This is a genomic window from Schaalia turicensis ACS-279-V-Col4 (assembly GCF_000296505.1).
Lineage (GTDB): Bacteria > Actinomycetota > Actinomycetes > Actinomycetales > Actinomycetaceae > Pauljensenia > Pauljensenia turicensis_A.
This window is the reverse complement of the sequence record NZ_JH815208.1, coordinates 108,828-166,498: the sequence shown is the minus strand read 5'-3', so window position 1 is coordinate 166,498 and position 57,671 is coordinate 108,828. Positions and strand designations below refer to the sequence as shown.

54 protein-coding genes and 4 pseudogenes (2 of these 58 cut by a window edge) are annotated in these 57,671 nt (G+C 54.7%); 39 read left to right on the top strand and 19 right to left on the bottom strand.

Translation table 11 applies throughout. From position 1 onward, the window contains the following. The 3 genes from HMPREF9241_RS00755 to HMPREF9241_RS00745 form a co-directional block, all read left to right on the top strand. Positions 1-374: the 3' portion of an ArpU family phage packaging/lysis transcriptional regulator gene (locus tag HMPREF9241_RS00755; RefSeq protein ID WP_006680359.1), read on the top strand. The gene continues 85 nt to the left of window position 1, outside the view; the window shows 374 of its 459 coding nt (coding positions 86-459); the start codon falls outside the window, past its left edge; it ends in the stop codon at positions 372-374. A gap of 158 nt (positions 375-532) precedes the next feature. Then, positions 533-910 carry an HNH endonuclease gene (locus tag HMPREF9241_RS08905; RefSeq protein ID WP_006680358.1) on the top strand — a complete coding sequence of 126 codons (378 nt, stop codon included), beginning with the start codon at positions 533-535 and terminating at the stop codon, positions 908-910. Between the two features lie 408 nt (positions 911-1,318). After that, positions 1,319-3,808, top strand: a complete 2,490-nt coding sequence (locus HMPREF9241_RS00745; RefSeq protein ID WP_006680357.1) for a glycoside hydrolase domain-containing protein — start codon at positions 1,319-1,321, stop codon at positions 3,806-3,808. On the opposite strand, the gene HMPREF9241_RS00740 is transcribed toward HMPREF9241_RS00745, so the two are convergent. Continuing rightward, positions 3,788-4,240 carry a hypothetical protein gene (locus HMPREF9241_RS00740; RefSeq protein WP_006680356.1) on the bottom strand — a complete coding sequence of 151 codons (453 nt, stop codon included), beginning with the start codon at positions 4,238-4,240 and terminating at the stop codon, positions 3,788-3,790. The genes HMPREF9241_RS00745 and HMPREF9241_RS00740 overlap by 21 nt on opposite strands. Beyond that, on the bottom strand, positions 4,233-4,922 hold the full coding sequence (locus HMPREF9241_RS00735) for a ClbS/DfsB family four-helix bundle protein (protein WP_083856912.1): 690 nt from the start codon (positions 4,920-4,922) through the stop codon (positions 4,233-4,235). Before HMPREF9241_RS00735 ends, HMPREF9241_RS00740 begins: the two co-directional genes overlap by 8 nt. A 50-nt stretch (positions 4,923-4,972) precedes the next feature. On the opposite strand from HMPREF9241_RS00735, the gene HMPREF9241_RS00730 reads away from it, so the two are divergent. From HMPREF9241_RS00730 to HMPREF9241_RS00665, 14 genes are all read left to right on the top strand, one after another. Continuing rightward, the gene (locus tag HMPREF9241_RS00730; RefSeq protein ID WP_040318329.1) at positions 4,973-5,545 is read left to right on the top strand and encodes a P27 family phage terminase small subunit; all 573 of its coding nucleotides are present in this window, start codon (positions 4,973-4,975) and stop codon (positions 5,543-5,545) included. Positions 5,546-5,626: 81 nt separating this feature from the next. Continuing rightward, entirely contained in the window at positions 5,627-6,817 is a 1,191-nt protein-coding gene (gene metK, locus HMPREF9241_RS00725; RefSeq protein ID WP_006680353.1) for a methionine adenosyltransferase, read from the top strand. Then, positions 6,789-8,039: a site-specific DNA-methyltransferase gene (locus HMPREF9241_RS00720; protein WP_006680352.1), complete on the top strand. Its 1,251-nt coding sequence runs from the start codon at positions 6,789-6,791 to the stop codon at positions 8,037-8,039. The genes metK and HMPREF9241_RS00720 overlap by 29 nt, the downstream gene beginning before the upstream one ends. After that, the gene (locus tag HMPREF9241_RS00715; protein ID WP_006680351.1) at positions 8,036-9,442 is read left to right on the top strand and encodes a DNA cytosine methyltransferase; all 1,407 of its coding nucleotides are present in this window, start codon (positions 8,036-8,038) and stop codon (positions 9,440-9,442) included. The genes HMPREF9241_RS00720 and HMPREF9241_RS00715 overlap by 4 nt, the downstream gene beginning before the upstream one ends. A 148-nt stretch (positions 9,443-9,590) precedes the next feature. Next, positions 9,591-9,809: a hypothetical protein gene (locus HMPREF9241_RS00710; RefSeq protein WP_004007216.1), complete on the top strand. Its 219-nt coding sequence runs from the start codon at positions 9,591-9,593 to the stop codon at positions 9,807-9,809. A gap of 82 nt (positions 9,810-9,891) precedes the next feature. Next, entirely contained in the window at positions 9,892-10,347 is a 456-nt protein-coding gene (locus HMPREF9241_RS00705; RefSeq protein ID WP_006680349.1) for a phage holin family protein, read from the top strand. After that, on the top strand, positions 10,347-11,327 hold the full coding sequence (locus tag HMPREF9241_RS00700) for an N-acetylmuramoyl-L-alanine amidase (protein ID WP_006680348.1): 981 nt from the start codon (positions 10,347-10,349) through the stop codon (positions 11,325-11,327). The genes HMPREF9241_RS00705 and HMPREF9241_RS00700 overlap by 1 nt, the downstream gene beginning before the upstream one ends. Positions 11,328-11,543: 216 nt before the next feature. Further along, positions 11,544-11,957, top strand: coding sequence for a hypothetical protein (locus tag HMPREF9241_RS00695; protein ID WP_006680347.1), 414 nt, complete (start codon positions 11,544-11,546; stop codon positions 11,955-11,957). Beyond that, complete coding sequence (locus HMPREF9241_RS00690) at positions 11,954-12,142, top strand: hypothetical protein (RefSeq protein WP_006680346.1); 189 nt, start codon at positions 11,954-11,956, stop codon at positions 12,140-12,142. The genes HMPREF9241_RS00695 and HMPREF9241_RS00690 overlap by 4 nt, the downstream gene beginning before the upstream one ends. Before the next feature lie 82 nt (positions 12,143-12,224). Continuing rightward, entirely contained in the window at positions 12,225-13,463 is a 1,239-nt protein-coding gene (locus HMPREF9241_RS00685; protein ID WP_040318399.1) for a recombinase family protein, read from the top strand. Beyond that, on the top strand, positions 13,460-15,013 hold the full coding sequence (locus HMPREF9241_RS09185; protein WP_006680344.1) for a recombinase family protein: 1,554 nt from the start codon (positions 13,460-13,462) through the stop codon (positions 15,011-15,013). Before HMPREF9241_RS00685 ends, HMPREF9241_RS09185 begins: the two co-directional genes overlap by 4 nt. A 504-nt stretch (positions 15,014-15,517) precedes the next feature. After that, positions 15,518-17,176 (top strand): Cys-Gln thioester bond-forming surface protein, encoded by a 1,659-nt coding sequence (locus HMPREF9241_RS08690; protein ID WP_006680343.1) that lies wholly within the window; start codon positions 15,518-15,520, stop codon positions 17,174-17,176. 36 nt (positions 17,177-17,212) lie between these two features. Continuing rightward, complete coding sequence (locus HMPREF9241_RS00670) at positions 17,213-17,413, top strand: LPXTG cell wall anchor domain-containing protein (RefSeq protein WP_006680342.1); 201 nt, start codon at positions 17,213-17,215, stop codon at positions 17,411-17,413. Between the two features lie 195 nt (positions 17,414-17,608). Further along, on the top strand, positions 17,609-17,908 hold the full coding sequence (locus HMPREF9241_RS00665; RefSeq protein WP_040318328.1) for a hypothetical protein: 300 nt from the start codon (positions 17,609-17,611) through the stop codon (positions 17,906-17,908). A gap of 435 nt (positions 17,909-18,343) precedes the next feature. On the opposite strand, the gene HMPREF9241_RS00660 is transcribed toward HMPREF9241_RS00665, so the two are convergent. Together HMPREF9241_RS00660 and HMPREF9241_RS00655 are read right to left on the bottom strand one after the other, a co-directional pair. Then, positions 18,344-20,089, bottom strand: a complete 1,746-nt coding sequence (locus HMPREF9241_RS00660; protein ID WP_006680340.1) for a glycerol-3-phosphate dehydrogenase/oxidase — start codon at positions 20,087-20,089, stop codon at positions 18,344-18,346. Between the two features lie 898 nt (positions 20,090-20,987). Next, the gene (locus tag HMPREF9241_RS00655) at positions 20,988-21,689 is read right to left on the bottom strand and encodes a TetR/AcrR family transcriptional regulator (protein WP_006680338.1); all 702 of its coding nucleotides are present in this window, start codon (positions 21,687-21,689) and stop codon (positions 20,988-20,990) included. Between the two features lie 93 nt (positions 21,690-21,782). On the opposite strand from HMPREF9241_RS00655, the gene HMPREF9241_RS00650 reads away from it, so the two are divergent. Together HMPREF9241_RS00650 and HMPREF9241_RS09180 are read left to right on the top strand one after the other, a co-directional pair. Next, positions 21,783-23,006, top strand: coding sequence for an MFS transporter (locus HMPREF9241_RS00650; RefSeq protein ID WP_006680337.1), 1,224 nt, complete (start codon positions 21,783-21,785; stop codon positions 23,004-23,006). A gap of 158 nt (positions 23,007-23,164) precedes the next feature. Then, positions 23,165-23,278: a GIY-YIG nuclease family protein gene (locus tag HMPREF9241_RS09180; RefSeq protein ID WP_243440748.1), complete on the top strand. Its 114-nt coding sequence runs from the start codon at positions 23,165-23,167 to the stop codon at positions 23,276-23,278. Positions 23,279-23,514: 236 nt separating this feature from the next. Here the strand turns inward: HMPREF9241_RS09180 and HMPREF9241_RS00645 are convergent, their stop codons facing one another. The 7 genes and pseudogenes from HMPREF9241_RS00645 to HMPREF9241_RS09680 form a co-directional block, all read right to left on the bottom strand. Next, a complete protein-coding gene (locus HMPREF9241_RS00645; RefSeq protein ID WP_006680336.1) occupies positions 23,515-24,927 on the bottom strand; it encodes an ABC transporter ATP-binding protein in 1,413 nt (470 codons plus the stop codon). After that, a complete protein-coding gene (locus HMPREF9241_RS00640; protein ID WP_006680335.1) occupies positions 24,924-25,610 on the bottom strand; it encodes an energy-coupling factor transporter transmembrane component T family protein in 687 nt (228 codons plus the stop codon). Before HMPREF9241_RS00640 ends, HMPREF9241_RS00645 begins: the two co-directional genes overlap by 4 nt. Then, positions 25,603-26,199, bottom strand: a complete 597-nt coding sequence (locus HMPREF9241_RS00635) for an MptD family putative ECF transporter S component (RefSeq protein WP_006680334.1) — start codon at positions 26,197-26,199, stop codon at positions 25,603-25,605. The genes HMPREF9241_RS00640 and HMPREF9241_RS00635 overlap by 8 nt, the downstream gene beginning before the upstream one ends. Positions 26,200-26,234: 35 nt before the next feature. Then, entirely contained in the window at positions 26,235-27,983 is a 1,749-nt protein-coding gene (locus HMPREF9241_RS00630; RefSeq protein ID WP_006680333.1) for an ABC transporter ATP-binding protein, read from the bottom strand. Beyond that, complete coding sequence (locus HMPREF9241_RS00625) at positions 27,980-29,767, bottom strand: ABC transporter ATP-binding protein (protein WP_006680332.1); 1,788 nt, start codon at positions 29,765-29,767, stop codon at positions 27,980-27,982. Before HMPREF9241_RS00625 ends, HMPREF9241_RS00630 begins: the two co-directional genes overlap by 4 nt. 84 nt (positions 29,768-29,851) lie before the next feature. Next, on the bottom strand, positions 29,852-30,115 hold the full coding sequence (locus HMPREF9241_RS00620) for a hypothetical protein (RefSeq protein WP_243440747.1): 264 nt from the start codon (positions 30,113-30,115) through the stop codon (positions 29,852-29,854). Positions 30,116-30,174: 59 nt separating this feature from the next. Then, positions 30,175-30,306, bottom strand: a pseudogene (locus HMPREF9241_RS09680) (ATP-dependent Clp protease proteolytic subunit); the annotation flags it as partial. A 137-nt stretch (positions 30,307-30,443) separates the two neighbouring features. On the opposite strand from HMPREF9241_RS09680, the gene HMPREF9241_RS00610 reads away from it, so the two are divergent. Further along, the gene (locus tag HMPREF9241_RS00610; protein WP_006680329.1) at positions 30,444-31,193 is read left to right on the top strand and encodes a DUF1643 domain-containing protein; all 750 of its coding nucleotides are present in this window, start codon (positions 30,444-30,446) and stop codon (positions 31,191-31,193) included. Here the strand turns inward: HMPREF9241_RS00610 and HMPREF9241_RS09535 are convergent. Further along, a pseudogene (locus HMPREF9241_RS09535) lies at positions 31,163-31,357 on the bottom strand (terminase TerL endonuclease subunit); the annotation flags it as partial. The gene HMPREF9241_RS00610 and the pseudogene HMPREF9241_RS09535 sit on opposite strands and share 31 nt — an antisense overlap. A 292-nt stretch (positions 31,358-31,649) precedes the next feature. Here HMPREF9241_RS09535 and HMPREF9241_RS00605 point away from each other — a divergent pair. Then, complete coding sequence (locus HMPREF9241_RS00605) at positions 31,650-32,102, top strand: hypothetical protein (RefSeq protein ID WP_006680328.1); 453 nt, start codon at positions 31,650-31,652, stop codon at positions 32,100-32,102. Between the two features lie 87 nt (positions 32,103-32,189). Beyond that, positions 32,190-32,609, top strand: a complete 420-nt coding sequence (locus HMPREF9241_RS00600; protein WP_006680327.1) for a hypothetical protein — start codon at positions 32,190-32,192, stop codon at positions 32,607-32,609. Here HMPREF9241_RS00600 and HMPREF9241_RS08870 read toward each other — a convergent pair. Continuing rightward, positions 32,599-32,979: pseudogene (locus HMPREF9241_RS08870) on the bottom strand (ISL3 family transposase); the annotation flags it as partial. The gene HMPREF9241_RS00600 and the pseudogene HMPREF9241_RS08870 sit on opposite strands and share 11 nt — an antisense overlap. Before the next feature lie 50 nt (positions 32,980-33,029). Here HMPREF9241_RS08870 and HMPREF9241_RS00595 point away from each other — a divergent pair. Beyond that, positions 33,030-33,668: pseudogene (locus tag HMPREF9241_RS00595) on the top strand (IS3 family transposase); the annotation flags it as partial. Positions 33,669-33,992: 324 nt separating this feature from the next. Continuing rightward, positions 33,993-36,830 carry an AAA family ATPase gene (locus tag HMPREF9241_RS00590; protein WP_006680324.1) on the top strand — a complete coding sequence of 946 codons (2,838 nt, stop codon included), beginning with the start codon at positions 33,993-33,995 and terminating at the stop codon, positions 36,828-36,830. Positions 36,831-36,931: 101 nt separating this feature from the next. On the opposite strand, the gene HMPREF9241_RS09175 is transcribed toward HMPREF9241_RS00590, so the two are convergent. The 3 genes from HMPREF9241_RS09175 to HMPREF9241_RS00575 form a co-directional block, all read right to left on the bottom strand. Then, entirely contained in the window at positions 36,932-37,558 is a 627-nt protein-coding gene (locus HMPREF9241_RS09175) for a hypothetical protein (protein ID WP_006680323.1), read from the bottom strand. Next, complete coding sequence (locus tag HMPREF9241_RS00580) at positions 37,551-38,726, bottom strand: helix-turn-helix transcriptional regulator (RefSeq protein ID WP_006680322.1); 1,176 nt, start codon at positions 38,724-38,726, stop codon at positions 37,551-37,553. Before HMPREF9241_RS00580 ends, HMPREF9241_RS09175 begins: the two co-directional genes overlap by 8 nt. Before the next feature lie 217 nt (positions 38,727-38,943). After that, positions 38,944-39,540 (bottom strand): FtsZ/tubulin family protein, encoded by a 597-nt coding sequence (locus tag HMPREF9241_RS00575; RefSeq protein ID WP_006680321.1) that lies wholly within the window; start codon positions 39,538-39,540, stop codon positions 38,944-38,946. A 211-nt stretch (positions 39,541-39,751) separates the two neighbouring features. Between HMPREF9241_RS00575 and HMPREF9241_RS00570 the strand changes: the two genes are divergently transcribed. The 10 genes from HMPREF9241_RS00570 (at position 39,752) to HMPREF9241_RS00530 (ending at position 49,930) form a co-directional block, all read left to right on the top strand. After that, positions 39,752-40,498 carry a metallophosphoesterase family protein gene (locus HMPREF9241_RS00570; protein ID WP_006680320.1) on the top strand — a complete coding sequence of 249 codons (747 nt, stop codon included), beginning with the start codon at positions 39,752-39,754 and terminating at the stop codon, positions 40,496-40,498. Between the two features lie 197 nt (positions 40,499-40,695). Beyond that, the gene (locus HMPREF9241_RS09750) at positions 40,696-40,944 is read left to right on the top strand and encodes an IS3 family transposase (protein ID WP_006680319.1); all 249 of its coding nucleotides are present in this window, start codon (positions 40,696-40,698) and stop codon (positions 40,942-40,944) included. Positions 40,945-40,973: 29 nt separating this feature from the next. After that, on the top strand, positions 40,974-41,156 hold the full coding sequence (locus HMPREF9241_RS09745; protein WP_165544420.1) for a DDE-type integrase/transposase/recombinase: 183 nt from the start codon (positions 40,974-40,976) through the stop codon (positions 41,154-41,156). 30 nt (positions 41,157-41,186) lie between these two features. Then, positions 41,187-41,306 (top strand): hypothetical protein, encoded by a 120-nt coding sequence (locus HMPREF9241_RS09740; RefSeq protein WP_424133814.1) that lies wholly within the window; start codon positions 41,187-41,189, stop codon positions 41,304-41,306. Between the two features lie 232 nt (positions 41,307-41,538). Continuing rightward, positions 41,539-42,348, top strand: a complete 810-nt coding sequence (locus HMPREF9241_RS00560; protein WP_006680318.1) for a hypothetical protein — start codon at positions 41,539-41,541, stop codon at positions 42,346-42,348. Positions 42,349-42,654: 306 nt separating this feature from the next. Continuing rightward, on the top strand, positions 42,655-43,062 hold the full coding sequence (locus HMPREF9241_RS00555; RefSeq protein ID WP_006680317.1) for a transposase: 408 nt from the start codon (positions 42,655-42,657) through the stop codon (positions 43,060-43,062). Between the two features lie 1,408 nt (positions 43,063-44,470). Continuing rightward, entirely contained in the window at positions 44,471-44,830 is a 360-nt protein-coding gene (locus tag HMPREF9241_RS00545; RefSeq protein WP_006680314.1) for a hypothetical protein, read from the top strand. Beyond that, positions 44,827-45,027, top strand: a complete 201-nt coding sequence (locus HMPREF9241_RS00540; protein ID WP_006680313.1) for a helix-turn-helix domain-containing protein — start codon at positions 44,827-44,829, stop codon at positions 45,025-45,027. Before HMPREF9241_RS00545 ends, HMPREF9241_RS00540 begins: the two co-directional genes overlap by 4 nt. Before the next feature lie 79 nt (positions 45,028-45,106). Beyond that, entirely contained in the window at positions 45,107-46,948 is a 1,842-nt protein-coding gene (locus HMPREF9241_RS00535; RefSeq protein WP_006680312.1) for a site-specific DNA-methyltransferase, read from the top strand. A gap of 15 nt (positions 46,949-46,963) precedes the next feature. Beyond that, positions 46,964-49,930, top strand: coding sequence for a restriction endonuclease (locus HMPREF9241_RS00530; RefSeq protein ID WP_006680311.1), 2,967 nt, complete (start codon positions 46,964-46,966; stop codon positions 49,928-49,930). A gap of 430 nt (positions 49,931-50,360) precedes the next feature. Here the strand turns inward: HMPREF9241_RS00530 and HMPREF9241_RS00525 are convergent, their stop codons facing one another. The 3 genes from HMPREF9241_RS00525 to HMPREF9241_RS00515 are packed head-to-tail and all read right to left on the bottom strand — an operon-like array spanning position 50,361 to position 52,525. After that, the gene (locus tag HMPREF9241_RS00525; protein ID WP_103632486.1) at positions 50,361-50,822 is read right to left on the bottom strand and encodes a septum formation family protein; all 462 of its coding nucleotides are present in this window, start codon (positions 50,820-50,822) and stop codon (positions 50,361-50,363) included. A 5-nt stretch (positions 50,823-50,827) separates the two neighbouring features. After that, positions 50,828-51,889 carry an inorganic phosphate transporter gene (locus HMPREF9241_RS00520; protein ID WP_006680309.1) on the bottom strand — a complete coding sequence of 354 codons (1,062 nt, stop codon included), beginning with the start codon at positions 51,887-51,889 and terminating at the stop codon, positions 50,828-50,830. Positions 51,890-51,892: 3 nt separating this feature from the next. Then, on the bottom strand, positions 51,893-52,525 hold the full coding sequence (locus HMPREF9241_RS00515) for a DUF47 domain-containing protein (protein WP_006680308.1): 633 nt from the start codon (positions 52,523-52,525) through the stop codon (positions 51,893-51,895). Positions 52,526-52,765: 240 nt separating this feature from the next. Between HMPREF9241_RS00515 and HMPREF9241_RS00510 the strand changes: the two genes are divergently transcribed. The 5 genes from HMPREF9241_RS00510 to HMPREF9241_RS00490 all read left to right on the top strand — a co-directional run. Continuing rightward, complete coding sequence (locus tag HMPREF9241_RS00510) at positions 52,766-54,601, top strand: phosphoenolpyruvate carboxykinase (GTP) (RefSeq protein ID WP_006680307.1); 1,836 nt, start codon at positions 52,766-52,768, stop codon at positions 54,599-54,601. Positions 54,602-54,771: 170 nt separating this feature from the next. Beyond that, on the top strand, positions 54,772-55,749 hold the full coding sequence (locus HMPREF9241_RS00505) for an AAA family ATPase (RefSeq protein WP_424133813.1): 978 nt from the start codon (positions 54,772-54,774) through the stop codon (positions 55,747-55,749). A 50-nt stretch (positions 55,750-55,799) separates the two neighbouring features. After that, positions 55,800-56,693 (top strand): DUF58 domain-containing protein, encoded by an 894-nt coding sequence (locus tag HMPREF9241_RS00500; protein ID WP_006680305.1) that lies wholly within the window; start codon positions 55,800-55,802, stop codon positions 56,691-56,693. Then, positions 56,683-57,153, top strand: coding sequence for a hypothetical protein (locus HMPREF9241_RS00495; protein WP_006680304.1), 471 nt, complete (start codon positions 56,683-56,685; stop codon positions 57,151-57,153). The genes HMPREF9241_RS00500 and HMPREF9241_RS00495 overlap by 11 nt, the downstream gene beginning before the upstream one ends. Then, positions 57,150-57,671, top strand: the 5' portion of a protein-coding gene (locus tag HMPREF9241_RS00490; protein WP_006680303.1) for a vWA domain-containing protein. 498 nt of this gene lie beyond the right edge of the window; the window shows 522 of its 1,020 coding nt (coding positions 1-522); the start codon lies at positions 57,150-57,152; the stop codon falls past the right edge of the window. Before HMPREF9241_RS00495 ends, HMPREF9241_RS00490 begins: the two co-directional genes overlap by 4 nt.

Genomic DNA, 57,671 nt, shown 5'->3' with positions numbered 1-57,671 from the left:
AGAGTACCGACGAGCAGATCAAGGCGGCTTATGCGGATGCGGCTAGCCCCGCATCCCCACGTATGGACGGCACCCCGCCATCAGGCGACCTTCACGCTTCGGAGAACAGCATCGTTGCAACGATCGAGCGCATCGACACCTACAAAGCCCGATACGCTGAGGCGCGCCAGTACATGGACTGGTTCCTGCCTGCATGGGAGATCCTCTCCGAGGATGACCGGTTGGTGTTGGAGGCGTTCTTCCTCGGCGAGGGTACCCAGGATGATGCGGTCCAGCAGATCTGCAACCACTTCTATGTTGAGCGCACGACCGCCTACCAGAAGAAGTCGCGCGCGCTGGCTCGTCTTGCGACCGCTCTGTATGGCCGTTTGTGAGGGTTTTGCACCCTTGCGCCAAAAGGTGTCAGGAACGGCGGATGCATTTACCGTTTCCGGCCTGCAATGATGTAGGTGGTTGAAAAGTAGGAAAAGCCCCAAGAACCCACACACGGGAGTCTTGGGGCTTCACCACATCCAGTGGGAAGGAGCAAGCGATGCCGGTCAAACCAGCGTCCCCGTGCTCCCATCCTGGTTGCCCTGAGCTCACCCACGAACGTTTCTGCGAGCAGCACGCGAAGGTGGAAGACGCACACTATCGGAAGTATCAGCGTGATCCGAAGATCAACGCCCGCTACGGCGCGCGCTGGCGTAAAATCCGCGCCGCCTACGTCGCCGCCCACCCGCTCTGCGAAGACTGCCTCGCGGCCAGCCGGTACACGCCCGCACAGGAAGTCCACCACGTTCTCCCGCTTGAGCACGGTGGCTCCCACGACTTTGATAACCTCCGCGCCTTGTGTAAGCCCTGCCACTCGCGCCAGAGTGCGCTCGATGATGATCGCTGGAGGCAAGCATCTAGGGTCTACTCGTATTGACGAGCCCGCTACGTTCGCGCCTGTCGCGTCGATCATTTAGAACTTCAAAGTTGCCTACCCGCCTGGCGTTTGCCGAACACGAGCCACCGTCGAAAGCCTGACGAGGGGTAGGGCCGTCGAATCTCTACAGCCTTGGCACAGGTCAGCGGGCGGGGCCAACCGCGCGCAAAGTCCCCGAATCAAACAAGGTATTAACACTTCGGGCTTCGTCGGCAGTACCAGTGAGGGGTGAAATCCCGCTGAGTGTTGCTCGGTTTTCTTGCGCTTTGTCCGTCCGGATTTGGGTTTCCCAGGGACGTACAGGTGAGGGCAAAAAACTCGGAGCTTCTCATCCGGTGTTCTGGATCCCTCCCTGGCAGGTGTTCGCCTGTCTTGAATTAACAAACTGGTTTCTAAAAAGGAGGAATCATGACAGATCAAATGGTGCTAAAAACACAGCAATGGCTCAATCGCACCTATAGGAGCAAGGCTGGTTTCGGTTCAGTCGTAGAGGACGGATATACCGGCTGGGGCACGGTCAACGCTTTGATTCGGGCCCTGCAAATCGAGCTGGGTATTACGACAACGGCGAACAATTTCGGACCGGGAACTATCAGTCGCTTCCAGTCTCGGTGGCCTAACGGCATCCACCAGCAGGATGACGGTGCGCAGGAGACTTCTAATGTGTACGGCATTATCCAAGGTGCTTTGTGGTGCAAGGGATATTCTGCTGGTGCCAGCGATATCACTACGCATTTCTATAGCGGAACTGGAAAGGCCATCAAACAGCTTAAGAGCGACATGGGCATTGGTGGAGATTCCACTGTGACGCTCGACGTCATGAAAGCGCTGTTGTCAATGCAGCAATTCGTCCTGCTTCGCTCTTATGGGGGCATTTCAGCGATTCGGCAAGCACAGCAACAAATCAACCAACAGTATCGCGCTTATACCGGAATCATCCCAACCGATGGACTCTACGGTCGGGAAATGAACACTGCTCTGATTCAGGTCTTGCAAGCCATTGAAGGATTTAGCCCTGCGGAAGCCACAGGTAATTTCGGCAATGGCACCAAAGCGCGTCTAACAATAGTTACACCCAGCAATGCGGCAAGTTTACCGAAGTGGGCTTGGCTAGCTCAGGTTGCTCTAGTGTGTAACCGGATTTCTCCCGATATCTATCCTTCTGCACAAACCGCACTGTCAACGTTCGTTCCGCAATTCCAAGCAAAGTATCAGCTCCCACGAAGCGGGGTGGTCGACTCGACTACATGGATGAGCCTGTTGACCTCGAAAGGTGATCCGAATCGCGCCTGCAAAGCATGCGATACACGCTTCGAGATTACGGCTGAGCGACTCAACCTACTTAAGGCGAACGGCTATGAGATCGTAGGACGTTACCTGACTGAGCCGAATCAGGATTCAAAAGATCCGTCTGACTATTTCAAAGCAATTCGCCCCGGAGAACTTGAACGCATCACCAACGGAGGAATGAAGTTCTTCCCGATTTTCCAGGAGTACTCAACCAAGCTTCGACATTTCACGCGGGAAAACGGCGCTCGGCACGCGACGCTCGCAAGGCAAGCAGCCCAAAGACTTGGCATTCCGGGAACGTATATCTATTTCGCAGTTGATTTCGACGCGACCGACCCCGAGGTCACAAGTCACATTCTTCCGTATTTCCAGGGTGTGCGTGGAAGCCTGGGAGGCGGATACAAAGTAGGCATCTACGCCTCGCGTAACATTTGTAGCCGCATCATTAAAGCCGGCTACGCTGGAAGCGCGTTCGTCTCGGACATGTCTACAGGATTTTCTGGCAACCTTGGCTTCCCTATTCCTGACGATTGGAACTATGACCAGTTCACTGAAATCAGTGACTACAAGGGTGCTGGTTTTGACCTAGACAGGGTCGCCTATTCAGGACAAGCAGCGGCAGTTGATCATGTTGCTCCTTCGAGTGCCGGTGGCGCTGCGCCCGACACCAGCATTGATTACACCAAGCTGGCTCCGATTGATCTGATCTGGCATTTAGAGAAACGCTTCGAAGAACTTCGTGCCAGTGGCAAGGTTGGAAAAGACTACGTTGCGGGTTCTCATGGTGCGGGAACGCGGATTGCCGTTCCGACTTGGCGTTGCATCCTCAACTATTTAGCAAAAGCCTACCTGCGTGACGGTGGTAGTGGATCTGCGGTGAATTGGTCCGTGTCTGCCGAAAGTTTCAGGAGTGCTGACGCGAGCGTACTCGAGAAGGACGCTGTAGGCAAGAAGATCATCGCTGCCTTGAATCGCTATATTGATAACACGTGGCGGCAATCCATGACCGACAAGACCGGAGAATCGGTTGATCTGGCGCATCTGGCGGCAACAACACTTGGATACACCAACTGGAATGTTATCCCTGATGCGTGGACTGGCTGGGCCGGAGACCTAGCTACTGCCATGGAGAATATTCAGAAAACACTTGAGTGGAATCCCAGTGCGAACCTGGATCAGGTGGCCACAGCTCTAATCGGTCAAGGTAACGATTACCGTCAGCATCCTGGCTTGAAGGGGCTAGTACTTGACAAGAAAAACGACAAGGGAGAATGGGAATCGGTAGGAAACAACTGTAACCGTGACGACCTCTGCTGTGACGGAGACGCCATCGTCATCGCTAACACGCTAGAAAACGGCAACGACTCCAACGCTCATCTTCTGTCAGCAACACTGCGAGAGTACTACAACAACTCCAGCAAACTAGCCAACAGATTCAAGCAGATTGCCACCAGCGTTAATGCCTCAAATACATCAGGAGCGTTGGCAGCATTCACTTCAGTCATGTCAGGAGTCCCAGGTAGGGTTCTAAGGCGAAAGCTAGCTGGTTCAATTTCCTCAGAGGTAAATAATAAAGCCTGCGAGAAACTAGCGAACTTCATTTTCTGACGGATTATTAGGTTCAGAAACATGGCAGGCTACCCGTTTTCGTATCACTAAACGAATCAGGTAGCCTGCCATGAAAATGACAGCTGGGATTCCGTAAAGTCCGCACCATTTAACATCCGAAGGAGAATCTGAAGCTACTTGATACCAAATGTGATTTCCGGTTGCAAACACGCTTCCTCCAGTTGAAATCCAAAATGCCATACTGTCAGCAACCAAGCCAAAGCAGTAAAGCAAGAGTGGCAAAACAAAAAAGTTTAGCTGCCAGTCTGCTACCTGGATTTTCCGGGTGATTAATAATGCGACTACAGGTATGAGAATCGGTTCAATGACTGCCGCAGGGTACAGCACCCACACCAGGTCGCTGAGAAAAACAGTCTGGAATACCAGAACACATACGGCATAGACCAGAGCGATTTTGACGATATCACGCATCAGTGCCCTTTCCCTCACCATACCTAGTCAGAGATAAGCCAACTTCACTATTGACTGAAAGCTCATCGATGTTGGAACTGTCTCCATGCCTGTCTAAACTGCCACGTAATAGGAAACCGCTGGGCGCTATCCTGAGGCAGGAATTTGTTTTGTTGGCTTTATTGTGGACGCGGAGCTTCTTAATCGCCCAGTCGTAGTGGCTAGGCGCCGCCGACACAAAATAGGAGCCCAGCGATGTGCCGCCTGTCCAGGGGAAATACTTCTTGGTGAATAGCTCCTCGTTGGTGAACTTGCCGATGAGCTCGATGATCTGCGAATGGCTCGAGGCCAGAATCTCCTGTATGTCGCCCAGTGGCGTGTCTTGGTATTGCTCCCAGATTTCCGTATTCAGTGCTGGCGTGGTTCGCCACGTGTGAGGTGCGGGCAGGAATGACTGGGCGGTCCCGTTTTGATTAGCGTCAACAAAGTCGAACAGCATCTTTTGCCACGCGTATAGGTGGGCAAGGACATCGCGTAGGTTCTTGTCTCTGCCCCAGTGGGGTTCAGGACGGTCGAAGTCAGCACCGAAAAACAGGCTGACCTTTTCTATCTCTGGTCGCATGGAGTCAATCAATGCTTGCAGCACATCCCATTGGGAAGTGGTTGCTTCTAACAGTTCCGTTTTCGTTTTCGCTCGACCCATACCTAATTGCAACACAAGACGGCACGAAATTAGTAGAGGAGGCTTACGCCGTGGCGAAAGACGGAACGAACCGTGGTGGCCGCCGCGTCCGTGCGGGAGCGAAGCCTGATCCGCTGAATGAGAAGCTCGCAGCTGGCCGCCCAGCCACTCGGCTTGAGGATCCGCTGGGTGAGCCGTTCGACTTTGAAGGCTCTGATATTGGTGATGGTGCGGTGCTTGCTGGTGAGACCATGCCTGAACCATCGGATTATCTCTCCGACATTCAGCGCGATGGCAAACCACTCGGCGCTGACCTCGTCTACCGAGAAACATGGCAATGGCTCGACCAACGCGGCTGTTCCCAGTTTGTTGCACCGCGCTTGATTGAATCCTATGCGCAGTCTTTCGCGCGGTATGTGCAGTGCGAGCAGGCGATCTCCAAGTTCGGCCTGCTTGGCAAGCATCCGACCACGGGTGCCGCGATCGCTAGCCCATTTGTGGCGATGAGCCAGTCGTTTGGGAAGCAAGCGAATGTGTATTGGTATGAGATTTACGAGATCGTGCGCGCCACCTGCACCACCGACTACTCGGGCGCAGCTCCTGGTGATGACGTGATGGAGCAACTGCTCAAAGCCCGCTCCTAAAACAACCCTTTTTCGTGCCTGCCTGTGTTTGACGGGTGGGCGTTTTGTTTCGCCCCTTTTGATCTGAAAGTGAGTGTGTGTATGTCTGTTACGAAGACTGCTGAGGCCGTGTGTGTCGGCCATCCCGATAAGCTCTGCGATCTGATCGCTGACACGATCCTTGACGATATCCTCTATGAGGATCCTGTTGCCCGCGTTGCAGTAGAAGTGATGGCATCTGGGCGACGGATTATCGTCACAGGTGAAATCACCACTACCTGCCGGCCGCGTATTCGTGAATCGGTGCGTTACGCGCTGGTAAAGGCGGGTTATGTGCCGTGGAAGTTCCTCGTCTTCGTCTGGACACACCGCCAATCCCCAGACATCAACGCAGGAGTCACCCGATCGCTCGAAGCACGGTTCGGTGACGACACCGAATTCGCCCTCCAAGGAGCAGGTGACCAAGGCACCGTCTTCGGTTACGCCACGGTCGAGACCCCGGAGCGTTTGCCATTGCCGCTTGTGCTCTCACACGAGATTTGCGCCCGCCTCGATAAGGCGCGCAAGGACGGCACGATCACCGGGATCAAGTCCGATGGTAAGGCGCAGGTGACAGTTCGTTACGACGATGTTGGTAGGCCCGTGGCGGTTGAGACGGTGGTGGTGTCGATCCAACACGAGAAGATCAAGGATCTGGATGAGCTTGCAGCTGAGGTCAAAACACTGATCGTCGCACCCGCGTGCAAACCGTACCTGTCGATCAGCGCCGACACCGAGATTCTCGTCAACCCCTCCGGATCTTTTACGGTTGGTGGGCCGAAAGCAGACACGGGTCTGACGGGCCGCAAGCTGATGGTCGACACCTACGGCGGACTCGCGCTCCATGGTGGTGGCGCGTTCTCGGGCAAGGACGCCTCGAAGGTTGACCGTTCGGGTGCCTATATGACGCGCCTGATCGCCCGCACGATCGTCGACGCTCGTCTGGCTCATGAGTGTCAGGTGGCGATCAGTTATGCGATTGGGAAAGCTGATCCGGTCGCCTTCACCATCGACACCCTCGGCACCGGCGAATACTCTGACGAGATCCTCACTGCTGCTGCGCGGGAAGTGTTTCCGCTGCGCCCCGGAGCAATCATCGACGCCTTGAACCTTCGCAAGCCTGGCTTTACACAGTATTCAACCTACGGTCACTTCGGCCATGCCGGTCTGCGCTGGGAGAGCTCGTTCGCTCACGTTAATGCTTTAGGGAAGGCGGTGAAGAAGCATGCTCATGAAAACAATGCCAATAGCTGAGCTGAAGCCCGCTGACTACAACCCTCGTAAAGACCTCCAGCCCGGCGATCCCGAATACGAGAAGCTCAAGCGATCCCTGACCGAGTTTGGCTACGTCGAGCCCGTTATCTGGAACTCCACCACCGGGCATGTCATTGGTGGTCATCAGCGCTTGAAAGTGCTCGAAGACCTCGGCCACACGGACGTGGACGTGATCGTCGTGGAGCTGGATGAGACGCGCGAGAAAGCACTCAACATCGCGCTCAACAAGATCAGCGGCGAATGGGACCAGGACAAACTCTCACTCTTGATTGCCGACCTCGATGCTTCGGATTTCGACGCTGAACTCACCGGTTTCGATGACGCTGAGATCGCGCAGCTTATCGGCTCATTGGATGAGGGTGAGGTGGAGGATGACGAGTTTGACCTCACCGCCGCGTTAGAAGCTGCTACTTTCGTGGAGCGTGGGGATATCTGGACGCTTGGCCGCCACCGACTCGTGTGCGGCGACGCCACCAGCGCCGAGGACGTCGAGTTGTTGATGGATGGTAAGCGTGCGAATCTTGTGTTGACCGATCCGCCATATAACGTCGCCTTCGAATCAGGATCCGGATTGTCCATCAAGAACGACAAGATGGATGGCGATAAGTTCTACGATTTCCTGTTATCAGCGTTTTCGAACATGGTGGGCGTGTGTGAGAAGGGCGCATCCGCGTATGTGTTCCACGCTGACACTGAAGGATTGAACTTCCGTCGCGCTTTTCAAGATGCTGGTTTCTACCTGTCGGGCTGTTGTATTTGGGTTAAAGATTCCCTCGTATTGGGACGTTCCCCGTATCAGTGGCAGCACGAGCCGGTGCTATTCGGGTGGGTGAAGACGGGTAAGCACAAGTGGTACGCCGACCGGAAACAAACCACGATCTGGAACTTCGCCAAGCCCCGCCGCAACGCTAACCACCCCACCTCCAAACCGCTGGATTTGTTGGCGTATCCGATCGGGAACTCCACCCAGGCGAACACGATCGTGCTCGACACCTTCGCAGGCTCAGGCTCCACACTCATGGCAGCTGAGGCAACCGACCGCATCGCCTACTGCATGGAACTCGACGAAAAATACGCCTCCGTGATCCTGCGCCGCTACGCCGACGCCACCGGAGACGCCGCAGGAATCACGTGTCTCCGCGACAGCCAGCAGCTCGCCTACCTGGATGTCGTGAAGGCAGTGGATCGAGGCACCACATGACCGCGTTGACGCTTGGCTCTCTGTTTGACGGGTCGGGCGGCTTCCCACTCGCCGCCCTCAACGTCGGTATCCGCCCCGTCTGGGCGTCCGAGGTGGAGCCGTTTCCGATCCTCGTCACCACCACCCGTCTGCCCGCGGTCACCCACCTCGGCGACGTCAACACTATCGACGGCACCGTGATCGAGCCGGTGGACATCATCTCGTTCGGGTCGCCGTGCCAAGACCTGTCGGTCGCAGGACGGCAGACCGGGCTGGCAGGTTCACGTTCCGGCCTGTTCTTTCAGGCTGTTCGCATCATCAAGGAAATGAGGGAGGCGACTAATGACCAATATCCCCGATTTGCTGTCTGGGAGAACGTGCCGGGAGCCTTCTCCTCCAACCAAGGGGCGGATTTCGCCGCCGTCCTCACGAGCCTCATCCAGGTCGTCGCGCCGTCCGTCCCTGACGTGCCTGTTCCTGACACGCGGTGGGCCGACGCTGGGACCGTCGTGGCAGGCGGATGCTCGGTTGCGTGGCGTGTACTCGATGCGCAACATTTCGGCCTCGCCCAACGACGCCGCCGCATCTACCTTGTCGCAGATTTTGCAGGCCGATCCGCACCCGAGATTCTTTTTGAGCCCGCGAGCCTGCCAAGGAATCCTGAATCGGGCGGCACGCAAGAACAAGACCATGCCCACACCCCTGAAGCAAGCCTTGGAGGCCGTAGCAGCTCGGTGATATTGATGGATCATCATCCGCAGGACTCGAGGTTGACCGTCAACTCCTTGGGGGTGGTGCAGACGCTGACTGCCCGGATGGGCAACTCACCCACCAACGTCCCCATCCTCCTCGACGCCCCAGAGGAACGCAGGGTGTTTGGCCTGAATTCGATCCACCAGTCCCGCAGCGGTGGCGGCCACTACGGCTACGAAGCAGAAGTGTCGAAAACCCTCGACCTGAAAGGCGGAGAGCCGACCTGCAACCAAGGCGGCATGGTCATCTTGGAACCCGTCTATGCCGCATCCAAGGCCGACTATTTCACCCGCACCACCAAGGATCAGGCAGGTGCGCTGCTGGCCACGGATTACACCGACCCGCCCATGGTCGCCAGCTCGTCGCTGCGCCCCAGACGGTTGACGCCGGTCGAGTGCACCCGGTTGCAGGGCTTCCCCGACGACTGGTGCGACCAGCTCGCCATCACCGACCCCACCGATGCCCAGCTCGACTACTGGGTGGACGTGTGGGCCGAATGGAACCGCCTCCGAGGCGTTAGGCCGCGCTCCCGCAAGCAGGTCGCCAGCTGGCTCGCAGACCCGACGTCGGATTCGGCGCAATACAAGTTGTGGGGCAACGGGATCGCTTTGCCCGTGGCTCGCCACGTCCTTGAAAGACTGAAGAATTTTGCTCGCGCAAGGACTGGATAAGCGCTCGCACCTATGGCTGTATGTACATGACCAAACGACCCCCTAACTAGAGGAAAGAGGAGATGGAGGATGGTCATGAGGGTGAGCTTTCTGGCGAAGCGGCTGAAGCCTACGACGTCCTTTACGACGCCATCACCAAGGACAACCAATGAGCATTGAAAACGAGAAAACAGAGCTGACCCAACCCTCCGCTCATGAATCCTCTTCCGGTGATGAGGTTCAGCTTCCGATCGTCCCAGTTGAGTCAGATGCCACGCCCTCACCACCAGCAGAGACCATCGAAGCCCAAGAACTCCCAGCGCCCAAGGCGGCGTCCTTCGACTTGAGCCTGCCAATTCTCGAGGTCCTCACCGACCCGACCATGTAGCCCAGTACTACACCAATTTTTAGATGCCTTCACCCCAGATGGGTGTGGGCAATTTTTTATGCCCACGAAAGGAATCATTCCCATGTCTCTTCACGCCATCTGGCACGCCATCCAAACCGGGATCGCTGGTATTGGTGCCTGGCTCGCCGCTTATCTTGGAGGCCTCGACGGCCTCGTCTATGCGCTGATCGTCTTCGCTATCGCCGACTACATCACCGGGGTGCTGGCCGCCATCAACGAGCGCCGCCTCTCCAGCGCAGTTGGTTTCAGGGGTATCAGCCGAAAGATCCTCATCTTCACCCTCGTCGGCCTCGCCCATTTGATCGACGTCCACATCCTCGGAGCACCCGGAGTCCTACGCGCGGCGGTCATCTTCTTCTACCTATCCAACGAAGGCATCTCCCTCGTAGAGAACGCCACCCGATTGGGTCTGCCTGTCCCGGCGCAGATGCGCGGGGCGCTCGATGCGATCGCCAATCGCGCCGAAACCAGACCCTCACTCACCGAACCACCAACCACTGAAAAGGAGATTCACTGATGAAGAATTGGAACACGCTTGAGGCCGACATCGACCTCATCATGAACACACACTACACACCCGGCCGCAACGGCAGGCGGATCGATAAGGTCATCATCCACCACAACGCCGGAAACCTCACCATCAGGGGCTGCTACGACGTGTGGCAGTCCCGTCCTGCATCCGCCCACTACCAAGTCCAAACCGATGGCACAATCGGCCAGCTCGTATGGGACCGCGACACCGCTTGGCATGCAGGCAACTTTGCCGCCAACACCACCAGTATCGGCATCGAACACGCCGACGTGTCCTCGAACCCGTGGGCGGTATCCGAAGCCTGCCTGGATAACGGTGCACACCTCGTCGCGGCCGTTTGCAAGTTCTACGGCCTTGGCCGCCCGGCGTGGGGCAAGAACGTGTTCGGGCACAAAGACTTCATCCCAACCGCCTGCCCAGCCTCATTGGCTGGCTCCCAGCACACCGCCTACATGGCTCGCGCCCAGTCTTGGTATGACCAAATGACCGGCAACACCCCAGCACCAGCACCAGCACCTGCTCCTGCAACGCCGAACATCGACACCCTCGCCGACGCGGTGATTCGCGGCGAGTACGGGAACGGGGAGGAGCGTAAGCTCCGCCTCGGAGCCAACTACGCGGCTGTCCAACAGCGAGTGAACGAGAAGCTTTCCGGCAACGCATCCGCCCCGAAGCCAGCAGGGCCCAACATCGACGCATTGGCTGATGCAGTGATTCGCGGTGATTACGGCAATGGGGAGGAGCGCAAGCTCCGCCTCGGAGCCAACTACGCCGCCGTGCAAGCTCGCGTAAATGAGAAGCTCGCGGGCCGTGCACCTGCCGCCAAGCCTGCGGGTCCCAACATTGATGCTCTTGCCGACACCGTGATCCGTGGCGAGTACGGCAACGGTGAAGATCGTAAGCGCCGCCTCGGAAATCTCTACAGCGCTGTCCAGGCGCGAGTCAACGCCAAGCTCGGCTACTAACAGCTAGAGGTCAACGAACTTAGCCCCGTCACCACTGTGACTTCCCAGATTCTCGGGGAGCCGGTGGTGGCGGGGCTTTTCATCATTCTTGAGGTTTTCTTACCCGTCCGGATTCGCAGGTGCCCGAGGGCGTATGGGCAGAAGGCCCACACGCGACCTCCGGCGAAGGGTTAACTCGGCACGCATTCGTGGCCTTCTACGGAGAGGAGGCCAGTGATGGCGTTAGATGAGAGAGAAAAACAAGCAGCCAGGCGCATGCGCTTGGGCGGGCTTGGGTATAAGGCGATCGCTGCACGTCTTGCGGTCAGCCGCGATCAGATCCGCGCCTATGTCACCCGCACAGGTATCGAACCAACAGCGAAAGCTGACCCTGATGGGCGGTGGTGCCGCTGGTGCGGAATCAAACTGTCGCAACGCGCGGATGGGAAGAAACCATCATTTTGCTGTAGCGAGCATCGGCGGGCGTTCTGGCATACCCACCCAGAAGCAGGCACCCGCAAAGCCTTCTATGAGTTCACGTGCGCAAACTGTGACATGCCTTTTCAAGCGTATGGGAATGCGGGGCGTAAGTACTGCTGCCATGCCTGCTACATCCGCCACCGGTTCGGCACCAAGGGTGGCAGTCGATGACCAAGGGCGTGTTTGATGCCGAGGTTGATCTAGCCAGGGTTGTGGGGTTCATTGATCGGCTCACTGACACTGGTGCACTGACGGACAGTGAAGCCCGCGTGGTGTTGACTCGTGTGGCGGGGGAGTTTCCTGCTGTTGTTGGTGGGCTGATTTTGCGGGTTCGACTGGATAAAACGCGGGTTTAGAGCGTAGATGGATACAACCAGCTGAACCCCTTATTTATTAGGGGAAACGAGCAGTGTAAGGAGATTGAGATACGTGGGTGAGATGAGGGTGATCCCGGCGAGACCAGCACGGCCGCAGCGGTTGAGGGTAGCGGCCTACGCGCGGGTGTCCACTGAGCACGAACGGCAATTGTCGTCGATCGCCGCCCAGGTATCGTACTACTCCCATCTGATTCAATCCACCCCTGGGTGGGACTATGTCGGGGTATTTATCGACGAAGGTATTACCGGCACCTCCACCAAGCATCGCGATGGATTCAAACACCTCATGGACACCGCTAAGGCAGGCGGCATTGACGTTATTTTGACGAAGTCGATCTCTCGCCTTGCCCGCAACACTGTCGACCTGCTCGCTACGGTCCGTGAGCTCAAAGATCTTGGTGTGGCGGTGCGTTTCGAGCGTGAACAGATCGACACCCTCAGCGCTGACGGGGAACTCCTACTGACCTTGTTGGCGTCGTTTGCTCAAGAAGAATCCCGTTCACTATCCCAGAACGTCAAATGGGCGATCCGCAACCGGTACAAGAATGGTGGCACAAATTCTTTCGTCGTCTACGGCTATAGCTGGGCAAACGGCGAGTTCACCATCATTGACGAAGAAGCCAAGATTGTGCGCTTACTGTTTGCTAATTATCTCGATGGGATCAGCCCGGAGAAAACCGCGACGATGCTCAATGCTGGAGGTAAACGCTCTCGGGGAGGGCGACGGTTCTACGGGTCCGTGTTTCGTCGCATGCTCGAAAATGAGCGGTACAAGGGCTGCCAAATGCTGCAGAAAATGTACCGCCCCACAATCCAAGCACCCACACGTGCCCTCAACGACGGGGAGCTGCCGCGATACTGGGTCGAGCAAGCCCTCCCACCAATCATTGATGAGGCGATGTTTGACGCGGTGCAAGCAGAAATCGCGCACAGGCGTGAGGTGGGCCCGGCGGCGACCCCGTCAAAGAACACGGGCGTATTCACTGGACGAATCTGTTGTGGTGCGTGTGGGAAGAGCTATCAACGCAAAACCCGCACCTACAAGTCTGGAACCTCATACAAGTTCTGGCGCTGCTGGAGTGCCTGCACCGGGAACGGCAACCCCTGCGGCGGACATAATCTACGCGAAAGCCTCCTCGAACACGCCTGCGCATACATGCTCGGCACCCAGGGTTTCGACCCCGTCCAGGTTGGCGAGCAGATCGTGATGATCGAGGCCTTCGAGCATCAGCTCACCTTCCACCTCGCGGATGGAACCATGACACCAGTGGGGTTAACCAGTGAGGGGAGGTTGGCATGAGTCGCACCGTCACAGCGATACCCGCAACAAAGAAATTTGGGAATGTCACAACCCCGTCTGGGGTACCAGCGCGCAGAAGGGTCGCCGCCTACGCTCGCGTCTCTACCGAGATGGAAGAACAAACCTCCTCGTATGAGGCCCAAATCGACTACTACACCACCTACATTCGCTCCCGTAATGATTGGCAGTTCGCGGGCATGTATTCCGATGAGGGCATCTCTGGCACTTCTATGAAACGCCGTGAAGGATTCCAAACCATGATCGATGACGCTCTGGCAGGCAAAATCGACCTGATCCTCACCAAGAGTGTGTCCCGGTTTGCTCGCAACACCGTCGACTCGCTCACTACCGTGCGCAAGCTCAAGGATGCAGGCGTCGAGGTCTATTTTCAGAAGGAAAATATTTACACCTTTGACGCCAAAGGCGAATTACTCATCACGATCATGTCGAGTCTGGCGCAAGAAGAATCCCGCTCAATTTCCGAGAACGTCACCTGGGGCCACCGTAAACGCTTCGCCGACGGGAAAATCATGGTTCCCTACGCTTCACTGTTGGGCTACAAGAAAGGCGAGGAGGGAAACCTCGCCATCGACGAAACCCAAGCCCCGATCGTGCGGCGCATTTACGCCCGCTTCCTAGAAGGCGCAACCCCTCAAACCATCGCCAAAGAACTCACCGCTGATCAGATTCCTACACCGCGTGGCAAACAAATCTGGTCGCCCTCGACTGTGCGATCGATCCTGACCAACGAGAAATACAAAGGCGACGCGCTGCTCCAAAAGAGCTTCACTACCGACTTCCTGACCAAAACCATGAAAGTCAACGAAGGCGAAGTACCCCAGTACTACGTCACCGGCAACCACGAACCCATCATCACCCCAGCCACCTGGGACGTGGTCCAAACAGAACTCGCCCGCCGCGCAGGCAAAGGCACCTCTAATACCCACCCCTTTGCCAACAAGATCACCTGCAGCGAGTGTAGTGGCTCATTCGGGAGGAAAGTGTGGCACTCCACCAGCAAATACCGCCGCTATATCTGGCGCTGCAACAACAAATACAAGAAAATTCATCGTTGCGCGACACCCCACGTCACCGAGGAGCAGATCAAAAACGCCTTCGTCGCCGCCCTGGCTGAGCGCGTCACCAACACTGACGTTCTCGATGACACCATGTGCCTGCTCGACGAAACCGTCTACGACACCCGCGAGTTGGAAACTCAGCAGGCCACGCTAGGGGAGCGGATCGAAGAAACGATCACGCTGATGAACCAACTCATCACCACCGCAGCAGCCACAGCCCACGACCCCGACGACTACGACCGCCGCTACCACCAGCTCGAAACCCGACACCGCCAACTCGAGACCGAGCACCAGCACATCACCGACAAGATCGACGATCTGCGCCACCGCCGAGCACAAGCCATCAAAGTCCACTTCTACCTCGCCACCCTGCCACCACTCGCATACAGCGACCAAGCATGGAACACCCTCGTCGACCACGCCATTATCAACGCTAATGGAGCCATCAGCGTCATCTTCAAAGACGAATAATCGGCCAGCTAACTCGCTCACAGCAATAAAAACCAGCAATTCTACCCCCGTCTTTGGAAAACACCCCCTACCGAATGAATCTGCCCCCAAGCCAGTCTTGTATCAAAATGAACGTCTAAGTCTCTTGTAGCCGGCCACAAGGTTGTTCCCTTGTGGTCGGTTTTAGTGCTAATGCCCGAATTGTGGGGCTATAGGCGCAAACGTGGTGCTTTAGATGGCGTGTCGGTTTTAGTGTCGGGCCGGGAATTGAAATGGGCCCACTGTGCCGCGGTGTGGCACTGGGGATCCCGTCGCCCGCTCAAATATTTAGATCGACTAGACGTAAAAATTTAGCTAATAGGGCATACGGAACATGCTCCTAAAGAATTTTCCATAATGTGACATTTGTCACTCATTTCTTGCGATGATATCAGCATTTTTCCTATTAAAACGCCATTTTTTCTACAGAAACCGCTTAGGATGCAACCATAACAGCGTGCATCTACCAAGAAAGGTGAATGTATAATGTTGCCCACTTTTCGCAAATCATTAATAGTCGCTATATCGACGAGCGCTCTCATACTCACTGGCGGAATAGCAACCGCTCAAGCTTCCGCTGCGGATTCCGCCACTTACCCCGTCAGGATAAGCAAAGTAGCGGAAGATAATACTTCTTCTGAGCTCAAAGATGCACACTTAAGCCTCTCAATTCCGGGAGGCGATCCACAAACCTGGACATCATCAACAAGCCCGCATGAAGTAAAGCTTGCTCCTGGTACATATACGCTTACCGAAACTTCTGCACCGAAGGACTATGATGTAGCAGAGCCGATCAGCTTTACCGTAACAGATAAAGGCACAATCGAAGCCCCGTCAACAGTTTTGAGCTTTTCTCCGGTAGACGCAACTCCAGTAAGAGCCTATAACGATTTCAATGACGAAACTCCTCATTGGGGACAGAATCCTTACGGCAAAAACTACTATGTTGATCGGGATACTAAAAACGAGTCTGCCGCAGGAGACGAGGTCATTTATTGCTTCAATATGGATCTGAACCAACCACCGGACTCTTATAACTATGGTGAAAACATCGACCCAGATGTGACTGGGAAAGAAGTCAATTTCACAGCACGCTATGTTTTCGATGGCTTGGCTCAGTATGCCAATACTCCCAAGGTGCAAGATCCAGCTACTCTTGCTCTTAAAATTCGTAAGGTCATCGAGGCCGGCTATCCAAATAACAAGAAAACTTTTGGCACTGGGCTGACTTCCACCGAGTTCCGCGCAGCTACTCAGCTTGCTGTCTACTACTGGTCAGACTCTTTCACCTTAGAGAAAATCCGCGAAATAGTAGCTAAAGATGGCGTAGATTCCCAGAAAACTCACGGTTTCGGAAGAATTGATACTCCTGAGGGAGCAAAAGTTAAAGCAGCATACGAGAAAATCATTGCCTATGCTGAGGATTCAAATTCAGATAGCGACATTGTTGATAAAAACATCGGCGTTTACATCCCAAACCTTTCGAATTACCAGCGTTTCATTAGCTCCAAGGACACCCCGCAAGAGCGCATTCCAGTTATCGCGATGGTAGATAAAAAGACCGTAGCGCCAGACACCCCGCAGCCAAAGGCGGATGTTAAGGAGTCGCCGGCGAAGAATCCGCAGTCTGATTGCAAGAAGAAGCAGGTCACTGAGACCTTCACTGTGACGACCACGCCATACAAGTGGGATACCGCCAGCAAGACGTGGGTTCTCGATACTGACAAGGCCACCACAGAAGACGTAAATCGTACTCGCGAGATGACCGATGCTGAACTCCAAACCTGTACCCCGCAGCCAAAGGCGGATGTTAAGGAGTCGCCGGCGAAGAATCCGCAGTCTGATTGCAACAAGAAGAAGCAGGTCACTGAGACCTTCACTGTGACGACCACGCCATACAAGTGGGATACCGCCAGCAAGACGTGGGTTCTCGATACTGACAAGGCCACCACAGAAGACGTAAATCGTACTCGCGAGATGACCGATGCTGAACTCCAAACCTGTACCCCGCAGCCAAAGGCGCAGGCCAAGGAACGTTCGCTTGCGTTAACAGGCCTATCTAGCAGCAATCTTCTCGGGATTGGAGCCGCTATGTTCGCAGTAGGAGTTATTGGACTATCTACTCGAAAGCGCTCAAAGGAGTAACTTCCTAGCTAGTTGAAAAGGAACGGAGCCAAGAATATGACAAAATCTTATTCTTGGCTCCGTTCCTATACTCACCAGCCGATTGTTCCTCCGACCCCTCCGGCTTCACCGAAGACGAAGTTGTCGAAGGCCGGTGCTTCCGGAATCCTGACACTGCTGGCCCTCGGTGGCCTGATGACAGCAGATGGAGCTCTTCTGGTGACACGTCGCAAGAAGAACCTCATGCGACCCATTTGATTACAAGGACCTAGTCCTGATCACACAATGGTGCGCCGTCGAATCTCACCGGTTCGGTGGCGCGTCATTATGTATACCCGCACATGAGCCTCGTCCCCCATGATCAGCACTGTTTACGCCTAGGCTGAAAGACAAAAACACCAACCACACAGCCAAAAGGCGAATACTGAAAAAAGGGGAAGCGCGATACCCAACGTGGAACTCAAACCACCTGAGGTGGATGCATCGCCCCTAGCCCCGCACTGCGTTGACGGAGCGAAGGTAGAGATTCTGACCTTGCGCGCAGTCCCTCTTGGAGGCTTGTGCGCAATGACTGTCGCACGCACGCTACTCCAACGCCGGTCCCTCATTGGCGCGTGGTGCTTTGTTGACCATTACGGTCCCGACAGGGTCTTAGACGTTGGCGGCATGGGCGTTGCTCCGGAGTTCCCGCGCGTCACTATCAAACCGCGCCTCAACGTCGAGCCCGTCGCTCGGTTAGACGTGCGGGCCTGATCAGCGTCTCAAAGCCGAGCCTTCCAAACATTCATCGGGTCGGGCGTTTCGATCTGCAGTCGGGTGGTCAGCCAAGATGTTCCCAATCGTCTGCGTGAACCCAGCCGTTATCTGCGATCCAAGCTCATCACGTTACCGGCTGCACTTAGTGCGACGGTTTTGGGTGTTTGAGCCTGGATGTGTCGCGTGGGGTGTACTTGGTGCGGTCGTGGGGGTGGTTCTAGGTCAGTAAACTTAGAATGATATTGTCTTATTTCTCGGGCATTAGCCCGAATATCGCATTATCGAAAGTGCTTTTACAGCAAGCGCCTAAAACTGAATTTTGCTCTGTTGCCAGAGCGGGTCTAGTGGCATCCGAAGCGCGTCTAAGGCCTTGGAGTACACGCCTCCAAGGCCTTAGAGTCAGCGATTTAAAAGGGAAAAATCCCCACGGATTTAACCGTCAATTTGCGGAGACACGTCAACAAATTCGGTTATAGGCGCCGCCTGCTCACGTACCTTTTGCGCTTCGGCTTCGCTAACTATAGCCTCTGCCTTTTCTTCGGCATCACACCGCGCCTTGTAGTTTTCTATCTCATGCGCCTTGGCCGCCTCGTCCCAGCCAAGAATATCCGCAGATATTGTCGCAACCTCGTCAATAACAGCCAATCCGCGATCCCGATGCTCGTAAGAGAGTCTGGTGCGGCGCGCCAGTAAGTCTTCCACATGCAAAGCGCCCTCATGCAAAACACCAAACGCTATTTCTGCACGCAGATACTCTTCAGCGCCCTTAAGCTCCTTCCCTAAAGAAGGATCCTTCTCAATCATTTTGAAAATCAGCTTGATATCACTTCCGTACCTGTTTAACAGATCTTCTACGTGATCCACGCTCAAACCGTTTTTCTTTGCCAGCGCCTCACGCTGTTCCCACATAGCTTCATAGTCAACAGCTCCAGAAAGCGGAGTGCTTCTGGTAACGCACGGCATTTGCTTAGCCAGCTCCTTACCCAAGGCAAAATCAACAGCATCTTCAGCCATCTGCCTGTAACTCGTAAGCTTCCCACCTGCTATAACAGTGAGCCCCGGAGCAGCTTCGGTAACTGTGTGCTCCCTGGAAACCTTGGTTGACTTAGCCTTATCTCCGTCCAAAGTTCCTGGCTGCAACAAAGGCCGTAGCCCAGCGAAAGCCCCAATGATGTCATCACGTGTTAGCGGGTTAGCCAGCACCGAGTTCGCATGTTCAAGCAGATAATCAATATCCTCAGAATCAGGTACCGGTTCCAACCTGTTTTCATGGTATTTGGTATCAGTAGTTCCTATAACCCAATAACGCTTCCACGGGATTATAAACAACACAGACTTCTCTGTGCGCAAGAATAAACCAACTTTGGAATCAATCTTTTCCTTCGGCACAACAATATGAATGCCCTTGGAGGCCAAAACTTTCAAGCCACCCGTAGAACCGGAAAGAGACTGTGTTTTCTCAGTCCAAACTCCCGTTGCGTTAATGATGGATTTTGCCTTAACCACATGTTCAGCGCCTGTTTCCATATCACGAAGTTTGGCGCCAACCACCTTGTTTCCATCCTTGAGCATTTCAACAACCTGGGTACGATTCGCAGCCAAAGCGCCAAACTGAGCGGCCGTGCGAACCAGATTCACCACCAGACGGGCGTCATCCACCCTGGCATCGTAGTAAACCAAAGAGCCAATAAGTGCGTCTTTTTTCAACGCGGGCGCAAGCTCCAATGACCCTTTCTTCGAGTAGTGCTTTTGAATGGGCACTGAACCCCTATGTGCAAACTGTGCGATGGCGTCATACATTCCCACCCCAACAGCCGAATAAGCCCGCTCTATTACGCGCATTTTTATGGGCCACAAAAAAGGCTGTGCTTTCACCAAATGTGGAGCCGTGTGGGTAAGTAATAAGCCACGTTCCCTCAAAGACTCAGCAACCAAGGCAAAATTAAGTTGATAAAGGTATCGCAGACCACCGTGCACCAGCTTTGAAGATCGCGACGAAGTGCCGGAGGCCCAGTCTTGCGCCTCGACTATACCGACTCGTAAACCACGGCTTGCAGCATCCAGTGCGATCCCCGCTCCCGTAACACCTCCGCCAATCACTAAAACATCAAGCGGCTTTTCCTCCATGTTGCGTAGCGCCTCTTCGCGCTTGCTTGGCGATAACTGCGTTGTGAACATCGTAGCTCCAGTCGTATTAGTTGATTTAGGGCAACCCAATCAGCCCCTAAGGTTAGACTAACCTAAGTGAGCACTAATGGTCATCACGCTTGAACATTTTTTCACCGGCCTCTCGCCTTAGGGCATAAAATCACGTATTTACCCGTGAAAAATAACCCGGACTTAAAATAAGTAGAAAGAATTGTGTCCTTTGAAAACTCCCCAGGTCCGCTAAAAGCCCTAAAACAGTAAAGGGGCAATCAAAACAGGCCCTAATGCGCGGAAGGAAACATAAAATGGGGGTGGCGGTTATTAATCGAACCCCCGACAAGCTTTCGTTGGCCAATCACAGATGCGGCCAAAAGGAAGTATCAATTCTACTTAAGGGCAATGTAACCTCGCTGTGCGGCCTTTATTAAACGCCGTTCTGCGAGGGTGGACTGTGTGAGAAAACATCTAGCGGCACGGAATCCGGTAGCTACCACAGTCCTGACATCTTCCGAAGCGGGCATCAGTACTTCGTTGACATCCAGTGTTGCCCTGGTGAGTGCGGCTGCTGCCTCGACCTAGAGACCATCGACGTCGAGGGTTAGTCTGCCGGATTTAAATCCTTCAGTTGCCATGATGTTTCCTCTTCGTCCATACGCAATAGGCTGGGCTTAGGCTTCGGTATAGGCTGCGGATTCCTGGGAGAAGCCTGCGTGCTGTGAAGAGCGATAGCTAGTTCATTGGTGGTGACGTATTTGATGTAGTCGTACCAGTTGTTTGGAAAGCTCTGGATGCGGTGGATTTTCTTGTGTTTATTGGAAAATCGCAGGAAATAGAGGGAGAGGCTGAAAGGCTCTGTTCTTAGCTGGATGACTTGCGATTTTGGGAAATATTTTATGCGTATTGATGATTTCTCTTGTTCTCGGGTTCGCTAGGCGTTTTCGCGAGGCAAGATCGCTATCTCTAAACCGGCGAGTACGACTTCTATGATGATTTCAAAGTATTCCTGACTCATGCGGTCTTCGTTTTTCGGGTTGGCTAGCGGAATTAAGTAGCCCTGGATTATGTCGGTCAGCGTTGTGGAGCAGGCAGCTAGGGGCTGAAGTTGGGTAATCATTTGGCCTAGGTCGTGGCGCTGTTCCTGTTTGGTTGGGCTGCGCAAGTTGCGAGCAGTGATGCTCCACAGCGTCGTGTTGATGATAATTGAGTATGTGATGTGAATGTACTTGTTAAAACCAGCGTCCCGTAGTTTTTCGTAAGCCGCCTCCAAGATTGGTATAAACGCGGCGTCCATATGTCCATACATCAGTTTGTCGGTGACTCCGGGGAATTCAAGAAAGACGGGCCTGACATTTTCTGCTAGGGAGATGAACCAATCTTTCCATTCCAGCTGCTCGTCCGGTAGCTCGATGGTGCTAGTGATTTCGCCGATTACAGAAGCGGTAATGGCGTCACGGTTTTGGTAATGGTGGTAGATGACAGAGGGAACTACTCCCAGACGCTGCGCAAGGTCACGAATCGACCATTTTTCTAGACCGCACTCTCGGGTCAGTTCCATTGCGGTGTACGTGATCTTTTCCTGCGTCAGCCAGGCGCGTCTACCCGTGTTTACCCGCTTGTCTTTATTTCCCACGAAAACAGCATACCCTCAACCTCGACAATACTAGAACATTGTTCTAGTATTGTTTCGGCTTGATTGTCTGCTCACTTTGGAAAGGATGTTTTAATGTGCGCCACTAACGAACAAAACGAGAAAGTCGAATCAAAAATAACGGGACTGTTTCCCCTGTTTTTGACGGTGTTACTGGCGTATATGGGGCAGATGATTCTTAATCCAATTCTGGCTCCGCTATCGCGCGAAATCGGGTTGAAGGAATGGCATATTGGCGCCACCATTTCGTTAGCAGCCGTAATGTTTTCTCTTACCTCCACCAGGTGGGGACGGGTCTCATTGCGATGGGGATCTCGGCGTATCTTGCTTATTGGCATGCTTGCCGGAATCCTGGCTCTAGGCGGATTCGCTATGGTGGTGTGGCTAGGATTTAAGGGTCTGCTCACCGGCATAGCGTTGATTATAGGAGTAGTCATAACTAGGGGCGTGCTGTACGGCGGTGCCATCGCATCAGTTTCCCCAGCCGCGCAAACCTACGTTGTGACTCATACCTACAGTGAGACGCAACGGGTAAAAGGTGTGGGAGTCTTGGGCGCTGCGCAAGGATTCTCGTCTATTCTTGGAGCCTTAGTGGGTGGCAGCCTTGCAGCTATAGGAGGCTTCATGATGCCCCTGCTGGTGATGCCTCTGGTCATGCTTTTAGGCGTTGCCGTTTTGCTTCTAACATTCAAACCCACAGGTGGCGAAGAAAAAGTCGCTCAACCGGCAAAAGTTTCCTACTTTGATTCAAGAGTATTCGTGTTCCTGGCTTGCGGTTTCCTCATGTTTACCGCTTTTTCTACCGTGGCTACACTTTTCGGCTTTTTGCTGCAGGATGTTTTGAAGCTAGCGGCCGGCGCCACAGCAGGGTTCACCGCTTTGTGCATGTCAATAATGGGTGTGGTGATGATACTGGCGCAGGCCTTGGTGGCTCCAAGGTTAAACTGGGGTGCTAAAAAACTCTTTAGAAGAGGATTAATAATCGTTCTTCTCGGGTTACTGCTCTTGGTTTATCCACTAAATCTTGGACTGTTCATCGTGGCCAGCATCTTGACAGGCTTTGGTCTAGGTCTGGCGATGCCTGGCTACAACACGGCGCCTACTTTGCAAATGAAGCCCGAAGAGCAAGGTGGGCTGGCCGGGTTGATTAATGCTAACAATGGTGCAGCCTATGTAGTGGCACCGATAGCCTCCACCGCACTTTACGGACTCTCTCCGTGGCTACCAATGACATGTTGCACAGTTCTGATAGCTGCGGCAGTTTTGCTGAGTTTTTATCATCCCGAGTTCCGCGAATAATCTCTTTATGATTAGAAGCAAAAACCATAAAAATCCCTGCTAAAGCGGTGTTGACTTCAGAACTATGATGTCTAGTCGCTGCGAGATTCAAACAAACTTAAACGTCTCAAAAACCCCATGTAAATACGGGGGCATTCAGCTCAATCGCTTGTAATGGTGTGTATATTCTTCTTGGTAATGACCCTGAAGCTATTGAGAACACCTGGTGTTACATCGGCAAGACTGAAAACTTTGTTGAGCGTTTACGCGATCATGACAAAAAGAAGCCGTAGCGGGAAAGAGAATCAGCCAACGAGTGGACAACGTCGACGAGGAGTGTGCCAAGCTTCCCGTCATAAACGCGCCGATAGCTTGCGCCAGGACGATGCTAAACACGAGTCCGAACGCGATCGCAAGCTTGTTACGCAGGTGAGGGTCCGTGGCGATCTCTTGCGCACTCGGCCCGTAATCGTGGTGGTGTTCGTTCACGATGACTTCCTTGTAGAAACCCGGCTCGTGAATCCCTCGTTCACTCTTGTAGGCACATGTCTGAGCAGGTGTTGATTTGGTCGAGGTGGATAGCGTGGTCGGCGGCTTCGGTGACGAGTTCGGCGTCGTGGGTGATGACGATGACGACGGCACCGGTATCGGCGAGTTTGCGCATCACTTGAGAGATTGCGACGAGGTGCTTGTAGCCAACACCCGAGGTCGGCTCGTCAAAGATGTAGACATTTTTGTTCGCTGCAAGTGCTGTGGCGATGACCAGGCGTTGGCGCTGCCCGCCAGACAGCGCTTGCGGATGATCGGACTTGTGCTCCGCAAGATCGAGTTCTTCAAGGATCGCCTGGGCGTCGATGTGTTGTTTTTCGGCTCTCGTTATCCCGAGCGTGACTTCGTCAATGACGGTGTCTGAGAACAGCTGCCGGGTGGGGTCTTGCATGACAAGGTATGTGTCCCGGCTGGCGAATTTCTGTCCATTGAGTGTGATGGATGCACCTTTGGCCTTTTCAAGTCCGCAGAGGATCCGTGCCAGTGTTGATTTGCCCGACCCGCACGGGCCCAACAGTGCGCTGATTTTCCCTGCCGGAAAGAGCACATGGTCGATGTTGAGAACCGTTTTCCCGTGCCGGTAGGCGAAGGTGAGATTGCTGATCTCCAGCCCATCTCCTGCCGGTTGCGGAAGTTGTGGCATAGACACAGTCACTAGGGATCGCAGTCCAAGCTGTTTGCGCTCCTCATCCGAGGTAGCGTAGAACTCTTCGCCGGTTGCGGTGAGGGCGATGTTACCTTTGTCGAAGCAATAGACGCGGTCGACGATCCCGGAAAGGAAACTTAGCCGGTGTTCAGCAATGATGATGGTGTGTCCATCGGCTTTGAGCCTGGCGATGAGTGTGGCGAGTTGGTCGATAACGTCAGCGGACAAGTTCGCGGTCGGCTCGTCAAAGACGATCAGCGACGTGTTGTTGCACATGGCGACGGCGCAGGCCACGCGTTGCATCTGCCCACCCGACAGTTGTGTGACGCGGGATTCCAGCAGGTCGGCGATGCCTAACTCGGTAGCGACTTCGTTAATGCGCGCACAAATCTCCTGCGGGTCGCGGCCGAGGTTTTCTGGGCCGAAGGCGAGTTCTTGACGCACGTGAGTGGTGTAGAACTGGGTGCGCGGGTTTTGAAACACTGTCGAACAGTGGTGGGCAAGGCGTGGCAGGTCGGCTCGTGCCACGTCAATGTTGTCGACTGTGACGCTTCCGGTAAGGCCGCCGTCGTGGAAGTGCGGGATCAGCCCGTTAAACAGCCGTAGCGCGGTAGTTTTCCCAGACCCTGACGCGCCACACAGCAAGGTGACGGTTCCAGGTGTGATGGTGATGGTTGCGTCATTGATTGAGGGGTGGTCTGCTCCTCGATAGGTGAAGGTGACCCCAGTTGCTTGGGCTGTTGTCATAGGACGATTCTCCATATCGCGAAGCCGATAACGATGAGCAGAATGACTGCGTCGATCACACGGAATTTCACGACTGTGACTGAGGTGGGCTTTGCGGTTCCGCCCAGTCCGCGCACGAGGGCAGCAGATGCCAGTTCGTCCCCGCTGCGTACCACGGTCGATAGCAGCGGGATTGTGAAGTACTGGGCCGCGCGCAGGGAAAGCGCGGACATGCCGCGTAGCTTCATCGCATCTGAGATCGCTTTAACCTCGTGGCCGATCACGGGCAGCACACGTAAGGCAACCGAGATTGGGATCGTGAAACAGGTTGGGATTCGTGAGCTGGCGAGTGCTTTTTGCAAGGTGGCGGGTCGGATCACGCCGATCGCGTAGGCTCCCATTCCTGCGCTGACACTGAATCGCCACATCCACTGCAAAAACAGCACGAGGAACGCGCTGGCCGTTGACTTCCACACCAGTGGTATCGCGAAGACGAGCCCGCCGAGGAGCGCAAACGTGGCCAGGTAGACGGCCACCCAGCTCGGGCGCACGAGCGTGTTGGGATTGATCGCAGCGCTCGCCAGCATCACGGCGGCGAATCCGCCCAGAGTACACACGAACCACGGCGAGTAGGCACTGTAGATCGTGGTGGAGACGATGACGAGCGCTGCGATAATCGTGCGCGGGTCGGGAAGTTTAGACAAGACCGGCCCGTTCAAAGTGCTTACGCGCCACCCGGGTTCCCAACAGACCAGCAAGCCAGCCCACGATGAGCATCACGACGAAGAAGCCCAGCAGAATCGGAATCGTGACGACCTGCGCCATCTTGGCAGCGTAGTCTGCGCCCATTTGTTCGGCGATCTGCGACATATATGCGTCTTGGTTCATAAATAGCGGCATCCACGGTGACACGTAGATCGGCAGAATAAACAGTGCGTATGCCAGCGGAACGCGAACCTTCACGCTCTTCGGCCCCTTGGTGATGACTAGGTCGGCGAGCAGGCCGAACACAGCGGCCACCGCGATGCCGCCCACCCAGTGGCCGGTCACGAAAAAGAGGATTTCGATGATAATCAGCGTGATTGTCAAAGCCCCCATCTTCGGAGTGCGTGCTGTGAACAGCGCAAAGACGATGCCGTTAACGAGGATCGAAAGCAAGAAACCGGCATACATGGCGGCGGGAATGAACCCGAGCATTCCGAATGCAAATACGATGACGAACATCAAAGCGGTGAAGACGCCAATGTTGATGAAGTCGCGCGTGTTGAGGCGCGAGGACGTGCGTGTGGACATAGTTATTCCTTTCATGATTGTGAACAGTTCTGTGTTTAGACGAGTTGCCATCCGGCAGCATTGATGCGTTCTTGCCAGAAATCGCGGTATTGACCCGGCTGGTTAACCAGCTCATCATGGCACCCGCGCTGGGCGATACGCCCACCGTGGGAGAGCACAATGATTTGGTCAGCTTGGCGAATGGTTTCCAGTTTGTGGGCGATGACGATCAACGTGGAGTGCCTGCGTAGCTCGTTCATTGCCGCAACAATGTTGGCTTCGTTTTCCGCGTCCAACGCGCTGGTGGCCTCGTCGAACAGCACGATCGGGGCTTTCTTCACCAAGGCGCGAGCGATGGACACACGTTGACGTTCCCCACCCGACAGGGCGCGTCCGCCAGCTCCGGCCAGTGAATCCCAGCCATCTGGGAGCCGGTTGACGATTTCCGTCACGCCCGACAGATCAGCCGCCCATCGAATCTCTTCAGCGGTGGCTTCGGGGTTGCCAAGGCGAATGTTAGCCTCGAGCGTGTCATTGAATAGGTAGACGTCTTGGAAGACCAGGGATATCTGGCGCATCAAATCTTCGGTGGTCTGCTCGCGCACGTCCACTCCGCCAACGCGCACGCTGCCGGACTGCACATCCCAGAAACGTGCAACCAACCTCGCGATTGTGGTTTTTCCGCAGCCGGAAGGGCCAACCAGGGCACACATGCCGCCTTGCGGGACATGGAAGGAAATATCGTGCAGCACCGGAGTGTCCGGATCGTAGCCGAAGGTGACGTCCTCGAAACGAACATCGCCAGGAGCGCTCACCGGTGTGGAGACATCGGGTTCGGACAGTTCGGGAGCGTCCATGACCTTGTCGACGTGATTCATCTGCTGGCGGCGTTCTTCCAGCCCGGTCATGCAGCCACCGATGTCTTGGAGCATGGTGGTGAACCGCAGGCACATGCCGATGGTGACCACAGCGTTCAACGCATTCATCTGCCCGCCGAGGGCGAGTTGGGCGGTCAGCCAAATCATTACTACGACAAGCGCTTGGACGAACATTCCGTTTATCAGGTTCGCTAATGTTTCGATCCACAATGCTTTGCGGCTTTTGCGGTCAGCCTGTTTGAATGCCCGATCAAGGGCCGGGTAGTCGTCGGCGACGTGACAGGAACGCAATGCACCTTGGCAGGTGGCGAATTCGACCATGCGAGCCGCCAACTCTGACTCGGCTGGTTCGGAAACCTGCTTACCTTTATCAAGAAGCACGCGGGAAATATGGAGGAAGGCGAGCATGATCGGGAAGGCGATCGTCAAGGTCAGTCCCAGCCGCCAATCCCAGAACCAGGTTCCCACAGTGACTACGAGCACGGCCGAGAGTTTTTGGACGAGGGCGAAAATGAAATGTGCCGCTGATTCGCCCAAGTTCATCATTTCCTGGGTGACCATGCGTGACAGCCGTCCAGAACTACCCGAATCGAACACTCCCAATGGTAGGCGGGCTACCTTGTTGCCGACCGCTTGGTGGACGTCGTGAATGAACCCGAGCGCGCCGATATAGCCGGTGCGCATGCCATAAAACTCCGTGCCCACGCCCAGCACCGCGATTACCACCAAGGCGATGAGCCAGCCCCAAAACGACAGCCCCCACACCGGCATTCCGGTCGCTAGGGCACTTGCTGCGGGAAGCAGAGCCAGCAGGGCAAAGCCGTGACACAGTCCTGAGACCGCACCCCACGCTTGACCGACCGAGAGGTCTCGCCACGAGGCGGGTTCCATCAAACGCTTAAAGCGTGGCAGCAATAGTTGATTCATCGTGTCATCTCCTCGCATGCACCTTGGGCAAGAAGTGCCTGATAGTGCGCATTATCCACCAGGTCGTCGTGCGTACCGACCGCAGCAATGCGCCCGCGTTCCATGACGACGATTTGATCTGCCCCTCTGATCGAGGCCAGTCGGTGGGCGATCACTATCACGGTTCTGCCTTTGGCAAGAGTCGAGAGAGCTTGTTGGATTTTCGATTCTGATTCCGGGTCCGCCATCGCCGTCGCCTCGTCCAACACCAACACTGGGGCATCAACCATGAGCGCCCGTGCGATCGCGATACGGGCTGCCTGCCCGCCCGAAACGTGGGTGTCCTCCCCCAACACGGTGTCGTAACCATCTGGCAGGCTCATGATGAACTCATCGATCTGCGCTGCCCGCGCCGCCTGCCGCACCTGATCCAAGGTTGCGTCTGGCGCGCCCAGGGCAATGTTGTTGTGGATGGTGTCGCGAATAAGCTGTGCATCTTGCAGGACAAATGCGACCGTCGAATACAACACATCCTGGGAAATGCTCTTTAGATCAACCCCGCCGATGGTGATCATGCCAGCGTCCGGGTCATCGAAGCGGGCCATCAAACTCGCCAACGTCGACTTCCCCGCACCCGACGGACCAACCAGCGCGGTCACCGTGCCTGCCGGAACGCTCAGGCTCACCTCGTCTAATGCCTGGGTGTCGTCATAGGCATACGACACACCCCGAATCTCAATATCATGACCCTTTGGTGTCTGCGGCATATCTGGCTGAGGCAATGCCGGTAGCTCCATGACATTCACCAGCCTCACTGCCGCAGACCCTGCGAGCTGGTACGACCAGGCGATGGTTGCGACTGTCATCAACGCTCCCGGCAACACCAAGGCGATCAACGTCGTCGTTATCACCTCGTAGATGCTCACCCAACCGGCGTTCATCATCAACGCGCCACCGCCAAGGTTCACGATCAACAACACCGGGATCGACACCCACGAAAATGAGGCAACCGCCATCGACACCAGCGGCATACACCACGCCCGGTAGAACTTAGAAAACTCGTTAGCTGCATCTAAATAGGCTTTATGTGCTTGGCCGACCTTGCCGAACGCTTTCACCACTGAGATACCGGCAACGAACTCGGCCATCGTTGCCGAAACCTGAGCGAGCTTGGTGTCCATTTGCGCAGTCTTCTCATTCATCCCACGCATCGACATGCCATACATGCCCACATAAATCGGAATCGTCGTAATCGACAGCAACGCGAGTCGCCAATCCACCACAAACGCATACATCAACAAGGCGAGCGGGGAGACGATCGCGTTCAGTTTCTCGATCGGCCCGTGCGCGATCACTGTGTGCACCGTGGACGTATCATCCTGAATGGTCTTGCGGATCTTCCCCTCACCCTCGCGGGTAAACCACGACAGCGGAGCAGTCGACATTCGGGCGGCAATTTGCCGACGCATCTGATTACGCAACGACAGGTCAATAAAATGCGTCACGCCCAATGCAACAAAATATAAGGTCAACCGGGTCATGTATGCGCTGACGAGAAGCATGACAATCCAGTTCACCCGCGCCGGGTCCATCTGGTCTTGCATAAGTTCTCTGCCAAGCTCCACCAGAGCCACATACGGGGCAATAGCCAACACACCAGAGAGAAAAGCCAAAACCTGCGCGACGAACAGCTTGCCTTTCACCGGCTGCGATAGCTGACGGATTGCGTTCTGGCCAGCGACAGATTTTTCCTTCGCGGACCCATACTCACCGTCAACAACCTGATCCATTGCACTATCGTCCATGCAAACACCATCCTTCTTAGGCAAGGCTAATCTTATCTAAATTCTGGGAGGTGTACTTAACTGTGCACGTCAACCGCTACAACATCATCCTTGCAGGGCCATGCTCACCTGTTCACCGGTACGGAATACGAACCGGATCCCGTCCTCGTCTACGATGGCGTGGTCGATCAGTGCGCTCCACTGCGCGGGGCGAAAATCGTTCACAGGTTCGCCCGCCAGATCGCCTAGGGCTGTGGTGACGGCGGCATGCTTGGCAGTGTTCGCTGCAATATCTGCCTCTAGGCTCGCTTTGCATGCGAGTGTCTTACGGTAGGCAGTATCGAGCTCGGTGTACTTCTTCGACCTCAACAGTTGGTCGATTGTCGGCGAACACATCCAGCACATCCGTCAGTGGGGTGGCCACGAGATACGTCTGCGGCGCTGGCGGCGATGCCGTCGATATTGACGGTGACTGTGCCTGGGTAGTCGATGAGCATGTTGTAGATCTGCGCGGCAGCCACCACATCACCGCCAGGCGAATTGAGCCAGATCGTCACCGGACGGCCTGACGTGGTGCCGCCGAAGAAGAACGAGTAGCCACCGCCGGTAAGGGTGTGATCGTCAGTTTTCCGGGTGGTGTCACCACGTAGCCACTTGATTAGCCTCATTGAGATTGACTCCATGCGATAATAGACAAATGGACGAAGTCTCTGTTGCAGAAATGACGAAAAGCATTGAAATGGCCTTGGAAGATGACAAACCTTGCCTGCGCAATGCTCCATTTGATGAATTCCCTGATATCGAATTCCGGTGGTTTCTCACGCGCGATTTGAATAAGGATGAGCCAGAGAATGTCAAGGCATCTTCTGAACAGATCTCAAGTTCGGGCACCCATCTCATCTTTATCGGAATGAACCCCGCCGAGGCGACGTATTTCGGACCAACTAGCGAGGGAGGTGATTCAACTTGCGCAAGAATTGTCAACGCATTTGCTGGCAGATACTTACCGGAAAACTTCTACCCGGTCTCTCGCCTTAGTTTCTTCAATCTCATTCCTATTGTGCATCAGCGGCCTTCCGAAGCTCAGCAAAAGTGGAACAAAGTAAGTAGTTATCATACAGAGATTCTGGCAACCAATCTCGAAGTATTAAGCAGACTGCTTACCATCAAAGATAACTTTATTTTAATTCCCGCTTTCGGCGTGAAAATGAAACCCTCAGACTGGAGATGGAAAGGATTTGAAAAAATCTTCCCACTTCTAAAGGGCACCTTTGATGATATGGACATCTCTGATAGGAATGACCGCCTGCTTTCCGTGAGAAATAACTACCACCCAAGAGGTTGGCCATCAAACGAAACCCTCGGAACAGCTTTTTCACCAGCCTGGGAGAAGCTTGAGTGTTTAGCTAGAAAGAGTCAAAGGAGTAGAAGCCCCCGCTCGTCATAAACGCTGCCGCTCACGTGTCCGGTACCGTTTCGGATCGCACGATCGAGCGCCATGATGGTGGCAACCACGCCGTCAATCTTCTCCGTGCTCTTTTACTTGTCGGGCTTGATGTTCCCGGCCGGATCCGTGCGTACGTGAATGTTATCGACCATCCATGACAGGACGCTTCACCTAGCCCGCAAAATCTACCAGCTCCTCAGCAAAGAACTAACCAAGAAACACGTCACTCTAGTAGCTTGACAAATATAGAAGCATCAGACAGATACTCGGGAGCCTCTGGTATAGGCGCTCCCGTGCGCCTTTTTGTGACTGTCGGGTTCAACGCACCAGGCCTCGTGCCCGCATTCAAGCGATATCCGCCCCGATCAGCATTATCCATAGCAATGCAGGGAAACCCTTCTTGTAGAATGAAAACCTATTGGGGCATACAACTCCTGATGCCGTTGCCGTATCAAAATGTGTAGCGAAAAGTTGAAGGGACTGGTCATCAAAAAAATATCTGTGTTTCTTGTATCCGCTCTGGCATATTTTGTCGGTGCGTGGCTTTTCGCCGCCATCTTTCAACGGTGCAAGGATCAGGATCAGAGATTTTTTGTGATCTTCTTATTATTGCCAATCATGTATGTGTGTTTCACGATTCTTCTTCTGCTTTTCAATAAACATATCATCGGTATTCAATCTGCCCGCACGTTGCAACTTTCAGCAGGAGCCTTTATCGGACTCTCAGCTTTTCTATTTTCACTCGATGGTGTTGGCTCGTTAGTTCATAGTGATTCTTTTTCTCAACTGCTGAGCCAGTTTTCCGTTCCCACCATCGGCGCTCTTGTTGTTGGTGGTGTAGCGCTTGGGTTTAGCGTTTTACCCAAGCGCCACATCAAGGAAAAGACCAAATCAATTATCAGTAGATGAATTCAGCTAGCTTTCGGCAAGCTGCCAAACGAATCTCTAGTGAAGTTGGCTTATCTTTGACTAGGTATGGTGAGGGAAAGGGCACTGATGCGTGATATCGTCAAAATCGCTCTGGTCTATGCCGTATGTGTTCTGGTATTCCAGACTGTTTTTCTCAGCGACCTGGTGTGGGTGCTGTACCCTGCGGCAGTCATTGAACCGATTCTCATACCTGTAGTCGCATTATTAATCACCCGGAAAATCCAGGTAGCAGACTGGCAGCTAAACTTTTTTGTTTTGCCACTCTTGCTTTACTGCTTTGGCTTGGTTGCTGACAGTATGGCATTTTGGATTTCAACTGGAGGAAGCGTGTTTGCAACCGGAAATCACATTTGGTATCCAGTAGCTCCAAATTCCCCTTGGGATGTTAAATGGTGCGGACTTTACGGAATCCCAGCTGTCATTTTCATGGCAGGCTACCTGATTCGTTTAGCGGCTCTTCGTACTTGGGCGTGGGTCATAGGTTGAGTCTTCCGCTGACGAGGAGTGTGCGGAGGCGGTAGTTTTCGGGGTTGCGGAAGCCGCGTGCGATGCGTCTGGCGAGTTCGATGATGCCGTTGATGGCTTCGGTGCTGCCGTTGGTCGCACCGCCGGTGGTGAAGTAGCCCAGGAACGCGTTGCGCCACTGGTTGAGGGTCCGCCCAAGGCGGGCGATCTCGGGGATCGGGCATGACGGGAAGGTGGCGAGGAGCTGTTCAGCGAGTTTCCGGCCTTGGGTGGGTGTGGGCTGGTGGTAGATCGCACGCAGTTGTTGCGCGTATTGCCACGCGACCTCGACGCTGACGTGTTCGTCACGAGCGGAGAACGCTGCTTCAAGCCGTTGTCGCTGCTTGTCGGTGAGTCGTTCCTGCGCATCACCTCACACCCACGCTCAAGTACGAAGAGCCGGTTAACCACAAGCTCGTCTACAAACTCATGGACCAGATGGGCTTGAAATCCAAGGTCAGGTCACGTAAGAAGTACAACTCCTACCAAGGCCAGACTAGCCACATTGCCGAGAACCTCCTGAACCGCAACTTCACGCCAGAACAACCCAACACAGTGTGGGTGAGTGATGTCACCGAGTTTCGGGTGGCTGGCACGAAGGTCTATCTCTGACCGATCATGGATCTGAGCGACCGGAGCATTCTGGCACACGAGTTGTCGACATCCCCGTCAACAAAGTTCACCTCTACCTCGTTAAAGAATGCGATCACGTGGCATGAACCTGGTGAAGGGTTGATGGTACACACTGACCAAGGGATCCAATACCAGCACTCCAGTTGGCGCCAGTTCATTGAGTCCGTTGGTGGCCTCCAGTCGATGTCGCGAAAGGGCAACTGCTACGACAACGCGGTGATGGAGAACTTCTTCGGTCACCTGAAGACCGAAATGTACTACGGCGAGCACTGCGCCAGTGTTGATGAACTGTACCGGGCCGTAGATGATTACATCTTCTGGTACAACAACACCCGGCTTCAAAAACGTTTCAAGGGCCTGACCCCGATGCAATATCGGAATCAAACCCTTGAAACCCTAACCACCTAGAATTAAACCAGTCCAACTTTCGGGGGCTAGTTCACTTGGTGCCGAGGACTCCTTTCATGGAGGTTTTGTAAAAGCCCTGGGTAGGCAAAAGCTTTCTGTTGATACTTTTGTAAGCGCGCTTTCCAAAGTTGCCAGGCTTGCAGCTTTATCGATTCAATCCTTCGGCACTCGTTATTGGCTAGCAGAAAACTAGATTCTACAGCGCCAGGCAGTTAGATAACGGAAGCTATCTTCCGCTTACAAATTGGATGAATTAATAATATGTACAACACGCTACAACTATTTTTTGTTTAACCTGCCAGCTTATTTCCAAGAAAGGACGCGATGAGATTTTTTGAGATCACCTGTTCGGGCTGCAACCACATTGACTATCAGAAAATGTGCGAGGGTCTGGTGGTGGAGTACGTCTACATCGATTACGTCTCCGAAGATTTTAGGAGCGGCACAACTTTAGGGGCAGTGACGAAAAATAATTCTCTGGAAATCAGCGCCCTTAAGTTTTTGCTGAATAACCAATTTCTTGCAGAAACCCACAAATATCAACCAGACGCAGAATTTGAAATATTCGATTGTAATCTCGAAATCAAGATTGAGGAAGTCACCTATCAACGGCTAGCTACCATTTACTACCGAGGCACTGAAAGACTGCTCCGCAGGGCAAACTTACAGGAATTGTGGGAACTGCACTATCGAGGAAATTTTGTATCAAATCCTCTAACCAGCAGACTTATCTCCGCAGACACTGACTTAACCAGCCTGCAACACCAGGCGGTCACCAGCTCTTACGACCGTAGTCTCGGAGCTGAACTCGAAAGAATCAGGCAAGCACCACCAAATCAATCTGTGGTTGTAAATTACGTAATTGATGTCGCCCATGCCGCGGATGCTCACGAAGCTGGCGATATCTTACTCCAGGCACTCGCAAGCGCCGGGCGGACAGCCAGTCGCTATGTTTATAATTTTGATTTTTTTCAACTGGAGGTCGCGGACAGGACTGGCTCGCAAAAAGAATCGGTGAACGAAAACCTGGCTAACGCTTTTTGCGACTCCACGTTGGTTATCGATTATTCGCGCCTCAAATACGGTTCTCGGCAAGAGAGCCGCGCTTATGAAGTACTGGCTCAATTACTGAATCATATTGCGGTGCATGCTCGAGAAATACAGATCGTGTTCTTAGTATCCAAGCCCAGTGCCAATCTGATTGAGAACTTTAGCAAGCACACTCCGCTTCCGGTGGTTCTACTAGAACCGGATCCCACCCCGAAAGCATCCCAGTTGACCGTAAAAGAGGCTCGTCGCTTGCTGGTTCAAAGGCTACATGTCGCCGGATACTCTCCCGAAGGGGATCTGTTCGAGCACTTGTTGGAAACGACATTTTCTGATGCTTCTTTTAACGGCACCATTGAAGATCTGGCAAACCAGTGGATAAACGACTACAGCCTAGCCACCAACTACAGTTGTTACGCTGATGCTGTTGTGCTGCCCAAAGACCCTTTCAAGCGTGAACCTGCAGGCTTGGAGCGCCTCCACGAACTCATCGGGCTCGAGGAAGTAAAGAAAGAAATTATGCGCATTGTGCGCAGTTACCGCGGTGAAGTCCGCGCGCGCCGCCTGGGTATGGCTCCCGCAGATACCTCGTTGCACTGTGTCTTCCAAGGTCCTCCCGGAACTGGTAAGACCGAAGTTGCCCGGGTCTACGGCGAAATTCTACGTGACTTAGGAGTACTGTCTGAGGGCAGGATGCTGGAGGTTTCGGGACCTCGCCTTGGAGAGGTCAGATTTGACGTGACCGACATCTTCCGGAGGGCGAAGGGATCAGTTATTTTCATCGACGAAGCCTACGCGATATCACCGGTCTTTATTCCTGAGTTGATTGCTTGCATGGAAAATAACCGCTCCGACACGGTTGTCATTCTGGCCGGTTACCGGGGTGCGATGGAGAAACTCTTGTCTCAGAACGAGGGATTCCGCTCGAGAATCGGTTCCATAATCGATTTTCCCAATTACACCACTGACGAGCTCCTGGAAATTTTTGATCTTATGGCTGCTCAGCAAAGCTTGAAGCTGACCGAGGAAGCTCGCCACCTGGTACATAATCGGCTTGCGGGTGCCGGAAGGCGGATTGATCAGGGCAATGCTAGGTTCGCACGAAATTTGTTAGCCGATATTCGCAAGCGCCAGCAAGAGCGACTGGACTTATGGGTAACCACCAACACTTCCGATGACTCTGGCGAAGGGGCTGCAAAAGAACCTGAGCTAACCCTGGAACAGGTGCAAACCATTGCAGCGGAAGATGTACCCATGCCCGATAAAGAGCTGATTCCTGCCACCGAGCAATTAGATAGACTCATAGGTCTACAAAACGTAAAAACTGAGATTAAACGCCAACTCGACTTCGTTGAGATTCAAAAACTTCGACGCAAAGTTAAGCTTTCTACTCGCTTCAATCCCATGCACATGGTATTCACCGGGAACCCCGGAACTGGGAAAACCGAAGTTGCGCGGTTAGTCGGAAAAATAGCCCACGAACGTGGCATTTTATCCGTGGGTGATTTTTTTGAGGTTTCGAAGGCACAGCTGATATCCCCGATACCGGGAACCGCGGCCCAACTCGTCAGCCAGGTTTTTGAACAAGCTCGCGGGTCAGTGCTCTTTATCGACGAAGCCTATTCCCTGGGGGATGGGGCAGCAGGCAAAGACGCAGTGGACGCGATGGTGAAGCTGATGGAGGATATGCGCGAGGAAATCATCGTGATTATGGCGGGATACACGGATGAAATGCGGGAATTCCTAGCTGCTAATACCGGATTCCGCTCGCGGGTGCGCACCACGATCAAGTTTCCTGATTATTCGCCTGAGGAGCTCACCAGCATCTTCACCTTCCTCACTGAAGAGGATGGATATACCCTTGATCCTGCAACGCCGGCTAAAGCCGCCAAGATTTTCCGCGCCATGGGATCACGCATAAGCAGCGGTAATGGGCGCTTCGCACGCCAGTTATTGGAAGAAGCGAAGCTCTATCAGGCAGAGCGGCTAAAGAAAATTAGCGACAAGGGACAGTCCCTGAACACGGGTGAGCTTGAGATGCTCCTGCCAGAAGATCTAGTTATGAAGACGGATCAGCTAGCTGCCAAGCAGAGAATAGGATTCACTGGCAAGTAGATTCACCCGAGCTGAGATCTTTAAAGCATTTAAATAACTGCTCAGTTTTAGAAGAATTTATAATCTCTTCTGCTCGAGCTTTCCACAATTCCTTTACCCGCTCAACGCATTTGTAGGGATTTGTTATAGTCGGGCTTGGCTATTACCCGCTCACCGCATTTCTGGGGATTGGAATCGTCATCCTCTATCTTTGTATAGCAACGAACGCAGTGTCTATCAAGGAATCCCGGATCATCCGGATTATTCAGGTTCTCTTCTATATAGGAGAAAGCAAAATCATAGCGGTCACCCTTCTGGGACTGACGACCAATTTCTTCGGGGATAGCCCAAAAATTTGCCAGGCAGTGGTAGCCATCAAAGTATTCTTGAAGCCAGGTAGGAAGTTCCCCGTTTTCTTCAACTTTTTTCCGCTTCGCACAACGCTTAGTACTTCCGTCAAAGAACTGATTGGCCACCGAATTGAAGGAGTTCATAGTATCGCCAGCGAACTCATGACAACGAAAGTCCCCATCACTTTTAAGCATTTCCTTGCCATAAAGAATTTTATAAAAGACAATCGCGAGGTCGCTCATATCCGGATCCCCATTCTGATAACAATAACGTGTATCGCTAGTCAAGATGACGTTATGTTTATCGTCAATTTCTAAGACTTTACTTCCCTCACACTTAATGGGGGTGAGTAGTATTTTTCGCAACCAGTTGCGGTCAGATTCGTCAAGATTACTCATTTTTCTCCCGGTATTTCCGTAAGGTTTCTTCCAATGTTTTAGTGATTTCTTCCCGCAGCTCCGGCGGGGAAAGCACCTCTACAGAACCGGCATACTGCAATGCCCACCACACCATGGCATTTGGTTGGGCTCTCACATGTACTCGGTAGCAGTCACTGCCACCATCGGGCACAACCTGTGCATCTGGGAACCAAGAAAAAGTGCCGTCAAGCCCGCCGGTTACCCTATATATGACGTCAACCGCCTGCCCGCTAAAAAAGTAGGGTCGCTCGTTTACGTACCTAACGAAATCAAAAGCTGAGCTATCGACACTGTCCGCAGCGCCCTCTAAAATCTTGATGTCGCTGATCCTATCGATTACGAAATGAAATATCCGGGTATTTTCGTTCGGGTGCGGATCTTTGCCCGCAAGCAGGTAGTAGTCCCCTCTTTTAAAAACCGTGGTGTAGGGATAGAACTCGTACTTTTTCCCGGATTCTTTCAAAACAGCCTGGTCTCTGAGCCTGCTAGATTCTGATCGCTGTGTTTTTCCCCGTCGAGATCGCTGATTCGGAGAGCAGTATTTCCCTGGAGCCTGGCGCCCCTTTGCCTCTGACCGCAACGCCACGTGGCTATAGGAGAAGCGAATTTTGTGCCCCCCACTTATAGCGCTATCAAGCTCAAGCAGAGTAGCTGGCACCCCTTTGAACATGGGGCGATCTGGGAAAAGTATTTGCCCGCTTTCGAGGTGTTCTGGTTTTACACTCGCCAGAGATGCCAGAAGGCTGCGCAAGTCGGAGACGTCATCCGGGTAAAATCGTGACATCTGCAGCGCATCGGCAAGCACTCGCATTTGGGCAGGGCTAATAATGGCGGTGGCAAACCAGTTGGTGCGTCTTTCCTCTGGGGGCACAGGGCTTTCGCCCTCTATATCAGCGAACTGTTGAACCCGAATTCCGAACGGCAACCGGTTCCCTAAAGATTTGAGGTAATGCAGATATTCGCGCGCGGTTCTCTCCGAGATTTCAGGAGGGTTCCATTCCAGATTCCCGCTGGCGAAGTCTTGGGTCAGGCGGAGCGCCGTCGCTCCCTGATTAGGACTGGTGTTTTCCAGCAAATACTTTAAAATAGCGAGCGCATAACCGCGTTGCGTATGTGCCTGAGACTTTTCCGATTTGCTGTTACCCATAACCCAAGGCTAATTCATTCGCGATAAAACCGGAAGAGTTTTTCCGTATTAGTTGCAAGAATTCCGCGGTCTCCGGCAGCCGATTCCGGGAGCCAATAGAAAAATTAGTTGCTTGGCAGACAGGCGCCTAGGATTGGCGAAGACCTCCTAGCGTCGCTAGATACGACCATAGGCGCACCAACTAACGGCAGTAGCTAGGAAGAAATTTTAAGCAGGACTAAGCTTCCTCGATCAGTTCGGCCGCCTTGGCGGCGAGCTCTGCATCAAATTTCCCGTAAGCCTGATCTAAGGAAGCACCCAAATCTGCCTTATCCAGCAGCTCTGCGCCAGATACGGTCACTACTTGATCCGCAAATTTTGAAAGTTCTGCGTGTGCCGCTACCGCTTTTTGGGCACGTTTTTCCCCTTCGAAAGGAATAGGCATGGTCACCACGGCAGAAACCTGAGCCCCTAGTTCTTTGCCGATTTTGGCTACAAAAGGTGCCGCGCTAGAGCCGGTAAAGCCCCCCAATCCTGCGAGCACTACGACTGCGCTGGCACCGTCAAGTGCTTTGCGAATCTCACCCGCATGCAAGTTGAGGACTTCTTGCCACTTCTCGTCGTCGACCTCGGAGACTCCCTCGATGTCGGGGCTGGCTAACGCAATCTTTTCTTGAGCCTGCGCCTGATCTAAACTGTCTTGCGGCCGATTCACGACAATGGTTTGCACGGAGGTTCCCGTTGCTGCGACTTCCTTCGCAAACTTCTGAGTGAAAACCTCAAGAACCGTGGTGCCCATTCCCCCGGCACCAACAACTGCGGTTACCTTGCCCATGACTCCTCCAAAAAGCTAGCTGCAAATGATGTTTCCTTAGCTTACAAGCTACGGAAATAATACGGCAGATTACTTCCGTTTTACTGTTTCTCACTTACCATTAAGTATTATCCAGTTTCTACCTGCCTTATAGCAGGAAATCTATTATCCCTCACCGTGAAAACCGCGAGCAGCATTAGTTTCCCAGTAAAATACCACCAAGGAGAAAACCATGTTTTACGCGATGAGTGACATACATGGGCACTTGGATGCTTTGGAAGACGCGCTGAAACGTATTCCCGATTTGGAGGCAACCTTAACTGGTGACCCAGAGACAAACAGGCTGATTTTTCTTGGTGATTATGTTGATCAAGGATCCCACAGCCGCGAAGTATTGCAGCGCATTTTCGACCTGCAAACTACCTACCCCGACAATGTGGTGGTCATCAAAGGGAATCATGACGAATGGTTTATCGAGTTCCTGACTACCCGTGACCTCCTGGCGACAACCACCTATATCCCCGAAACCCTACTGAGCTTTTTGGACGGGGCAGACCGCGAAGCGGTAAAAACCGAACTCTCGTCCAGGGATCCCGAGACAGCCCTACAGGTGATCCGCGACCAGATTCACGCCGATTATGCTCAGCTGGTGCGCTGGCTAAAAAACTTGCCGACTTACTGGAAAACCCCAACCCAGGTGTTTGTTCACGCCGGCATTGATGAGGACGCGCAGGAATACTGGGAGCAAGGAACCTCTGAAGACATCATGCTAAACAAATTCCCCGCCACTACCGGCCCGTTCCTGATAGATATTATTGCCGGTCACATCGGTACCTACGCTTTAGCTGGTGACCAAAATTTCCATGACATCTACTTTGACGGTTCCTCGCATTACTTTATCGACGGCACCGTCGAAGTATCCGGTCGCATCCCGGTTCTAACCTATGACCCCACTACCGGCCGCTATGGATCGATCTAGCAGACCCCAAACAGCTCTAATCTAATGTCATCGCATTCGGTGACATTATGAAGCGTCCTGGGTTTTGTTCCTCGGTTTTTCGAGGAGGATTGGGTTATGGCCCAACGTTATTTGCAAGAGTTCAAAGCTTGAGCAGTGTGCCTTGTTAAGGAGCGGTTAAAACAGGACCCGGCATTGTCCATGAGGGTGTCAGTGGTGTGCGCCGGGGCCGGTCCCCGATCGCCACCAGGCCCTCGCCGGCTCCGGACTCGCGCCCGGACCTGGTCCAGCGCAACTTCCGTGCCGATGGCTCGAACCGGCTCTGGGTTGCTGATATTACCTATGTCCGTACCCGTACCGGGTTCGTTTACACGGCGTTTGTCACCGACGTGTTCTCCCGGATGATTGTGGGCTGGTCGACCCGCTCAACCATGCGAACCGAGGCATTGCTATTGGAAGCCTCTTGATCAGGCGATTAGCCAGGCCAAGGGAAACCTTGCCTCCTCTGGTTCACCACAGTGATCGTGGCTCTCAGTACGTCTCCAGCGCTTATGGAAGTTTGCTTGCCGACCATGGCATCGCCTCCTCGACCGGAACGGTTGGCGATTCCTACGACAACGTCCTCGCCGAGACAGTCAACGGGCTCTACAAGACGGAGCTGATCTACTCCCAGACCTGAGCAGGAGTGACGGAGGTCGAGTTCGCGACGATGAACTGGGTTCACTGGTGGAACACCACTAGGCTCCACAAAGCCCTCGGACACCGCACCCCAACCAAGATCATCACAACTTACAATCAAACCCACGCCAGACAACTGGCACCCATTTAAGAAGCGGAACAAAACCCAAGACGCTTCACGACTCAGGTTTGATCGTTTCCACGCCCTCGGATAAGTCTTTAGCTGCAAAGACGGCAAAAACTCAGCTATTTCGGTAACTTCCCAACCACACGGGCAGGAGGTGTTTTAGGATTCTACCTGCCGGTTCTAAGTCCGGGTGGCTCCCTGGGGGCATTAGTGCAAACATCTTCCGGATTTGAATGCCGACTATTAAAGTGAAGTTATGAACGATTTATTTGATCTTGACTGTTTTTTACTAGACCCCAAACTTCCTAAAAAAGCGAGTGAAGATCACGTCCGCACGTGGCTTGAATACAAAGCAGGAGGAGGGGTAGAGGATCCTGATGCCTCTGATGGAGCTCGCTATTTTTATAAAGAGCTGTGGGGAGAGCGTCTAGATATTACTGTTCGTGAATGCCCTAACGCATTTAGTCGGGAACCATCTAAATATGTCCAGGGGGATTGGATGTGCTCGGTCTGGACCACACTGAAATACGGGCTTCAAATAGCCTATGGATGCAAGGGGAAAGATTTTCTGTGGTGGCAAAAACCTTTTATTGAGAATACCTTCGATGGATCGAGCGCCACTCCCGGAACCTATAAAGGAATATTGAAGCACTTTGACGAATTCGGCAAAGTGTTCAAAGATGAAACTGTGCAAGAATTTATTCGCGCTGCATACACTCCTGCGAATCTGATTATTGTGCCCGACGGGTTTAACGGAGCGAGATACAATCCCACCGAGGATTACTGGGATCTAACTTTAAAGAAGTACTACCAAGATAAAGAGCCTCTTGAATCTCGATCTGGAGGATATGACGTGGCTACGCCTTTTCGGAAGCTCCTTAAGAAAAATCAGGAACAAGGCGATCCGCTGTGTCTTTCTCCTTGGATAAATGAACAAGGCGATCCGATTCTTTTGCCAGATTCTCCTAAGGATAATAAAGCCAATTGGCGTAGTGCTATGGCAGAAATGACTAGGCGCATTAATCTCCGGCGTGAGTTAATGACTCAATATATAGAGCAGCTATAAAATGAGTAACCGCTAAGAATTGTTAACCGCTTTCTTACTAGGTTAAATACCCCGCCTAACGAACTGGTCTAGCAATGCCTAATGGCGCGCTATGTCATCAAATACTCCTCGCAGTTTCGCAAACAAGTGACCGGATCCCACTCAGATCTCTTGTAGAGTCTGAACTACTTATTTGCATCCCTAAAAAACAGGGAAAGCTGCCGTCTATACACAGTTGCCAGTACAATAGAAACCGTCTGGTGTGTTTTGTTCATTTTCTAAGGTGCGGGGGAGAAGCGTAATGCGGCTCTTCGTACTTGAGCGTGGGTGTGGGGTGATGCGCAGGAACGACTCACCGACAAGCAGCGACAACGGCTTGAAGCAGCGTTCTCCGCTCGTGACGAACACGTCAGCGTCGAGGTCGCGTGGCAATACGCGCAACAACTGCGTGCGATCTACCACCAGCCCACACCCACCCAAGGCCGGAAACTCGCTGAACAGCTCCTCGCCACCTTCCCGTCATGCCCGATCCCCGAGATCGCCCGCCTTGGGCGGACCCTCAACCAGTGGCGCAACGCGTTCCTGGGCTACTTCACCACCGGCGGTGCGACCAACGGCAGCACCGAAGCCATCAACGGCATCATCGAACTCGTCAGACGCATCGCACGCGGCTTCCGCAACCCCGAAAACTACCGCCTCCGCACACTCCTCGTCAGCGGAGGACTCAACCTATGACCCACGCCCAAGTACGAAGAGCCGCTTAAATTACGCCTGAAAACAGGCTCGAGGTGCGCGGCGCGGTTACGAATAAACGTCATGTCCGTCAACGCCGCAGACACCTGTTGTTGACGCGTTCGGGCATCTTTATGTCCGTGGGGAAAGGCGTACTGGGTCGCGGGAATCCACAGCGATGTTAGGTAACGCTTTGAAGTCAGAAATCGCCAAAAACCGAAAGACAACTCGGCAAGAACACGAGAATGCTCAACCGATTTCTTAACGCGACGTATGCGGTCCCTAGCGGTACGTACATCTGCTCGCGCCTTGATATCCAAGACGGGTAGGTCGAACCAGTCTTCGCCTGAACCTCGCGTTGACACCAGGTCCATGAGAGATCGATCAATAGCGTTGCGAACGACCACCTCAACCATCGCCGTCATGCCCTGAATGGAGGCGGCTATTTCGAGGTTGTGTTGGTAGAGGCTGAATGCCTCGTCTACCTGTCCTTCGCATGCGTCCAAATAGGTTGTCATGCGGTCTCGTGACAGGAGGTCCAGCATGACCTGAGGGTTCCACTCGAGGTGGGAGTCACTGGTCACTGAGTAACCTCCGCTGCTATCATCGTTAACGAAGACCCCGGAACGATCACCAGCCTCGGCTGCATCGCCGGGGTTACGTCTATTCCGACACTGCGTCTACGCGAAAGCCCGTGCATGAACACGGGCCTCGGAATGGGAGCGCTATCTGGCGTCCCATAACGAGGTTAGCCGAATCAGCTCCCTGCCACCGGCAACTATAGGCAGTGCCTTGGCGTCGACGCCGGTCGATGAGTAAAGATCGGGTTAATACCCAAAGATCCAGCCCGCTCCCAGAAGCAAGGCTCCGAGGCGGGCTGAACAATTATGCCCAGTTTAACCGATGCCAAGATGACGACTTTGCCCGGCCTTGCCCCGGCGAGAAACTCTGCCAGCGAGAACTCTAGATAGCACGCCGCCCAGGCTCCGCAATAGGCATGTCCCTCCCTTCGACCGATAAGCGAACTCAGATCTCGACGGGGATGATGTCGTCGATGCTGGGCTCAGCGCTGTTGCGGCCGGGTTGGGTGTGTTGCCAGTGGCATTCGACCAGGTCGAGCAGCACGCCCAGGGGCATGAGCGCGACCTCCCACCGGTCCAGGTGTAGGTAGCGGTGTGCGAGGTATGTCAGACGGGTGAGGTTTTCACCCCAATTCCCTGACGGGCTCGCGATGGGACCTGAGTTACACTAGTTTCCTAGGAATTGATGGGAACCAGTTGGATCTCGTCTCGAGCATGGAACGAACCCTGCCGTTCATCTCTGACATCAACCGTGATGTTCAGAAGGTTCAGCGTCTACCTCGAGACCATGTTCAGAAGGTTCAGAAAGTTCGGAATTTTCGGGAGTAGCCATGGACCAGCTTGAACAGCCGCATGTTCGGCTCACAGGCGGCACGTTGCTCGCCTTGCTTAAGGCTGCCTTCCGCACGCGTTCTAAGAAGCGAGACTCCTATGAAGGTAAGTCGGATTGTCTGACCGACGTGAGAATCCTGCGCTCAGGAATCCGCGTGGAGTACTGTGCGATCGATACCGTCCCTCAACAGGTGATCAACGATCTGCTCACAGAGTTGGACCTGTGGGGCAATAGCCGATTCAACGAGCTCAACCAGACACACTGGGCCCTGAAGAACGTGGACCTCCTTGGGGTTCTAGGAGCTGCAAGCGCCCCAATGCAGGGCATCGCCAACGCACTGTGGGGAGGCAGATCATGACGAACGACGTCAACGAACCCTGGGTGAATCTAGAACAAGTAGCCGATCACCTGACAGTCAGCAAAGACACCATCCGTAACTGGATCAAAGAGGGACTCTTGCCCGCCTACAGGGTCGGCAAACTGTACAAGTTCAAACTCTCTGAAGTAGACCAGTGGGTGCGCGAAGGACGACTGGACCTGGAAGCCAAACAATGAGCAGTCGCAGTGACAAGATGACCGTTAGACCGACCTTGCCGTTTCACCCCAATCCCAACAATCACCGGAGTACAGAAGAATGAACGAAGAAGACATCCAGCAGGTTCCGCCCACAACACCGAACCTTCACACCGACGTCGCACGCAAGCTCGCAGACCTCCTGCCCGAGGTCGTCGCTGACGGCAAGATAGATGTCGCCGCGCTCCAGGCTGTACTCGGCGATGACGCCGCAACCGGCACCGAGCGCTTCGGCCTGTTCTGGCCGGGCAAGACACAAGCCATCCGCGTCGCCCAAACCCCCACCACGGCCACGCTCGCACCCGACCGCGACAACTCTCTGAACTGGGACACCACAGGAAACGTCGTCATCGAAGGCGACAACCTGGAAGTGCTCAAAGTGCTGCAGAAGCACTACTACGGCAAGATCAAAATGATCTACATCGACCCGCCCTACAACACGGGCAGCGACTTCGTTTACCCGGATGACTACGCGGACCCGATCGGTACCTACCTCGAAAAAACAGGGCAAATAGGACGGGGGGGGGAGAGACTTTCCACTAACCCGGAAACAGGCGGACGATTCCACTCCAACTGGCTCAACATGATGTACCCGCGCCTCAAACTTGCAAGGAATCTTCTGACCGAAGATGGTTGTCTCGTCGTCTCGATCGGCGACGAGGAGATTGATCACGCAAGGGCGGTTCTGTCGGAAACGTTTGGCGAAGCTAACTACGTCGGCACCCTCGCCGTTATTAGGGCGGAGGGAGGCGGCCTGGCAAAACATTTAATCCGGGGACACGATTATGCACTCGTTTTTGCAAGAAATATTGGGACGTTTCAGCCCCTTCTGCGACCCAAGGATATCCGAGGCTCGCGGGTAGTGATCGATGGGGAGGAATACTGGATCGAAGAAGACTGGCTTCGTAAAGAATTCGGTAAGTACGGTACCTGTCTATATGAGGAGATAGAGAAGTACCATGGCGCGAAGAAATTGGCTGAAATAGACGAAGGACTTGCAGCCGGAAAATATGTGTTGAAGAAGAAGGCTGAAGGCCACATCGTCGGACGTTACCGAAAAGTCAGCGAAGATGGCTCCAAATTCTATTCCGTGATTAAGCATCTCAACAAAGATGGCGTCCATGATCTGGCTCAACTTGGCTCTGACCTGAGCGCTTCTTTTGATTTCCCCAAGCCCGTCTCCTTGGTGAAATCATTTATTCGAGGCGCGACAATGAAAAGCTCATCAAACGCCGACATCATTCTGGACTTTTTTGCTGGTTCGGGCACGACTGCTCATGCTGTGATGGCGTTGAATGCTGAGGATGGTGGGAACCGTCGGTGTATTTCGGTGCAGTTGCCCGAGCCGACCGATGAGAAGTCTGAGGCCCGCAAGGCCGGCTATGAGAATATCGCGGAGATTACGCGTGAGCGTATCCGTAGGGCTGGGGCGAAGATTCTGGAGGAAGAGTCTGCCAAGCTCGATGGGCGTGCTGAGGGCTTGGACGTGGGCTTCCGTGCTTACCGGTTGGTGGATACGAATTTTGCGAAGTGGCGTGCGGATTCCTCACTGTCCGAGGAGGAGCTGGCCGATTTGTTCGCTGGGATGGGTGAGTCCGCGGATGATGACGCCCGCCCTGAAGCGCTGTTGACTGAGGTTCTGCTCAAGCTTGGTTTCTCGCTGACCGAGCAGGTTGAGCGTGTGTATGTGGCCGGGCTGGAGGCGTTCAACGTGGCGGACGGCTTGCTGGTCGCTTACCTGAACGAGCACGTCAAGCCCACCCTGGAACAACTACGCGCCATGGTCACACTGGAGCCAGGCCGCCTGGTGGTGCTTGAAGATGCGTTCCAGGGTGATGACGTACTGAAGACGAACCTGGTTCAGGAATGCCGTTCCCGTGGCGTTGACTTGTGGACGGCCTAAGAGGGAGCGGGTGTGATGCGTTTTCAGTTTGATCCTCATCAGCCGTATCAGGCTTCCGCGATCGAAGCGGTCACGGACTTGTTCGATGGGCAGCCCGCGGACGCGGACCAGCTGGTGACCACCTTCCGGCTGTTGCCGTCCGAGCCTGCCTTGTTTGACCAAGGTGAAGTGTCTGGTCAGGTGAGTTTGGATATCGCTGCCGAGGTCGGCGCGGTGGGTAACAACTTGGTGCTGGACGAGGACACGATCCTGGCGAACGTGCAGCGGGTCCAGGACCGTAACGGTCTGGAGAGTGCTCAGGCGCTTGCTGATGGTTTGCAGTTTGATGTGGAGATGGAAACCGGTACGGGCAAAACCTACGTGTATTTGCGTACCGCGTTTGAGCTGGCCAAGCGTTACCGGTTTACCAAATTCATCATTCTGGTGCCGTCGGTGGCGATCCGTGAGGGTGTGAAGACCTCGATTGATTTGATGCGTGAGCATTTCCGCCATTTGTATCCGGAGATCAATATGGATGCTTCGGTGTATGCGGGTGAGCGTGCTGAGGAGGTGCGTGATTTCGCATCGGCGACGTGTTTGCAGTTCCTGGTGATGACGATTGATTCGCTGCGTGGGGATAAGAACACGCGCATCATGCACCAAACCAGGGACAAGCTTGCTGGGCTGCGGCCTCTGGATTATTTGCGAGCGACTCGTCCGATCGTGATCATGGATGAGCCGCAGAACATGGAGTCACAGTTGGCTCAGTCAGCGGTGGCTGATCTGGACCCGTTGTGCACGCTGCGCTATTCCGCAACCCACCGGGTGACCCGTAACGTGGTGTACCGGCTTGACCCGCTCGACGCCCACCAGCTCGGCCTGGTCAAGACGATCGTGGTCTCGGACGCTCAGGAGCTTGGCGGGAGCGCTAAACCGTATGTGAAGCTGCTTGGGGTGTCTCGCGACCCGTTCAAAGCCTCCCTGGAGTTGGTGTGCCGTAAGAAGGACGGCTCGTATGCCAAGCGCAAAGTGACCGCTACGCAGGGTGATGATCTGGAGCGTGTCTCTGGCGGTAACCCGGCTTATGAGGGTAACTGGCGGGTCAGCGAGATCAGTGTTGAGCCTGAACGCATCGAACTATCCAACTACGGGTACCTGCATGTTGGGGATGAGATCGGCTCGAACCAGGACGCGGTGTTCAGGGAGATGATCCGCGAGACCATCCGCGAACATATCCGTAAAGAACTCCAGGTTCATGCCCGGGGTATCAAGGTGCTGTCTTTGTTCTTTATCGACAAGGTCGCTTCCTATCTGGGCAACGGTGTCAACAACCTGGACGCGAACGGTGATTTTGCTACCTGGTTCGATGAGCTTTACACCGAGGAACTGGCTCGCCAGCCCGAGGCCAGGGACATCATGCCTGTTACGGCGTTGGAGGCGCGTAGTGGCTATTTCGCCCAGATGAAGTCCGGTAAGGGCAAAAACGCGGTGATGACGTTCAAGGACTCGTCTGGCAAGACCAAGGCTGATGATGACGCGTATGAGTTGATCATGCGTGACAAGGCCCGCCTGTTGAGTATGGATGAGCCGGTGCGGTTCATTTTCTCCCACTCTGCTTTGCGTGAGGGCTGGGATAACCCGAACGTGTTCCAGATCTGCACGCTGCGTGACATGGCCTCGGAAACCGAGCGCCGCCAGACGATCGGTCGTGGGCTGCGTCTACCAGTGAACCAGGCCGGGCAACGCATTAGCGATACTGGGCTGGCGCAGTTGACGGTGGTGGCCAGCGAGTCGTATCAGGCGTTCGCTTCAGCGCTTCAGAACGAGTACCAGAAGGCGGGCGTGGCGATCGGGTTTGTGCGTAAGCAGGAATTCTCGCGCCTGCCGATCACGGTTGATGGGAAAGAGGCCGTGCTGGGTGCGAAGCGGTCGGCCGAGATCTGGGATCACCTCCACCGGCGCGGTTTCATTAACGAGCAGGGTGAGGTCCAGGGCAGCTGGGTGCCCGAGCATCTTGGCTTCACGGTTGATCTGCCCGAGCCCTACGCGGAGTATGAGGATGATGTCATCAACATCGTCAACGCGTGCAAGATGGAAACCATCATCAAGCGCAAGCGCAAGCGTGTGGCCCGCAAACTGAACAAGGAACTCTACGCAGCCCCTGGGTTTGAGGAGTTCTGGGACAAGATCACCCAGCGCACCATCTACCGGGTCAACTTTGAACGCCAAGCCCTGGTGGACGCGTGCGTGAACCGAATCAAGACGGCTCCCAGGATCGAGCCGATCCGTATCCAGGTCACGCGCACGAAAATGACGATGACTCGTGGTGGCACCAAGGGCAGCGCGCTTGGGTCGCGTGGCGCGAACCTGACCGGCTCCTACCCTCTGCCCGATATCGTGGCCCAGCTGCAGGAAGCGACCTCGCTGACCCGGCGGACGATCATCGATATCCTCACCGACTCGGGGCGGCTTGGGGAGTTTTTGGGGAACCCGAACGACTTCATCAAGATGGCGTCGACCTGTATTCAAGAAGAACTCGCTCACGTGGTGGTTGAGGGTATCCAGTACGAGAAGATCGGCGGGAGTATCTACGAGCTGCGCGAGTTGCAAGAAGACGGCCTCGAGGAGAAAGACCGCTTCCTTGACCAGCTCTACAAGGTGACCAACACGGGAAAGACAGACTTTGACTACGTCGTCTTTGACTCCGCGGTCGAGCGCCAGTTCGCCGAGCACCTGGACGGGCGAGAAGACATCCGCTTGTTCATGAAACTGCCCGACAAGTTCCGTATCCCCACCCCGGTTGGGGATTACAACCCGGACTGGGCGATCATCAAAACCGAGGAGGGACAGGACCGGCTGTATTTGATCCGGGAGACGAAGTCGAGCCTGGATCCGACGAAGCGTCGCCCGGGTGAGAACGCGAAGATTAACGCGGCGATCAAGCACTTCGAAGCCATCGGGGTGAACTACAAGGTCGCCGCCCCGGACAACTGGAGACTGTAACCGTGATGGAGGGTGGTGTGCTCAGCGATTAGCAGGCCAAGTTCTACGCCTACGAGCTGGATCGCTCCTATGCGGATCTGGCGCGCTCGATCACGGTTAATTAGAAAGCCGTCAAACTCGTTGACGCTCTCGAGCAAGGCTTTGATCGTCTGGGTGAGATCGGCGGTCGTGGGGGTGGTTTGTGTGCACTGGCTGCACTTGGTGCGACGGTTTTGCGCGAAAGAGCCCGGATGTGTCGCGTGGGGCGTAGGTGGTGACGCTCACCAGCTGGTCGCTTCCTTATCGACGAGGCCGCCTCCACCGCAACCCGCTTAACCGCATCTGATGGCGGACCGGAACAGCTAATCATCCGGTAAAAACACACGGGGTGGGGGCGTCTCGGCAAGACGCCCCCACCCCGTATACAGCTTCAAAGCCGAAGAAGCGAGCCCTACAAGTTCGAATCTTTCACAGACTGCGTGAGCTTTTGATCGCCCTGGGCATACACAACGCACGCAATATGACGATCTCCGTCCTTCCAAGACTGTTCAGTCGGAACAAGCCACGATACATCCAACGATGACGTCACATAGTTTGACCCAACATAGTCGGTAAAAGAGGAAACGCACGCCTCTTCAGCCTGCGAGTTCAGTTTGGAAGCGCCAGGGAACGCATCATCAGCACCGTTTGGGTTTGTCTTAACAACGGCTGAAACCTCGCCCCGATGTTCCTCGGAACAGGACGTGCGATCGATCGTCACCGCCGTCTCTGTGTTCGGCAGCTGAATACAATCACCGACCTTCAAATCAAGGACAGACGAATTCGAACACCCTGCTATTAGCGCGACGGCTGAAACAGCGAACGCGCCCGCGCCGGTGGCGTGGGCCGTTCGGCCTCGTAAATTGGCGAACACTATCGTCACAGTCCAACAACCGCGTGAACGATGAAGTACACGATCGCCGCAACCGCCGCAGCAGCCGGAAGCGTCAAGAACCAACCGACCACGATGTTGCCAGCAACCCCCCAGCGGACAGCCGAGAAACGCTTCGTTGCACCCACACCAAGGATCGCCGACGTAATCGTGTGCGTCGTGGAGATCGGAGCATGAAGAACGAATGCGGACAGGTAGAGAACGATGGCGGAAACACCCTCGGCGACGAAGCCACGAGCCGGATCTAGATCGATGATCTTACGGCCGAGCGTACGCATGATGCGCCAGCCACCGGCATACGTGCCCAGCGAAATTGCACCTGCGGCAGCAAGTTTGACCCACAGCGGAATCATGATGTCACCCGTCACCGGGTCAATCACGTTGTGCGTCTCGCCGTAGCCACCGGCGATCAGCGCCATCACAATGACGCCCATCGTTTTCTGAGCGTCCTGCAGGCCGTGGCCAAGGGCCATTGCTGCAGCTGACAGAGTCTGAAGAATACGGAAGCGACGCATCGTGCGGTGATAGGGCAGATTTTGCAACAGTCTCATCAGGCCCTTCATGAGGAAGAAGCCCAGAAGGAAGCCGATCACCGGGGACGCGAACATCGGGATGACGACGTGCTGAAGAATTCCAATCCACTTCACCTGGGTCGCTGAAGCAAGGCCAGCGCCCACCAAACCACCAATCAAGGCGTGTGATGAGGACGATGGAAGCCCAAACCACCATGTGATCAGATTCCACACAACCGCACCGACCAGAGCGCCCAGCACAATCGCCAAGCCCTCTCTCTGTTGAAGAACGTCGGACGAATTCGTGTAGTGCGAGATATCGATGATGCCCTCACCGATAGTCTTTGCGACCTCCGTGCCCAAAAGTGCACCAATAATGTTCATGACAGCAGCCATGAGGAGAGCGGCTCGCGGGGTCAGTGCCCTGGTGGACACGGAAGTTGCGATTGCATTCGCCGCATCGTGGAAGCCGTTGGTGTAGTCAAAACCAAGAGCAATGATCACGACCAGCGAGACCAGGACCAGATTAAGATCCACGGGTCAGGACTCCTTCACCGCAATCGTTTCAACGCAGTTTGCGAGGTCTTCGAATGCGTCGGATGCCGATTCTAGGACCTCAACAAGGTCCTTCAGCTTGATGATCGTCACCGGATCAAGGCCGGAATCGAAGATCGAAGTGAGAGCGCGACGGTAGGTCGTGTCACCTTCGTTCTCAAGGCGGTTCAGCTCAACCCAGAAGTCGCGCATGTCCAGTGGGGACTTGAGGCCGGGGATCTGCTCTGCCGTCAGCGCTGCGCAACGAGTCAAGATATCGACCTGCTCGTGTAGAAGCGAGTGTACGTAGTCCGGTAGGTCGTTCAGACCGTACATGACGTAGAGGTCGCCGGCCTCGTCGATGAGGTCCATGCAGTCGTCGAGGCACGAGGCCAAGGCGCCAAGGTCTTCACGATCGAAGGGGGTGATGAAAGTCTGGTTGATGAGGTTCAAAATGTGGTGATTAATTTCATCACCGGAGTGTTCGACCTCGTGCAGTTGATCGCGCATTGCGACCTGTTCCTGCGGTGAGGAGTCAAGGATTGACGAAAGAATCGTCGTGCCGGAAACAAGGTTCGCGGCCTGCTGTGAATACAGGTCGAAGAAGGACGGGCCGTCAGCGGCCTTACGAAGTCCCACGATTTTTCCTCCTGAGGATTGGGGATGCGTTCCAAAACGCACTTACAGATTAAGGCACTCGAGGCGTTCAGATGAATGAAGGAAGACGAACGGATACCGACGCGCCACGTTTGTGAAGTGTTGCACACATGCTCACGGGACTTATCGCCCGCGCATTTTCCTCCACTATCTGGGATTATGGAACACGTAGAACAGGGGCGCACCCGTCGCCCTGGAATACCGAAAGCCTCAGGAGGCAAAATGTCCGTGACCGAACAGGATGTGCGAGCAGCAGCTCCGTCCAACGCTCCAGAAGACGTTCTCGCATGGGTTGCTAAGATCGCCGCGCTGACGACGCCTGACGCCATCGAGTTTGCCGATGGTTCGCAGGAAGAGTGGGATCGCCTGACCTCTCTCATGGTTGAGACTGGCATGTTCACCAAGCTCAACGAAGAGAAGCGTCCGAACTCCTTCCTTGCTCGCTCCAAGCCCTCTGACGTTGCACGTGTCGAGTCCCGTACGTTCATCTGCTCCGAAAAGGAAGAGGACGCCGGCCCGACCAACCACTGGGCAGACCCGACCGAAATGAAGGCCATCCTCAAGGAGAAGTTCACCGGCTCCATGAAGGGCCGCACGATGTACGTGATCCCCTTCTCCATGGGCCCGCTGGGCGGTCCGATCTCGCAGCTCGGCATCGAGATCACCGACTCCCCCTACGTTGTCTGCAACATGCGCATCATGACCCGCATGGGCACGGCTGCAATGGACCTCATCGCTGAAGGTGCAACCTGGGTTCCCGCCGTTCACTCCGTGGGCGTTCCGCTCGAAGAGGGCCAGGTTGATGACAACTGGCCGTGCAATGACGAAAAGTACATCACCCACTTCCCCGAGACCAACGAAATCTGGTCCTTCGGCTCCGGCTATGGTGGCAACGCCTTGCTCGGCAAGAAGTGCTTTGCTCTCCGTATCGCTTCGACCATGGCTCGCCGCGATGGCTGGATGGCAGAACACATGCTCATCCTGCGCCTGACCCGCACCGAGACCGGCCAGCAGTTCCACGTCACAGCTGCGTTCCCGTCAGCATGTGGCAAGACCAACCTCGCTATGCTCCAGCCGACCATCCCGGGTTACACCGTTGAGACCGTCGGTGACGACATCGCCTGGATGCGCCCGGGTCCGGATGGTCGCCTGTACGCAATCAACCCGGAAGCCGGCTTCTTCGGTGTTGCACCGGGCACCTCGTACGACACCAACCCGATGGCTATGGACACCATGCGCGCCAACTCCATCTTCACCAACGTCGCACTGACCGACGATGGCGATGTGTGGTGGGAAGGCATCGACGGCGAGGTCCCGGCACACCTGATCGACTGGCACGGCAACGACTGGACCCCCGAGTCCGGCGAGAAGGCTGCTCACCCGAACAGCCGCTTCACTGTCCCGGCATCGCAGTGCCCGATCATCTGCTCCGACTGGGAAGCACCTCAGGGTGTTGCCATTGACGCCATCCTCTTCGGTGGCCGTCGCGCCACCAACGTCCCGCTCGTTGCAGAACAGTACGAAGCAGCACACGGCGTCTTCATCGGCGCATCCGTTGCTTCCGAGGTCACCGCAGCAGCAACCGACGTCAAGGCCGGCTCGCTCCGTCACGACCCGTTCGCAATGCTCCCCTTCTGTGGCTACCACATGGCTGACTACTGGGGTCACTGGCTCGAGATGCAGGCAGAGCTTGGCGACAAGTTCCCGAAGGTCTACCAGGTGAACTGGTTCCGCAAGGACGAGAACGGCAAGTTCATGTGGCCGGGCTACGGTGACAATTCGCGCGTCCTCGACTGGATCGTCCGTCGTGCCGCTGGCGAGGTTGAGGCAATCGACGGTGTCACCGGTCGTTACCCGAAGTTCGAGGACTTCAACCTTGATGGTCTCGACATTGACGAGTCCGTGTGGGCCAAGCTCTTCGCGATCGATCTCGACGCATGGACCGCTGAGATGGACGACACCGAGGAATACTTCAAGCAGTTCGGTGACAAGCTCCCCAAGGAGATCACCGAGCAGCTCGCGAAGTTCCGTGAGCGCATCGCAGCAGCTCGCGCCTGATTTCAGGTAGCGCTCTAGCGCACGCGATCTATACCGGTGGTCGGACCCGATGGGTCCGACCACCGGGCTTTTATATGCAAACCGTGTTCTCGGTGGCCTGCGATAAAATTTGGGCATTAGCCCTAAGAAATACACACAATCGAGTGGGGAGGCCAACGGTGGCACCAACTATTTCCGCTGAAGAACTTGAAAAGGCTGGGGAGCTTTTAGGGCGAGTCTCCGACATTTTCTCTTCGAAAGTTGTCGGCCAGCACGACCTCAAGCGTGCACTGATGGTGGGTCTGCTGACTCGTGGTCACATCCTGATCGAGTCCGTCCCCGGCCTGGCGAAAACGACTGCCGCCCAAACGCTTGCCTCCGCTGTCTCCGGTTCGTTCCGTCGAATCCAGTGCACACCTGACCTGATGCCTAACGACATCGTCGGTATGCAGATCTGGAACCAGGCAACCGCAGAAATGACCACTCAGCTTGGTCCTGTCCACGCAAACTTCGTGTTGATGGACGAAATCAACCGTTCCAGCGCGAAAACCCAGTCCGCGATGCTTGAAGCAATGGCGGAATATCAGACAACGATTGGTGGCGTGAACTATCCGCTTCCTCAGCCGTTCATGGTGATGGCCACCCAGAACCCGATCGAGGAAGAAGGCACGTACGTTCTTCCCGAGGCTCAGATGGACCGCTTCCTTTTGAAGCAGGTCATTACATACCCCCAGCCACGCGAAGAACTTGAGATCCTGACCCGCATTGAGTCTGGCCAGATGGCGAAACCCTCAACGGGTGACCCGATTTCGATCGAGGAGCTGGTGGGATTGCAGGACACCGTTCAGAAGGTGTTCATTCATGACACGTTGAAGGGCTACATCGTAGACTTGATGAACACGACCCGCGGTTCCGGGCCCGTTCCGTTGCCAGCGTGGGCACATCATGTGCGCGTGGGTGCGTCTCCGCGTGGTGGTATTGCGCTGATGCGTGCCGCTCAGGCCATTGCGCTCCTTGAAGGTCGTCATTTTGTTGTTCCTGACGACGTGAAGGCCATGCGTTATTCGGTGCTCCGCCACCGCATCATCCGCACGTTCGATGCGTTGGCTGACAATGTGTCGGTTGAAGGCCTGATTGATGCTGTCTTCAACGTTGTCCCCGTTCCGTGAGCCCTGATTCACGTTATTTCGGTCGAATTCTAGGAAGCTGATACGCCGTCATGCCTGTTCGTAGTCGCGAGATCCACGCGTTGTCGTCGCGTGCGCGCTTGCCGATCATGCGCAAACTGCTGTCCATCATGGATGGGCAGCATTCCGGTGCGCGTCCGGGCCGTGGCTGGGATTTTCTTGATCTTGCCGAATATCATGCGGGCGATGACGTCCAGGATATTGATTGGGCTGCGACCGCTCGTACAGGGCAGGCGATTATTCGTCGCTATGAGTCGACGGCTAACCTGCAGGTTGTCCTGCTGGTCGACACGGGGCGTTCGATGGGGGCGCTTGCTCCATCGGGCGAGCCGAAGATTGATGTTGTCGCCAGTGCCTGTGAGGCGATCGCATGGTTGGCGGTAGCGCGTGGCGATCAGTTGGGTGCGATTTCAGGGGATAGTCAGAAGATCACGATTTCCCCGGCGCGTTCAGGTAATGCCTACGCGGAGATGCTTCTGCGACGGCTCAGCCCGACGATCACGCTTGAAACACCCGCGTCGAATGTGACGGCGCTTCTTGAGCGAGCGTGTGTTGCGATTCGTCGTAGGTCCCTGATTGTTCTGGCAACGGATTCGGTCCAGCCGGAGCCAGGCTCGCAGGCGGATGCAGTTTTAGCGAAGCTGACGCGCAAACATGCGGTGATCGTGGTGTCTGTAGATGATATGAATCCGACGGACTTGCCGAAGGGGACTCGCATTATCGATGTCGATCAGGGGCCGTTGCCGGATTTCCTGTTGGGTGACACGCAGTTGGCCGACCAGGCAAAGTTGATCGTGTCGGCCAGGCGTCAAGAGGTCGCATCCCTACTGGATCATCGCGGTGTGATCCGAGTGTCGGTTTCGGGCTCGAAGGACGTGCCACGTGCTTTGATGAGCGCCCTCGAAAGGGGGCCTCATGTCAGGTAACATTCTGGACGGTGTTCGCGAGCCGGTCGTGTATCCCGAGTGGATGTGGGTTGCCGGTCTCATTCTGTTCCTCGTCATCGCCGCGTGGATTGTGGCGTGCCTAGTCCGCTGGTGGAAGTCGGATGTTAATCGTCCGCGGGGCCTGCGCGATCTGAGCGCTGAGCAACGTCGCGCATACCGTGACAATCTTGTGCAGATTGAAGCGAATTTCTCTGCCGGAGAGTGGAACGAATCCGAGGTCCACTTGGCGGTTGCGGGCTTGATGCGCGCGCTAGGAACCGAGCGGACCGGTCGCAATCTTGAGTCTGCGACAGTCGCTGAGATTCGCGCGCTCGTACCGATGTGGCCGGCGTACGTGCGTCTGATGGAGCGCTGCGTCGAACCCTCGTTCTCCAGCCAACCGACACGCAAGTGGGTGTCGACGCTTCTTGAGTCAGCGTTGAAGGTGATCGATCAGTGAAGTTTGCCTTTTTCGTTGTTCTCGTTATCGGAGTCGCCCTGATCGCGTTGGTCGTTGGCTGGAGGCGCGCGGCCTCGTCCTCTATCGCGAATGATTCACGAGGCTGGGTGGCGCACTCCGGCTATATCTCTACGTTGCCCGGCTTTAAACGTCTGCTTAGGCGTAGTCGCATCATGCTTGCGGGCGCGATTGTCTTTTTAAGCTTGGGCGTTGTCGGCGTGGCATTCAGTGCCGGGGCCCCCATTGATCGCGTGATCCAAGATGAGAAGACGGCGTCACGTGACATTGTTTTGTGCCTGGATACGTCCGGGTCAATGATCCCCTACGACGGGAATATCGGCGCTGCCTTTTCGCAGATTGTCCAGCATTTTGCGGGCGAAAGAATCAGCCTGAACCTGTGGAATTCTCGCACTTTGGTGAAGTTCCCGCTGACGAACGACTACGACCTTGCGGTGTCTGAGCTCGACGAGATGAGCCGGGTCATGAAGGAAGGCTACCTGGGTGAAAGTGCCGACGGC

Coding starts and splice junctions, on each gene's coding strand:
- HMPREF9241_RS08905 (WP_006680358.1), top strand. CDS start 533: ATGCCGGTCAAACCAGCGTCCCCGTGCTCCCATCCTGGTTGCCCTGAG.
- HMPREF9241_RS00745 (WP_006680357.1), top strand. CDS start 1,319: ATGACAGATCAAATGGTGCTAAAAACACAGCAATGGCTCAATCGCACC.
- HMPREF9241_RS00740 (WP_006680356.1), bottom strand. CDS start 4,240: ATGCGTGATATCGTCAAAATCGCTCTGGTCTATGCCGTATGTGTTCTG.
- HMPREF9241_RS00735 (WP_083856912.1), bottom strand. CDS start 4,922: ATGGGTCGAGCGAAAACGAAAACGGAACTGTTAGAAGCAACCACTTCC.
- metK (WP_006680353.1), top strand. CDS start 5,627: ATGTCTGTTACGAAGACTGCTGAGGCCGTGTGTGTCGGCCATCCCGAT.
- HMPREF9241_RS00720 (WP_006680352.1), top strand. CDS start 6,789: ATGCTCATGAAAACAATGCCAATAGCTGAGCTGAAGCCCGCTGACTAC.
- HMPREF9241_RS00715 (WP_006680351.1), top strand. CDS start 8,036: ATGACCGCGTTGACGCTTGGCTCTCTGTTTGACGGGTCGGGCGGCTTC.
- HMPREF9241_RS00710 (WP_004007216.1), top strand. CDS start 9,591: ATGAGCATTGAAAACGAGAAAACAGAGCTGACCCAACCCTCCGCTCAT.
- HMPREF9241_RS00705 (WP_006680349.1), top strand. CDS start 9,892: ATGTCTCTTCACGCCATCTGGCACGCCATCCAAACCGGGATCGCTGGT.
- HMPREF9241_RS00700 (WP_006680348.1), top strand. CDS start 10,347: ATGAAGAATTGGAACACGCTTGAGGCCGACATCGACCTCATCATGAAC.
- HMPREF9241_RS00695 (WP_006680347.1), top strand. CDS start 11,544: ATGGCGTTAGATGAGAGAGAAAAACAAGCAGCCAGGCGCATGCGCTTG.
- HMPREF9241_RS00690 (WP_006680346.1), top strand. CDS start 11,954: ATGACCAAGGGCGTGTTTGATGCCGAGGTTGATCTAGCCAGGGTTGTG.
- HMPREF9241_RS00685 (WP_040318399.1), top strand. CDS start 12,225: ATGAGGGTGATCCCGGCGAGACCAGCACGGCCGCAGCGGTTGAGGGTA.
- HMPREF9241_RS09185 (WP_006680344.1), top strand. CDS start 13,460: ATGAGTCGCACCGTCACAGCGATACCCGCAACAAAGAAATTTGGGAAT.
- HMPREF9241_RS08690 (WP_006680343.1), top strand. CDS start 15,518: ATGTTGCCCACTTTTCGCAAATCATTAATAGTCGCTATATCGACGAGC.
- HMPREF9241_RS00670 (WP_006680342.1), top strand. CDS start 17,213: ATGACAAAATCTTATTCTTGGCTCCGTTCCTATACTCACCAGCCGATT.
- HMPREF9241_RS00660 (WP_006680340.1), bottom strand. CDS start 20,089: ATGTTCACAACGCAGTTATCGCCAAGCAAGCGCGAAGAGGCGCTACGC.
- HMPREF9241_RS00650 (WP_006680337.1), top strand. CDS start 21,783: ATGTGCGCCACTAACGAACAAAACGAGAAAGTCGAATCAAAAATAACG.
- HMPREF9241_RS00645 (WP_006680336.1), bottom strand. CDS start 24,927: ATGACAACAGCCCAAGCAACTGGGGTCACCTTCACCTATCGAGGAGCA.
- HMPREF9241_RS00635 (WP_006680334.1), bottom strand. CDS start 26,199: ATGTCCACACGCACGTCCTCGCGCCTCAACACGCGCGACTTCATCAAC.
- HMPREF9241_RS00630 (WP_006680333.1), bottom strand. CDS start 27,983: ATGAATCAACTATTGCTGCCACGCTTTAAGCGTTTGATGGAACCCGCC.
- HMPREF9241_RS00625 (WP_006680332.1), bottom strand. CDS start 29,767: ATGGACGATAGTGCAATGGATCAGGTTGTTGACGGTGAGTATGGGTCC.
- HMPREF9241_RS00610 (WP_006680329.1), top strand. CDS start 30,444: ATGGACGAAGTCTCTGTTGCAGAAATGACGAAAAGCATTGAAATGGCC.
- HMPREF9241_RS00605 (WP_006680328.1), top strand. CDS start 31,650: ATGTGTAGCGAAAAGTTGAAGGGACTGGTCATCAAAAAAATATCTGTG.
- HMPREF9241_RS00600 (WP_006680327.1), top strand. CDS start 32,190: ATGCGTGATATCGTCAAAATCGCTCTGGTCTATGCCGTATGTGTTCTG.
- HMPREF9241_RS00590 (WP_006680324.1), top strand. CDS start 33,993: ATGAGATTTTTTGAGATCACCTGTTCGGGCTGCAACCACATTGACTAT.
- HMPREF9241_RS09175 (WP_006680323.1), bottom strand. CDS start 37,558: ATGAGTAATCTTGACGAATCTGACCGCAACTGGTTGCGAAAAATACTA.
- HMPREF9241_RS00580 (WP_006680322.1), bottom strand. CDS start 38,726: ATGGGTAACAGCAAATCGGAAAAGTCTCAGGCACATACGCAACGCGGT.
- HMPREF9241_RS00575 (WP_006680321.1), bottom strand. CDS start 39,540: ATGGGCAAGGTAACCGCAGTTGTTGGTGCCGGGGGAATGGGCACCACG.
- HMPREF9241_RS00570 (WP_006680320.1), top strand. CDS start 39,752: ATGTTTTACGCGATGAGTGACATACATGGGCACTTGGATGCTTTGGAA.
- HMPREF9241_RS09740 (WP_424133814.1), top strand. CDS start 41,187: ATGAACTGGGTTCACTGGTGGAACACCACTAGGCTCCACAAAGCCCTC.
- HMPREF9241_RS00560 (WP_006680318.1), top strand. CDS start 41,539: ATGAACGATTTATTTGATCTTGACTGTTTTTTACTAGACCCCAAACTT.
- HMPREF9241_RS00545 (WP_006680314.1), top strand. CDS start 44,471: ATGGACCAGCTTGAACAGCCGCATGTTCGGCTCACAGGCGGCACGTTG.
- HMPREF9241_RS00540 (WP_006680313.1), top strand. CDS start 44,827: ATGACGAACGACGTCAACGAACCCTGGGTGAATCTAGAACAAGTAGCC.
- HMPREF9241_RS00535 (WP_006680312.1), top strand. CDS start 45,107: ATGAACGAAGAAGACATCCAGCAGGTTCCGCCCACAACACCGAACCTT.
- HMPREF9241_RS00530 (WP_006680311.1), top strand. CDS start 46,964: ATGCGTTTTCAGTTTGATCCTCATCAGCCGTATCAGGCTTCCGCGATC.
- HMPREF9241_RS00510 (WP_006680307.1), top strand. CDS start 52,766: ATGTCCGTGACCGAACAGGATGTGCGAGCAGCAGCTCCGTCCAACGCT.
- HMPREF9241_RS00500 (WP_006680305.1), top strand. CDS start 55,800: ATGCCTGTTCGTAGTCGCGAGATCCACGCGTTGTCGTCGCGTGCGCGC.
- HMPREF9241_RS00495 (WP_006680304.1), top strand. CDS start 56,683: ATGTCAGGTAACATTCTGGACGGTGTTCGCGAGCCGGTCGTGTATCCC.